A 56,815-nucleotide genomic window follows, 5' to 3' on the forward strand; every position below is an offset into this window, starting at 1 on the left:
CCTCGCGGAAGTGCGTGTCATCGAAGACGATGTAGTCAAAGCCCAGCTCGTTCAGGCGCTGGCGGGCAAACTCATAGCCCAGCAGCGTGGGGTTGCACTTGATGTAGGTGTTGAGGCCCTTTTCGGTAATCAGATAGGTCGCGATGCGCTCGATCTCCGCCGGCGGGCAGCCATGCAGCGTGGACTCGGTGATGGAGTTGGACACGCGAGCCGGGATGGACTCGACAAACGCGGCGTCGACATGCTCAAACTTGTCCAGGTTGGCGAGCGCCCATGCGCGGCACTCATTCCAGACGTCAGAGCCGCTGGCGTCCTTCATACCCTCGATGTAGGCGTCGACCTTGGGGCTCTTAATACCCTCGAGGTCATAACCCACGGACATGTTGAAGACAAAGCCGTCCGGGCTGCCCAGACCGTACTCGCGAGCGATCAGGTGGCAGGCAAACCATGCCTTCACGTACTCGGCAAAGGCCTGCGGAACCTCGAGCTCGGTCGACCATTCGCAGTTGTAGCACTCGTCCTGAGCCACGATGCAGGGCTTGTTCACACACTTGGAGAGCTCCTCGCCGTCCATAACCTGGACGGTCTTGAGCTCAAAGAAACGAGAACCGGCCACGTAGGATGCCACGATGTTCTGGGCCAGCTGCGTGTTGGGGCCGGCAGCCGGGCCAAACGGAGTCTCGATGCGCTCGTCAAAAATGGGAAGCGCGCCCTCCTGGTTGGTCGTGACCATCTTGCGCACGCCAAAGATGGCGTCCTGGGTCTTGTGCTCCTCGATGATCCAGTTCATCAGCTGCGAAAACGGGATCGGCCTCATGATGTCGCTCATAGTGAGCTCCTCTCTGTAACGCCCGGCGAGACCGCGCGGCGGGCGCAAATACGGTGTAGCGCTAGCACAAGCGCCGGCGACCCCGCGGAGGTCGCCTATACGCGCGTCGGATGCGGCGAAACATCCGACGCGCGCGAATCTACTTGTAATTAGTAGGCGCGATCGTTGAGCGTGCTCCAGAGCTTCTTGGACTCGGCCATGGTCCACGCGTTGATCTTGTCCTCATCAATGCCAACGAACTCGCGATCCTTGTACAGGACGCGGCCGTTGATGATGGTGGTGCGGCAGTTTTTGCCCATCATGCCAAAGAGCATGTGGCCGTCAATGTTCTCCTCGCTCAGCGGCGTAAAGGGCTTGTAGTCCATAACGATGACGTCGGCGGCGGCGCCGGGCTCAAGCACACCGAGCTTGCAATCGAAGTACTTGCTGGCCATCTTGGCGTTATTCTCGAACAGCATCGTCATGGCCTCGCACCAGCCCACGTTGGGCATGGCGGCGTTGTGGCGCTGAATGATCAGGAAGACCTTGAGGCTCTCGAGCATGTCGTGGGTGTAGGCGTCGGTGCCCATGCACACGGGGATGCCGCGGCGGAAGAACTCGAGCACGGGGGCGCAGCCCACGGCGTTGCCCATATTGGATTCGGGGTTGTTGACGAGCCAGGTACCGGACTCCTTGACGATATCCATCTCGGCAGGCGTCACGTGGATGCAGTGGCCGAGCATGGTGTCGGGACCGAGCAGGTTGTGCTGCAGCAGGCGCTCGACGGGGCTGATGCCACCGCGGTTGAGGCGGGAGTCCCACACGTCGTTCATGCCCTCGCACACGTGGATGTGGAAGCCGGTCAGGCCGTTGTTGGCCTCGGCCATCTTGTCCATGGTCTCGTCCGACAGCGTAAAGGTGGCGTGACCGCCAAACATGGCGGCGATCATGTGGTTGTCGTTATCGCGACGCTCCTTGGCGGCCCACTGGGCAAACTCGGCGTTCTCGGCAATGGCCTGGTCGCATTTTTCCTGACCGCGGCGATCGGAGACCTCGTAGCACAGGCACGAACGCATACCCAGCTCCTGCGCTGCATCCTTAATGGTAAAGAGGCTGCCCGGGATCTCGCAGAAGCTCGCATGGTGATCGAAGATCGTGGTGACACCATCGCGGATGGAGTCCAGAATCGTGGCATAGGCGCTTGCCTTGGTGCCGTCGAGCGTCAGGTTGTCGTCGATCTTCCACCACTGCTGCTCAAGATTCTCCAGGAAGTTGGTGGGGTTGCAGCCCTTAATGGCAAGGCCGCGAGCCAGACCCGAGTAGATGTGGGTGTGGCAGTTGATGAGTCCGGGCATGATGAGGTTACCCTGGGCGTCGACGTACTCGGCATCCGGGTACTTGGCCTTGAGCTCGCACTCGGGGCCCACTTCGACGATCGTATCTCCGTCAATGGCGACCGCACCGTTGGGAATGAACGGGGCCTGCGCGTTGCGGGTAAAGACGGAACCGTTAGCGACCAGAAGCATGGATGCTCCCTTCAACATCAGAGGCGGGGTTTGACACCTCTGACATGGCGGAGTGCGAAGCGCCGGCCTACACCGGAAACGGGCCCTCTCCCGTCAACGCTTCACCAAAGGGACAAACCCTTTGAAGTGCGGCTTGGCGCCGCATGACGTCGGCGGACGAGGCGATGCGTCCGCCGACGAATAGCACCGAATTGGTTACTTCTTGCTCTCGGGCAAGACCAGATCCACGGCAGCGTCCTTGGCGGCATCGATGTGCTGAGCCACGACCGGCGTCTGCGGAAGGATCAGGTTAAGGACAATGGCCATAATGGCGGTGGGGGTCACGGCATTGGAGCCGATGACGGTGGACACCCAGGTGGGCATACCCTCGCCGGCAAGGCAACCGCTGGCCATCCAGATACCCAGGCCAAAGACGACGGAGGTACCGACGATGGTGGTAGTGCGCTGCGTAAGGCCCTCGCGGGTGAACATGCGCACGCCGTTCATGGTGATGGTGCCAAAGACGCCGACGGTCGCGCCGCCGATGACGGGCTGCGGGATAGCGGAAAGGACGGCAGAGAGCTGCGGGAACAGGCCGGCGATGGCAAAGACGGCCGCGATAATCACAAAGACCCACTTGTTGACGACCTTGTTGGAGCAGATGATACCCACGTTCTGGCCAAGGGCGCTGGTGGGGAGACCGCCCAGCAGGCCGCCGACCATAGAGGTGAGGCCCTGGGACACGATAGCGCCGGAGAGCTCGCGCTCGGTGGGCATACGGTCGATGGAGCCCAGGCAGGCGGCGGAGACGTCACCGATAACCTGGATGGCAACCATGGGGAACACAACAGCGAGGGTAATGCAGACCTCGGGATCAAACTCGAGCGCGTAGGGCATGAGCTTGGGAAGGGCGAAGACCTGGGCGGTGGCGACGCTGGAGAAGTCGATCATGCCAAAGGGGATCGAAACGATCATGCCAACGATCATGCCAAAGAACACGGATCCCAGCTTGAGCGTGCCCTTGCCAAAGTTGGCGAGCGCAAAGACCACGGCGAAGGTGATAAGAGCGACGCACCAGGCCTGCGGGGTGCCCCACAGCGGCGTACCCATACCGCCGGCCATATACTTGACGGCCGTGGGATAGAGGGAGACGCCAATGGAGAAGATGACCGTACCGGTCACGACGGGCGGGAACAGCCACTTGATCTTGCTGTAGGCCAGACCAAAGAGGACCGCGACGGCGCCGCCGACGATCTCGCCGCCCAGTAGCGCACCAAAGCTAAAGCCCGAGGCACCCATGGCCTGCAGGGCCGGCAAGAACGCGAACGAAACGCCCATGACGATGGGCAGACCGCCGCCGATGCGACGGAAGGGAGCGAAGGCCTGAAGGGCCGTGTCGATTGCCGAAAGAATGAGCGCGACCTGGATGATGTCGGTACTCTGCTGGCTATTAAAGCCGTAGACGCCGGCCATGATGACCGCCGGGGTGATGATACCGGCAAACGAAGCCAGTACGTGCTGAAGGGCACACGGGATCATTTCTTTAACGGGAGGCATGCCTTCACGAGTGAACAGGGCTTCAGTGCCGTTCTTAACCGTCTCCTGGGTCATTTGACCACCAATCCTCGAAATAGTTGTTTTCGCATCTAACGCTCTATTGTGACGCAGTGCGGGGTTGAGGTTGTGCCTTCGTTGCATATCGTATTAAAGATGATTCTCATTCTCAATAATAATTTTTTGTTATCAGACTATTCTTCAGCTGAGATAATGCATTTCCGCAGGTCAGGAAAGTGTCTGGTCAAAATAACATCTAACTTTTCTTTTGGTCAACCGTTTACCGCCAAATTCCTACCGTTCGTCTGTATTACGCAATGTACCTGCGGATATACGAGACGAAGAGCAGCGTGTTACCATGAGAAAAAATTGTTATGACCATCTCCGATTTCACCCAAAGGAGTTGCCCGTGAACGAGACCGTACGTCGCTTTTTGCCGATGGTCGATTTCCTGGAGCAGATACTCGGTAAGAACAGCGAGATCGTGCTGCATGATTTCTCGGATCCCGACCACGCCATCGTCGATATTCGCAACGGCATCGTGAGCGGCCGTAAGGTCGGCGGTCCCGCCACCGATCTGGCGCTCAAGATCATGCACGACCCCAAGTATCGCGACCTGCCGTTTATTACGGGCTACGAGGGGCGCGGTGCCGGTGGCAAGACGCTGGAGTCAGCGACGTACTTTATCCGCGAGGATAACGAGATCGTCGGTATGCTCTGCGTCAACACCGACCTCTCGACCGTGCGCTCCATCAACACCATAGCGCAGCAGCTCATGGCATGCTTCGACGCGGCGCCGACGCGCACGGAGCCCGCCCCCATCGAGGTCGAAAGCCTTTCGGAGTCCACACAGGAGCTCATCGACCGCAGCATTGCCGAGTTGCTGAGCGCGCGCGGGCTGGATGTAGCGTCGCTTGGTCAGAGTGACCGCGTGGACGTCATTCGCCACCTCAACGGCAACGGGGTGTTCATGCTCAAGGGCGCCGTGGCCTGCGCCGCCACCGCGCTGGGCATCTCGGAGCCCAGCGTCTACCGCTACCTACAAAAAGTCCGCAAGGAAGGCTAAACGTGATCCCTTGGGGACGAGGGGAAACGGATCATTTTTGTCGCACCGCTTGACAAAAGACCCTGCAGCTCGCGCTGCAGGGTCTTTTTGCATGTCATGTTTAGCTGTTGCCAACGCCTTAGAGAGCGGCGACGACTTCGATCTCGACCAGACCGCCGGCCGGAAGGGCGGCAACCTGGAAAGCGCTGCGCGCGGGGAACGGAGCCTCGAACTTGGAGGCATAAATCTCGTTCACGGCAGCGAAGTCGGCGATGTCGGCCAGGTAAACCGTGGTCTTGACGACATCGGCAAAGGTGGCGCCGGCAGCGGTCAGCAGGGCCTCGACGTTAGCAAGGGACTGCTTGGCCTGAGCCTCGACGCCCTCGGGCATCTTGCCGGTTGCGGGGTCGATGCCCAGCTGGCCGGACAGGAACACCATGCTGCCGGTCTGGATGCCGGGGGAATACGGACCGATGGCTGCGGGTGCGTTATCGGAAGACACGACGGTCTTGCTCATGTTTTTCTCCTTACGATCAGTTGAGAGAGCGTGAGCGCGGCGTTCACACCGGGAGGCACAGTTCGGTCTGAACGCCGCGCTTGATTGGGATAGTACTCAAGGTTTCCGCGCGATGCAAGATTATTATCACGTTGCGAGAATCTTTTATCGCTCAACGGCGTCTGTCGGCCGCTGAACGGCACGACCGGACGGTGAAGCTCAAAACGATCCGTTTCTCTCCGTCCCCAGCCGATCAGGTGATCCATAGGGGACGGAGGGAAACGGATCGTTTTTGCTGCAAGGGCTGCTGAAGACTTTATCCTGCTTGGGCCACAGGGCTCGTCCGCCGCAACAGCACCACTATACTTTTGAATATCTGAGCATTTTGAAAGGCAGGATATGACCGCAACCGCCAGTCGAACCACCAACCGCAGACCCGAGCTTTTGGCGCCCGCCGGAGGGCCCGAGCCCTTTGCCGCCGCACTCGCCGCCGGGGCAGACGCCATCTACTGCGGCATGGGCAGCTTCAACGCCCGCCGCAAGGCCACCAACTTTACCGACGAGGCCTTTGAGCAAGCCTGCCGCGCCGCGCATCTAGCCGGGTCGCGCGTCTACGTCACGGTCAACATCGTCATCAAGCAGTCCGAGATGGGCGATGCGTTGCAACTCATCCACCGCTGCTCCACGTTGGGCGCCGACGCCTTTATCATCCAGGACTGGGGCCTGTTCTTTGAGGTCAAGCGCACGATGCCCGGCATCGAGACGCACATCTCAACCCAAGCAAACATCCACGACGACCGCGGAACCCTTTGGTGCCGCGAGCAGGGCGCCGACCGCGTGACTCTCTCGCGCGAGCTTTCCATCGACGAAATTGCCACCATTCACGATGCCGCGCCCGATGTGGACCTTGAGGTCTTTAGCCACGGCGCCATCTGCTTTTGCTACTCGGGCCTGTGCCTGCTTTCGAGCTTTGCCATGGCGGGGCGATCGGCCAACCGCGGCATGTGCGCCCAGCCCTGCCGCCTGCCCTACGAGCTGATCGACGAGAACGGACGTACGCTCTCCCCTGCCGGTCGCGAGCGCGCTCTATGCCCGCGCGACACCAACACTTCGCAGCTCGTTCGCCGTCTGTATGACGCCGGCGCCGCGTCGCTCAAACTCGAGGGCCGCATGAAGGCGCCCGATTACGTGTACTCCATCGTTGATGTGTATCGTCACGAAATTGACGACATGCTATCCGGAGCCGCCGTTACCAAGGACGAGGAAGCCGCCCGCCAGCGCCAGCTCAAGCGCTGCTTCAACCGCGACTTTACGCACGCCTATCAGGACGGCACCTCGGGCGACGAGATGATGAGCTACGAGCGTTCCAACAACCGCGGCCAGATCGTGGGCACGGTGCTGGGCAGCCGCTTGGCCAACCGCTATGTGCGCGGTCTCAAGCCCGACGACCGCCGTCGCCGCGCCGCCATCGCCCGCATTGAGCTGTTTGAGCCCGTGGGCAAGGGCGACCTGCTGGAGCTTCGCCACGATAACGAGTTTGACCAGTTCCTGACCACCATTGCCGCCGATGATGCCGCTGCCGGCGACATCATCGAGTGCCGCGTGCCCCGCAGCATGCCCGAGGGCTGCCGCGTCCGCGTGATTCGCAGTCAGCGTGCCATCGACGCCGCCGGCGCCGCACTCAAGCGCGATGTGCTGCGCCGCCGAGCTGTTGATGTGTCCGTCGTGGCACGCCTGGGCGAGCCGTTTACCGTCACACTCACCTGCTGTGACAGCCCCGCGCTCACCGCCACCGCCACGGGCTTCACCGTCGAGGCCGCCAAGACCCGCGCCATCGAGGCGGCAGACCTGGTTGAGCATGTGGGCCGCATGGGCTCCTCGCCCTTTGAGGCAGCGAGCTTTGATGTGACGCTCGATGAGGGCTGCGGCATGGGCTTCTCCGCTGTGCACAAGGTACGCACCGCCGCTTGCAAGGCGCTGGAAGAGGCCATTCTGGCACCGTACGCGGAGCGCGCGACAACACTCGAGTTGCCGGTACTCGACAAATGTACGCGCGCCATGCCCGAGCATTACCGCGATGAGCCGCAAATCTGCGCCACCGTCACCTCGCTCGAGGCCGCCGAGGCAGCTCGTGCCGAGGGCGCCGCGCGCATCTACATGACCACCGATGCGCTCAAGGCCGTCGGACTCTCCCCTGCCGATGCATTTGAACAGGGCATCGTGCCCGTACTCGACGAGGTCTGCCGCGCCGTTGACCACGAGCGCGTCGATCCCTGGATCAATGCCGGAGCCACCGTCGCCGTCGGCAATATCTCCGAGCTTGCCCTGGCCGCCCAGGTTGGCGCCACGGCCGAGATTCGCTCTTGCCTGCCGGTTCATAACACGCCCTGCATGGAAGCGCTTGCCGAGCGCGGAGCCGGTGCGTTTTGGCTCTCGCCCGAGATCACGCTCGAAGAGATTGTCTCGCTCGGCGCCGCCGCGCCCGCGGCTCTGGGCATCACCGTCTTTGGCCGCCCGCGCGTCATGACAAGCGAGCATTGCATTCTGCAGGTTGCCAACGGCTGCATCCACGATTGTGCCAACTGCCGCCTGCGTGCCCGCAAGCTCTCGCTCAAGAATATCGACGGAAAGGTCATGCCCGTCCGCACCGACATCCACGGCCGCTCTCGCCTGTACGATGCCTACCCCATCGACCTTACGCCGCAGGTACCACAGCTGCTTGACGCCGGCGTCCGTCGTCTTATGGTGGACGGCACGCTGCTCGAGACGGATGAGGTGGGCCGCGCCGTCGCACGCGTCCGTCGCGCCGTCGAGGCCGCGCAGGCCGGCCGTAAGCCCGCCGCCCGCCTGCGCGGGGCGACCTCGGGCTGCATGTTTGTGGGAATTAGCTAACCGAAAGGCTTACACATGAACGAAGAACCTCAAGTCCTCTACTGCGACGCCTGGCTCATGGCCATCGACAAGCCCGCCGGCATGATCGTCCACGGCGACGGCACCGGCGAGCGCACACTCACCGACTACGCCAGCGACCTGCTGCTGGCGATGGGCGACGGCTTTGCCGCGACCGACATGCAGCCGCTCAACCGCCTGGACCGCGACACCACCGGCGTGGTGCTGTTCTCGCTCGACAGGCAGACGCAGCCCGCTTTTGACCAGATGATCATCGACCACGCTTTCGAAAAGCACTACCTGGCGCTCGCCGAGGGCAAGATCGACTGGAACGAAAAGCTCATCGACAAGCCCATCGCCCGCGACCGACACGACAGTCGAAAGATGCGCGTCGGCGCCAGCGGCAAGCCGTCTCAAACGCGTGTGAAGGTGCTCAAGCGCCTTAAGAGCCGTCGTGGCCTGCCCACGCGCTCGTATATCGATGTCGAGCTGCTCACCGGCCGCAAGCACCAAATCCGTGTGCATCTGGCGAGCGAGCGTCATCCCCTGGTAGGCGACGAGCTCTACGGCACGCCACGTCCTTGTGGCCTCATGCTCCATGCCCACAGCGTGTCCTTTACGCATCCCGTAACCGGCGAGCACATCCACATCGAAGCTCCCTGCCCCTGGGAGCCCTAAAACCTGCCAAAAAGGGACAGGTTTATTTTGGCAGGTTTTATCTGGACAAACGTCAAAACCACCACAAAGGTTCCTGCCCCTTCGCGGTGGTTTTGGCCTTAGCCCGTCCCTGCCGTTAGACCGTGACGACGTTGTCCATTGCCCGGTACTTGGCGGGGACCTCGCCTGCGGTAATAATCGTTGCATCGCGGAAGTCCGCGAACTTGACGGGCGCCACCATGCCAAATTTACTGGCGTCCGAGATTACGAAGCGCTTGGCCGTATGGCGCATCGAGATACGCTTTACTTGCGCCTCCTCGATATCGGGCGCCGTGAAGCCCTGCTCGGCGGCAATGCCGTTAGAGCCCCAAAAGCCGCAGTTGAAGTTGTAACGGTCTAAGGTTGCCAAGGCATCGGGGCCAACGAGCGCCTCGGTCTCGGGTTTGAGCTCGCCGCCCAGCACCACGATACGCATGCCGCGCAAAGCGAGATGCTGAGCATGGAGCACGGAATCAGTCACATAGGTGACACCTTCAAGGTGTGGAAGATGCTCGATGAGCCTGAGCGTCGTCGAGCCCGAGTCGATGTACACAAAGCTCTCGGGCTCCACCAGCGCCGCCGCACGGGCGCAGATACGTTCCTTGTCGTCGTTATGGAGATCGCTGCGCTCATTAAGCGTTAGGTCGCGCGTCACGTGCGCGCGCTCAAGGCTCGTCGCCCCACCGTGCACCTTGGCGATACGGTGTGCGCGATTGAGCGTCTGCAGGTCGCGCCGAATGGTAGACGCCGTCACGCCCAGGGCCTCAGCAAGCTCCGGTACGGTAACCGAGCCCGTCTGCTGCACCATCGACACGATTGCGTTGAGCCTATCTTCCGCAAGCATCGCTTACTCCTCCTCGGGGTACACGACTCCCCAATCGGCGCGAAGCTTGGTCATAAGCTCCATAACATCAGAAGCATAATCCAGAAGCTCGCGCTTGGAGTCGTCGCCGGCAACGGCCTTCTCAAGATCGGCCATCTCATAACACAGGGCGTAAGCCTCAGTGCCTGCGTGGACCTCCTCGCGGTGGCCGTCCGCAGTCCACACGATGGTCGCGTGATCGGCACGCGGATATTCGTTGACCTCGATGTAGCACTTGTCAAAGCTGATGACCGAGCGCTTGGGCTGCTTGGAGTGAAGCGTAAGGCTCACGACGCCCAGCTGCTGCTCGGCATTGCGGCAGACGATGCCGCCCGCAACATCGACTCCAGTCTCGCAGGTGTTGCCTAGAGACACGACCTCGGCGGGCTGGCTCGCCATAAACAGGCGCATGACGGACAGGGCATACACACCAATATCGAGCATGGCACCGCCGGCAAGGTTGCGATTGTAGAAACGGTTAGTCAGGTCGCCGTACTCCTTGTAGCTACCAAAGTTGAGCTGAGCGAGGTTCATGCGGCCGAACTCGCCGGCATCCATGCGGCGACGCAGCTCTTGATACAAGGGCATGTGGAGCACCGTGGTAGCGTCCATAAGGACCACGTTGTGCTCGGCGGCAATGGCACGGGCCTCATCGAGTTCAGCGGAATTGAGGGTAATGGCCTTCTCGCAGAGCACGTGCTTGCCGGCCGCCAGGGCGGCGCGCAGATAGGTGATATGGGTGTTGTGCGGGGTGGTGATGTAGACGGCGTCGATGTCAGGATCGGCGTAGAGATCCTCAACCGCGTCATAGACCTTCTCGATGCCATACTGATCGGCAAAAGCCTGAGCCTTGGACAGCGTGCGGTTGGCAACGCCCGCAAGCTTGCGACCGGCAAGAGCGAGGGACTGGGCCATCTGGTTGGCGATAACGCCGCACCCGATCACAGCCCAACGAAGCTCGGGAGCCGTAAAGATATCATCGGGGAATGGCTTATCCTGGACCGAAGCGAACGCTGCCTTTGCGGCTGCCGCAGAGTCGAGTGGAGCCTGCTTGGAATCTGTCATATGTGCCTCCTATGTCATAGAACGTCTTGCATTTCTGACAGCTCTATATTCGCACAAACACGCGCGTCTATGCGCGTTTTTGCGTATCTCACCGCTAAACGGTCATTTTTGTCCCGAAAACGGCGCATCTATACGCATATTCACGCAATCCCACGCACGCAAATACGCACAAATGCGAACCGGTCATTGCTCAGAGACAGGGGCTTATGCTTAGAACTCAAAAGACAGGATGATCCGCTTCGCCTCGTCGCTCATGGCGCGCTGCAGCTCTAAGGACCGTCCCAAACTGCCGACAGAAAAGGAACGTTCCAAACTGCCGACAGAAAAAGAACGTCCCCAGGCGCCGGCATTTCAAGAGTACTCATTTAAGTCTGTCCCCAATGAGTGGGAGTAATCAGAGACCCTTTGCGAAGGAGGCCGGACGTGGCCTTCCTCGTTTTTATTCATGGACTTTAGTCCGTGCCGCGCGGCACGCGCGGCATAGAAAGCCACCCGCTCAGCGGGTGGAGGCCAATTTCCGCTACGCGACAAAAACCTTCCCCCTAGCATGAGGATTGTTCAGGTCATCATACTAGGGGTAAGGTGATTGCTGTGGCCCAGAAAGCCAACAGCCTCGCGCACACGAAATGGCTGTGCAAGTACCGCATCGCACCGAGGTCAAGCTCATCGCCGCCAGCGTCGAGAAGCACCCCGAGGTGCGCTTTGCCGCGAGCCGCACCTCGGCCCACGCCGACCTCTACGACCGCATGGAGCAGGCCCTGTGCGAGCGCGTGGCCAACGCGGTGGAGGTCGTCCGCTCCGACATCAGCCCCGCGCTTCTTGTCCACACCGGTCCAAACCTCGTGGGTGTGGCGGTCCAGGGACTCTAGCGGAGGCGGGGCGTCCTGCCCCAAAAACAAATGCAAAAGACGAGCACTTCTTGTCGCTCAATTGGCAAGAAGCGCTCGTCTTTTCTTAACGCGTTGTATGGCGGAGAGAGCGCAAGTTACGCGAGCGCCCTTCTTGCCAGCTCGGCCGCGCCGAGGATTCCTTGGTCGCCGCCGCAGCCCGGGGCGCAGATGTAGCTCTCCATGTCCTTAAGCTCGGCGGTCTGGATGTAGCCACCCAGATATTCGAGGGTCTTCTTGCGGACGATGCCGTAGAGCTGCTCCTGGTGCATCACGCCGCCGCCGAGGACGATGCGGCGAGGCGAGTACATGAGCACGAGGTTCGCGCACATCTGCCCCAGATAATCCCCCTCGAGCGCCCACACCTCATCGTTGTCCGCGAGCTCGGCCGCGGGCTTTCCCCAGCGCGCGGCGATGGCGGGGCCGGAGGCGAGCCCCTCGAGACAGCTCGCGTGGCTCGGGCAGACGCAGCGTCCCTCCTCGGTGGGACGGGTCCTTACCAGCATGTGACCGGCCTCGGGGTGCAGCATGCCGTGAAGGAGTCTGCCCGCGCACATGACGCCCGCGCCCACGCCGGTGCCGATGGTCACGTAGACGGCGTCCTCGAGCCCCTTGCAGCAGCCGAAGACCACTTCGCCGAGGCAGGCAACGTTCACGTCCGTGTCGTAGGCCACCGGAATCCCGAGGGCGTCGGCGAACGAGGCGCGAAGACCATGGCCTCGCCACGCGAGCTTGGGCGTCTGGAGGATGGAGCCGTAGCGCTCGTCGTTGGGGTCGACGCAGGTCGGGCCGAAGGCGCCGATGCCCAACGCGTCCACATCGCGGACGGTGAACCACTCGATCATCTGCGGGACGGTCTTGGCGGGCGTAAGCGTCGGGGTCTCCATACGGTCGAGGACCTCGCCGTCGCCGGACACCACGGCACAGACCATCTTGGTCCCGCCGGCTTCGAGGGCGCCGAGCCTCATTTGCTTTTCGCTCATGTGATCCTCCTTACAAAGGGACGCCCGCAGTCATGGTCAACCGCGGGCGCCCATAACGTTGGCTTGTTTCGAGGCGACCCTACCTGGGCACGCGGTCCTGCCTTGCGGCAAACGGGGCGAGCACGGCGTGCGGCTCGCTTTGGTACCAGTAGGCGACGGTGGAGATGTCGTCCTCGCGCTCGTAGAGCTTGATGTCGTCGTTGCCGAGGTCCTGGAACGTCACGCGCAGGTCCTCCTTGAACGAGATCGGGTCGGGAAGGTGCCACCTGTAGAGGCCGTGCCTGGGCAGCGCGTCGTCGTTAGTCGCGAGCATCGGATTCGGGTTCGGCTTGCCCGCGCTGAAGCGGTCGCGCGTGGCGTCGCGCGTCGAGCGGTACGGGTAGCCGGCGAACAGCGTGTTGAAGCACTGCGCCTCGGGCAACGCGTGGGGCGGCCTGTCGAGGAAGGCCCAGGCACCGCCGAAGTAGTCCTCGGCTCCCGTCGAGGTGACCGTGGGGAACTCCTCGTCGCCGTCGAGGAAGAACTTCATCTCGCCCTCGCCCCACCAATAGCGCTCCAGGGCGCACAGGGCCATGTAGGTGCCGACGTAGTAGCCCTTGCCGCGCACGCCGTCGAGCACGGTGTAGTCGACGCCCCTGCGGGTGCTGCGCTCGCGGTTAAAGCGGGCGTGGAAGTACATGGCGTCGTCCGGCACGTCGGTGAGCGCGTAGTTGAACGTGTAGAAGATGTACTTAATGAACCCGGGGTGCTCGCTCGTAAGCGTGACCTTGGCGTGCTTCCTGAAGGGCATCTCGAAGTAGCAGTTCATGCCGCCCGTCGGGTTCACGCAGATGGGCATCGAGTTGACGATGGCGCGCTCACCGAAGCCGTTGCAGAAGAAGTCGCCGACAGGGCACTCGACCGAGGGGGTCTCCTCGTCGTCCCAGTAGAAGCGCAGCACGAGGTCACGCATGACGAAGCTGCCAGCGGCGGTCTTGTCGGGGACGGTCATCCAGATGTGGCGGATGATGCCGGGGCCCTCGATGTCCGCGAGCGTGATGGTCTCGCCGGACTCAAGGGGCACGCAGCACGAGCCCTTGCGGCCGACGCCGAGGTGGCTGGCCGACATGGCGGCGCGGCCCTTCTCGCCCGTGATGTTCTCGGGGGTGATGGCGCGGCTTTCCTCACCGCCGTGCATCCACACGTCCTTAAGGAACTCTCTCATCGTCGACCTCCTCTATTCGTCGTCGTCGCACTCGGCGGAACTGGCACCGTTCACGTAGATGATCTGCTGGCGCGCCTCGTTGACGAGGGCGTCGAAGTCGAGTTTCTCGTCGGGGCGCGCGAGCGCGACCGTCATGGCGAGCGGGAGGTTGACACCCGCGATCACGTGGATCCGGTCGGAGGCGAAGCGGGAAAAGCGCTGGTTCACGCTGCCGCCGTACGCGTCGGTGAGGACGACGACCTCGTCAGTGCCCGAAAGAGCCGCCTCGACCGCCGCGTCGAGCCCCTCGCCGTTGTCGTTCACGTAGGCGCACACGGCGTTGACGGCGTCGCCCTTACCCGTAAGGAACTCGAGGGTGTCCTTGAAGCCCTGGGCGAGAAGGGAATGGCTCGCCACAACTATCTTTCTCATTGATTCACCAATCTCTTGGGTCGAAGCTAGGCGAGGATGCCGGCGGCGGAGGCGACCATCGCGAGGACGATCACCACGAGGATGAGGGCCGTCATGCTCGCGTTCTTCTTGGTAAGAAGGTAATACGCGCTTCCCGTGATGGCGGCGGGGATCATGGCAGGCAGGATCTTGTCGAGCAGCGGCTGAATCTCCATCGCGACGTCGCCGAAGCTGAAGCTAATCGGGCAGGTGACGCCGATGACCGAGGCGATGAGGCAGCCGACCACGGTGAGGCCGAGCACGGAGGCGGCGGCAGTGAGGTTGGGAAGCTTCTCGCTGAAGTCGGTGACGAGCTTCACGCCCTGCTTGTAGCCGAACTCGAGGGCGTGCATGCGGACCCAGAAGATGGCCAGGATGAGCGCGAACCAGATGCCGGCTCCCACGGGGTTGCCCTCGATGGCCATGTAGGCGGCGATGGAGCCCATGATGGTCGGGATCATGGTCATGAGCAGGGAGTCGCCGACGCCGGCGAGCGGTCCCATGGTGCCGATCTTCAGGTCTTGGACGGCGTCCGCCGCCGCTAGGCCGTCGCGCTCCTCCATGGCCACGCAGGCGCCAAGGATGATGGCGGCGAGCCAAGGCTGGGTGTTGTAGTAGCGGAAGTGGTTGTTGAGCGCTTGCTTATAGTCCTCGTCGTTCGTGTAGATCTTCCTCAGGACCGGCGAGAGGGCGTAGGCGACTGAGGCGCCCTGCTGGGTCTGGTAGTTGAAGGTGCACACGCTCATGAGCCAGCGCCAGTTCGCGTTGCGCAGGTCCTTCTTGGTGACCTTGTAGCCGGAGGGCTTGCCCTCGGCGACGGCGGTGATGTTCTCGTTTTCCATGGTTACTCATCCTCTCCGATGAAGGCGTCTGCGGAAGCGTGGGCGGCGAGCTCGGTGTCCCTCTCGGCACGCTGGTAGAACGCAATCGCGAGGGCAACGCCGACGATGGCGGCGCCGATGATGGGCACGTTCAGGAAGGCCGAGAGGAAGAAGCCGGCGAGCAGGTACTGGAAGTACTTGGCGGTTGGCATGTAGCGGAGCAGCATGGCGATACCGACGGCCGGGAGCATCTTGCCGGCGAGGGTGAGGCCGGAGAGGAACCACTGGGGCATGACCTCGAGGAGCCAGTTGACGGCGGGCTGGCCGAGCGTCACGGAGACAAAGACGGGCAGGGCGGCGCACAGGCCGAAGAGCGCGGGGCAGACCCACAGGATGGCGTTCATCTGATTGAACTTACCCTCGTTGCAGAACTTCTGGGACTTCTCGACGACAAAGCCGTTGAGAATCTTGGCGACGACGTCGAGCTGGATGCCGAGCATGCCGACCGGCAGGCCGATGGCGAGGCCCGTGTCGGAGCCCAGGGTCACGCCGTAGGCGGTGGCGATGATGGCCATCGTGCCGTAGTCGGGAATGGAGGAGCCGCCGAAGCCCGCGACGCCGAGCTGCATGAGCTGAATGGTGCCGCCGATGACAAGGCCGGTCTTCCAGTCGCCCATGACGACTCCGGTGATGAGGCCCCAGAAAACGGCGTAATTGACGAAGATCATCGGGATGCCGTAGTAGTCCACGTGCTTGATGAAGGCCAGCAGGGTCAAAAGGACGACCTGCAGGATAGTGAAGTTGACCATATTTCCCCCTTAGATGAGGTCTGCGACGGAGACGGGCTTGTCGGCGGGCACGAACTGGGCCGTCACCTTGACGCCACGGGCGATGAGCGCCTTGTAGCTCTGGACGTTCTCGGCGGAGGCGTAGGCGCGCTGGGTGAGCTGGATGCCGTCCTCCTTGACGAGCGAGCCGCCGACGACCAGCGACGGGAGCTCGACGCCCGACTCGACCAGGCGAAGCATCGTCTCGGGCTCCTTGGCGATGACGAAGACCTTCTCGCGGTCGTACTTGCCCGCGGCGAAGTTCTTGAGCGCGGTCTGCTCGGAGATGATCGAAACGGCCATGCCCGCGGGGCGCGCCATCCTCATGGTGGACTTCAGGACCTCGTCGCCGGCGACCTTGTCGTCGATGACCATGACTCGGGTCGCGCCCGACACCGGGGCCCACTGCGTCACGATGATGCCGTGAAGCAGGCGATTGTCGATTCGTGCCATAACAACACTCATGTTTGCTCCTATCAAATGAAGTTTTGCGTTCGGTACTGCCTCGGCACTATCCGGATTCGCGCCGGGCAAGGGGTTATCGGATTATTGAGGACGCGCGGTCAGCTTGCGGCGGCGCGGGGAAGGTCACTCGTCGAGCAGGAGGTCCGAGGAGCCGAGGCGCTCTTCTCGCGCCGGGGCGGCGCTCACGCTTATGTAGTCGAAGACATATGCGATCTCGCTTACGGGAACCTCTACGCGATAGCGCGTCGAGATGCTCGAGAAGCTCTGCCTGAAGGACTCGATGAAATCGGCGCGTTCCTCCTCGAAGCGGTCCTGGCCAACGTAGGTCTCAATGGGGTTTCCGGTAACAAGGCGCTCGACGAGACAGCAGAGGTGAACGTAGAGCCCAATGATGGCGTTGCTGCCGATCTTCTCGCCTGTCCTGCGCTGAAGCTCGTGCACGGCGCTCTCGATCTCATGGAATAGCCGCTCCGGGTCGAGGATGGTGATGGAGCGGATGACGTTCTGCAGCGTCATGTTCGAGAGCAGCTTCTCGTGGAAAGAAGAGAGCTCGGAAGCGTCAAGCCACCTGCCGAACACGGCATCAACCTTAGAGGCGGACGCCGTCGACATGATGTCCTCGAGGGCGACGAAGGGGACGGAGGCGACCCCGGGGTCTCCCGTGCCGATGACGGCGCAGACGCGGTGCTCGGAGAAAACGGCGTCGTTCGACCCGTTCGCGACGAGCTGCTTGAAGGGCCTCGTGAGCAGGCGCGCGCCTATGGTGCGCGGGAGGCTCTGCGAGACGAGCTGGCGTATCCTCTCCGCGGCGTCGACCCCGGACTCGGAGCAGAAGACGATGGCGTCCTCACGGTTGACGCGCTCGATCACCTTGCAGTGCGTCACGCACGCGGCGGTCGCATCGCCAAGAACCTCGGCGATGGACTTGCCGCCGAGCAGCCCGACCCCGATCTCGAGCGCAAGACCGGTAGAGACGTTGTTCACCACGCCGATAGTGGAGTCGGTAACGTTCTCGAGGGCCTTATAGGCCTCCTCCAAGGAGCCCATGTCGACGAGGAACACGACCCCGGTACAGTAGGAATGGCGGTCGACGAGGCGCTGGAGCGGACCGACGATGTCCTTCAGCTGCTGGTCGTAGGGCATGTCGACAGCCTCGTACACATGCATGCCGAGCATACGGTTCGCCGCGTCGGCGATGCTCGTCGCCGTTGAGTAGCCGTGGGACAAGATGACGCAGAGCGTCCGAAGGGCCTTCGCATCGCGAGACTCCGATGCGACGCACAGCGTCAGAAGCGTCTTCGTGAAGTGATCGAGCGAGATTCCCAGCGCCCCTTCCACGTCTGCGGCGACCTGATCGGAGACACTCGAGGCAAACGGCAATTCGGAGGTCACGGCACCGAGGAGATGGGAGATTTGCTCCGCACAGGCAGACTTTCGCTTAGCCAGGCCGATACCCGGCCACAACTGCAGGCAAATCTCCTGGGCCAGTAGAAAAGCGACCTTCCTCGAAAGCTCGATGCCATAAGAAGAGCCTGCGTCGGCAAGGACCGCGCCCACGACGCGCTCGAAGGCGCGCGACCTCGAGGAGGCGACGCCGTGGTCGAAGATCAAGTGATCCTCAACGCCGCGCACAGCGGAGACAGCTTGCGAGACAAGCTCGGAGACAGAGAGCTCCCCGGCGCAGAATCGCTCATCGAGGGAGCACAGGGCATCGAGCGCCTGCTCGACCGGCCCTGTGCTCTCGGCGGCATCCAGAGACGCGTCGATCAGAACGCCATCGTCGGGCTGTTGATCGATCTGCGCGGAGGAGAGGAGCCCGCTGGGAAGAAGATACGGGCGAACGACGACGTAGTCGCCCTCGCGATTGAGGAACGCTTTGGCACAGCAGTTCGTCACGCAGGCGCGCAAGCCGGCGATGTTATCGGAAAAGTCCGCGTTCACGAGGCAACGGTATGCGCCGCGGCTGATCTTCACATCAGAACCGATTCGGCACCCCTCGCTGCGCAGGAAGCTCAAGATGAGATCCTCGCGCTCCTCGGGGGTCCGCTCCTTGAGTGAGGGGACGCGGGCACAGATGGGCATTTTGCTGTAGGCCGAGGAAACCTTCAGGTCATCGGCGGAAAGCGTCGTCGAAAGAACGAGGCGAGCGCGCGGCGCATCCTGGGAGGCATCGAGCCCGAGGGCCGTCGCAAGGCAGTGCTCCATCGCAGAGGGAGAGAGTGCCTCGATGCCGTTGACAAAGACCACACCCCCGCGCGCTTTCGCGATCGACTCGTCAAGAAGCCCGTTGAACGAGGCGGCGTCCGGGACCCCGGCGCAGTCGATGCGCACATAGGAGGAGTCGCGGGACAGAACGCCCTGGTTCTTGCCGTACTCGTACACAAGGCGAGAAAGGAAAGACTTACCGACACCCACGCCGCCGCTCAAGAGGATGGGCAGGCCAAACGGAGGGTACTGAACCGCAGCCTTGCACTGCTCGACAACGGAGCTGAGGCTCATGTCGAAGCCCACGGCACGCGCGAAGTCGCGGTGATCGGCGATTCCCGTCGCCTGGATGAGGTCGGCGAGCGAGGCGTACTCGCTTGCAGAGAGCTTTACCTGAAAACGCTTCTGGAACGCGCGGCGATGAAAATAACGGACAGGCCTGCCCGCCACCTTAACCACAAGACCGGCGCGAACAAGGTCGTTGAGGTACTGACTCGCCAGGCTCCTGGAGATGATGAGCGTCTCGGCGATGTCGGAGGTGGACAGACGGGCAAGGTCGTCGAGCGAGACGGCAGAGGTGAGGGTCTCGAGATGCTCGAGAATCCTGTCCCTCATGTCGACGGGTTTCTTTGCCAAGCTGTCCTGTGTGGTCTTGTCCATGACTTCTTACCTCCTCGTACAAGGAGTATAAGGGAAGAACAGAGAACGGAAGGGGGCGCGTGGGGGAATCAACAGCTCCGAGGAAAAGTCCACCACTTGAGGGGCAGAAAACAACGGCCATTGAACATTCAGGGCCGACGCTCAACACTTCGGCTCGACACTTCGCTTTGGAAAGGGCCCGGCGCGCCGGGGTCCCAACATAAAGAAGGGCCCCGGCGCGCAGGGCCTAAAGCTTAACCATGCGCGCGGCGATGCGGGCGCAGTCGCAGGCGGCCTTCTTCTCGAAAGTGTTGTAGTCACGACCCGGCCCTCGGCGCAGGGCTTGTCGCTGATGGCGCGCACGACGACGAGGGGCACGCCGTTGAGATAAGTGGCCTGCGCGATGGTGCAGCCCTCCATCTCGCAGCACAGGTCGCCGAAGGTCGCGAGGATTCGCTCCTTCTGTTCCGCGGGCGAGACGAACTGGTCGCCGGAGACGACGCGGCCCTTGAGGACCTTAATGTCGGGGGCGACGGCGGCCGCGGCGGCGCACGCCGCCAGCAAGGGCCGGAACGGATCGCGCAAGATCAAGGCGTCGCCCGGGAGGTCGGGCGTTACCGTCAGCCGGCGCCGCGTCTGCCGCATCATGAGGGAGAACGGCCTGGCCGGCGCATACGGCAGGAAGAGGTTCAAGGTGCACCCCGGGGCGGTCAACGAGGCCGACGTGTCGAACGTCGTCGCGCGCGGCTTCGGCGGCAGGGCGCCGTGCACCCATATATGCAGCGACTTGGTCTGCGTGCGCGTCGGGGCGTCGTGGAACTACGTCTGCCTGCTCGTCGACCTCTGCAACGGGGAGATCGTCGGCCACTCCGAAGGACCGAGGAGGGACGCGCGAGCTCCGAGCCAAGCTCTTGGATTACGTGCACTGGTACAACAACTTCAGGATCCACTCGACGCTGGGCTACATGTCGCCGGTCGAGTTCAGGGAGGCGGGGCCGTCCCTCCCGGAATCGTCCAAATAAGTGTTGCCAATCCATAGCCAATCCAGCCATCATCTTCGCGAAGGCGGACGTCAGGAAAAGCTCGGCTTGAGCTCGGTCAGACGCGGTCTGTGGGGCATCATTCAGGCTCAGGGGGTCTCCTTGTCTTCTTCGGTCGCAACCTGAATGATAGGGACGGCCCCTTCTCTCTTTCCCCTTCGTTTTCGACGCATCACCCTCTCGGCGGGCTTAAGGCCCGCGCTCGCGGGTGCAGGGGCTACGCCCAAACCCCAAAAACGTAACGCCGTGCTCGAAGCGTTTCCGGACGTCAGCGTAATCTCAAATCCCGTTCGTCAACTCATGGGCAAGCCACCTGAGACTACTCATTTCTCCTTCTGGCAATGAAGACCTGCGACCTGCAGTTTTGCAAACTGCTTGAAAGCCACCTGCGTTGATTCACTTCCTATTGCAGCTGGCGGCTTGCACGCGAAAAGGCATTTAAGTTTCAAAACGGGCGTTTTCGGCGCTATCGAGCCTCCAAAGGCATCCCGCCGCGCCCTTTGGGACAAAAACAAAAACTCAAAGCCCTGAGTTCGAAAATAGTTTTTGGAGTTGTCCCGACTTTTGTCCCCGAAGCCGACGAAACGCGACAGGGTGTCACCTGGCGGCACTCGATTCGAGACGGCACCGAAAACTGGATGCAACCGGAATGACAGGACGGCAGAACCGAAGCCATCGAGTAGGGATAGAAAAAGGCCCGGGTGCCATGGCATCCGGGCCTTTGCTAGCAACTTGATGTTGCGGGCAGCTTAGAACTTGTGGCCGCACTTCTTGCAGACGCGCAGCTTGTTCTTGCCGTCCTTCTCGTGACCGACGCGGGTAACCTTACCGCACTCGGGGCAAACGAGATTGACGTTGGAGGCGTCGATGGGAGCCTCCTGCGAAACGATGCCGCCCTGCTGGTTGGCAGCGTTGGGCTTGACGGCCTTCTTGACGACCGAAACGCCCTCGACAACGACCTTGTTCTCGGCGGGGAGAGCACGCAGGACAACGCCCTGCTTGCCGCGATCCTTACCAGAGAGAACCTGGACCTTATCGCCCTTCTTGATATACATATATCTCCCCTAACTACAGGGTCTCGGGAGCGAGCGAGACGATCTTCATGTACTTCTTGTCACGAAGCTCGCGAGCGACGGGCCCGAAGATACGGGTGCCGACGGGCGAACCATCGTTGTTGATGACAACGCAGGCGTTCTCATCAAAGCGAATGTAGGAGCCATCCTTGCGGCGGATCTCCTTAACGGTGCGAACGACGACGCAACGGACAACGTCCTTCTTCTTGACGTTGGCGCCAGGCGTAGCCTCCTGGACAGCACCGATGAACACATCGCCGATGCCTGCATAACGACGCTTGGAACCGCCAAGCACCTTGATGCAGCGAATCTTGCGAGCGCCGGAGTTGTCGGCGACGTTCAGCATGGTTTGCATCTGAATCATGGTAGATGTTCCTCCGAACTAAGAACCGAAGAGAGGTGCGCAGCCTTTATACGGCCCGTGGTATGCAAGCCAGGCATACGCACATCTTCGGAAACGTACAAGTCGTAAGAGCGACTGCTTATTTAGCGCGCTCGACGACCTCGATGAGGCGCCAACGCTTCATCTTGGACATAGGACGGGTCTCCATAACGCGGACGGTATCGCCCACGCCAGCCGTGCACTCCTCGTCGTGAGCGTGCAGCTTCTTGGAGCTGGTCATCATCTTGCCGTACTTGGGGTGACGCTTGCGCTCGGTGATGGTGACAACAATGGTCTTGGCACCGGAGACGGAGGTAACGACACCCGTACGGACCTTACGCGAGTTACGCGAATCAGTCATGTTCTCTCCTTAGGTCCTACTCGGCGACAGCGGACTTCTCCGCTGCGATCTCGCGGGCGCGCTGCTCCGTGAGGACGCGAGCGATGTCCTTCTTCACGGTGTTGACGCGAGCGGTGTTGTCCAGCTGGCTGGTGGCCATCTGGAAACGAAGGTTAAAGAGCTCGGCGCGCATTTCCTTCAGCTTCTCAACGAGCTGAGCGTCCGAGAGCTCACGAATCTCTGCGGGCTTCATTAGTTCTCCTCCTTGGCGGCGGCGGCGTCCTCAGCAGCCCACTTGGCCTCGAGAGCGGCCTCCTCAGCCATCTCCTTCTCGATGCGCTGCTCAGCGTTCTTGGCAGCAACAATCTTGGTCTTGATGGGGAGCTTGTGCTGCGCAAGACGCAGAGCCTCGCGAGCGACCTCCTCGGGAACACCCTTGACCTCGAACATGATGCGGCCGGGCTTGACGACGGCCACCCACTCCTCGGGGTTACCCTTACCAGAACCCATGCGAGTCTCGGCAGGCTTCTTGGTGATGGGCTTATCGGGGAAGATCGTGATGTAGACACGACCGCCACGCTTCATGTAGCGGGTCATGGCAATACGAGCGGCCTCGATCTGACGGTTGGTGATCCAATGGGCCTCGAGAGCCTGGATACCAAACTCGCCGAAATGCAGCTCGGTATTACCCTTGGCCTGGCCCTTCATGGAGCCACGCTGCACCTTGCGGTGAAGAATACGCTTAGGGGCAAGCACTACTGACCCCTCCTCTCGGAGTTACGACGACGAGGACGGGAAGAGCCCTCGAGTGCAGGGTTGGGAACAGGCTGGCCCGGGAGCTTCTCGCCCAGGTAGATCCAGACCTTCACGCCGCAAGCGCCCATGGTGGTGCTGGCGACAGCCGTGCCGTAGTCGATCTTGGCACGGAGGGTGTGCAGAGGCACGCGACCCTCGCGGTACCACTCACGACGGCCCATCTCGGCGCCGCCGAGACGACCGGAGCACTGGATACGGATGCCCTTAGCGCCGGCCTTGCGGGCGGACTGGACAGCCTTGCGCATGGCGCGACGGAAGGCAACGCGGCCCTCGAGCTGCTCGGCGATAGACTGAGCAACGAGGTTGGCGTCGAGCTCGGGGCGCTTAATCTCGACAACGTCGACGGAGAGCTGGCCCTTGGAGACGCCAGCGACCTTCTCGAGCTCGGTGCGGAGGGTATCGATCTCGGCACCCTTCTTACCGATGACAACGCCGGGGCGAGCGGTGAGGATGATGACCTTCACCTTGTCGCCAGCGCGCTCGATCTCGACGCGGGAGACAGCTGCGCGGGAAAGACGCTTCTCGAGGTACTTGCGGATCTCGAGATCGTTACCGAGGGTCTTAGCGTAATCCTTCTCTGCGAACCAGCGGGAGCGCCAGTTCTCGGTGATGCCAAGACGGAAGCCGGTGGGGTAGACTTTCTGACCCATACAGCTTTACGCCTCCTTTCGAGGAGCAACGACGACGGTGATGTGGGAAGTACGCTTCAGAATGCGAGAAGCGGAACCCTTGGCGCGGGGACGGATGCGCTTAAGCGTCGGACCCTCGTCAACATAGGCAGCGGCGACAACCAGGTTGTCGGCACGCAGACCGTTGTTGTTCTCGGCGTTCGCAACGGCGGAACGGAGAACCTTCTCGACATCCACGGCGACGGCGCGGTCGCAGAAGTGGAGGATGTCGAAGGCCTGAGCGACAGGCTTGCGGCGGATCAGATCGACCACCAGGCGGGCCTTGCTGGGGGAAACACGCACGTACTTAGCGACGGCGCGAACCTCGGTGGCCTCAGTTTCAATAGACTTAGTTGCCATTTACGGTTAACCCCCTATTTGGCCTTGTGGCCACGGAACGTACGAGTCGGCGCGAACTCGCCGAGCTTGTGACCAACCATGGACTCGGTAACATACACGGGCACATGCTTGCGGCCGTCGTGGACGGCGATGGTGTGACCAACCATCTCGGGGAAGATGGTGGACGCGCGGGACCAGGTCTTCACGACGTCCTTCTTGCCAGCCTCGTTCATCGCGGTGATACGCGAGAGAAGGCGAGTCTCCACGAACGGGCCCTTTTTGAGACTTCTGCTCATAAGTGCTTTCTCCTAAAACTCGGTATCCGAAATTACTTCTTACGGCGACGAATGATGTGCTGGTTCGAGACCTTCTTCTTCTTGCGCGTACGAAGGCCCTTCGTCGGCTTACCCCAGGGGGTAACAGAGGGACGACCAGAGGTGTGGTTCTTGCCCTCGCCACCGCCGTGCGGGTGGTCGACAGGGTTCATGACGGTACCGCGGACGGTCGGGCGCACGTTCATGTGACGCTTACGGCCGGCCTTGCCGATGACGATGTTGGCGTGATCGGCGTTGCCGACCTCACCGACGGTGGCGCGGCAGGTAACGAGGATGCGGCGCATCTCAGAGGAAGGCATACGGACGATAGCGTACTTGCCCTCCTTACCCATCAGCTGGCAGGAGTTACCGGCGGAACGGGCGATAGCGGCGCCCTTGCCCGGCTGGAACTCGACGGCGTGGATGAGCGTACCGACGGGGATGTCGGCGAGGGGCAGAGCGTTGCCCGGCTTGATGTCGGCGTCAGAACCGGACATGATGGTCTGACCGACCTCGAGGCCCTTGGGGGCCAGGATGTAGCGCTTCTCACCGTCAGCGTAGTGCAGCAGAGCGATGCGAGCGGAACGGTTCGGATCGTACTCGATCGTGGCAACCTTGGCGGGCACGCCGTCCTTGTTGCGCTTGAAGTCGATCACGCGGTAACGACGCTTCACGCCGCCGCCCTGGTGGCGGGTGGTGATGCGGCCGTTGTTGTTACGACCGGCCTTCTTGGGCAGGGGCTCGAGAAGAGACTTCTCGGGCTTGGTGCAGGTGATCTCGGAGAAGTCGGAGATCGTCTGCCAACGCCTACCAGCGGAGGTCGGCTTAAGGTGCTTTACAGCCATTACAATCCCTTTCAATAGGAATCCGTTAGCCATCGCAGACAGGGATTCGAGGTTCTGCCTCGGGTGCGATGACACCGGACGTATACACGGTTCCGGGCGTGTCCATTTTATACGCCCAAAACCTTGAGCTCTCGCCTCCCCTATTTGGGAGGCATGAGCTCACTCAACAGCAGCGAGTCTTAGGCCTGGTTGCCAAAGACCTCGATGGTGTCGCCCTCGGCCAGCGTGACGATGGCCTTCTTCCAAGAACGGGTCTTGCCGGCGACATAGCGCACGCGCTTGGTCTTGGGCTTGACCGTCAGGGTGTTCACGCGAACGACCTTGACGCCGAAGATCTCCTCGACAGCGTCCTTGATCTGATACTTGTTAGCATCCTTGGCGACCTCGAACGTGTACTTGTTCTGCTCCATGCCGGAGAAGGAACGCTCGGACACGATCGGACGGATGATGATCTCGTGGGCGGTCATTTATGCAAGCACCTCCCCGAAGTGAGCGGCGATGTCGGCGGGCATCAGCACGGCGTTGTTGTTGACGAGATCGTAGGTGTTGGCCTCGTCGGCAGTGATGATGAACGTCTTGGGAATGTTGCGGAACGACAGGTAGGCGTTGACGTCCTCATCGCGAACGATGATGGTCAGACGCTTGCCCTCAAGGCCGAGAGCCTTGAGCATGGCGACGGCAGCCTTGGTGGAAGGCTTCTCGAAGCCGTAGTCGTCGACGAGCACGAGCTCGCCATCGGCCAGCTTGGCGGACAGCGCGGAGCGCATAGCCAGCTTGACCTCCTTGTTGTTCATACGCTTAGCGTAGGAACGGGGCTTGGGGGCGAAGACAACGCCACCGTGACGCCACTGGGCAGCACGGATGGAACCCTGGCGGGCACGGCCGGTGCCCTTCTGACGCCAAGGCTTCTTGCCGCCACCGGAAACCTCAGAGCGGCCCTTAGCGGACTGGGTGCCCTGACGCCAAGAGGCCATCTGGCACTTGACGATGTGGTGCATAACGTGGATGTTCGGCTCGATGCCGTACACCTCAGCGGCGAGCTCGGCCTCGGCGACCTTCTTGCCCTCGCTGTTCTTTACTTCAAACTTTGCCATTTAAGTGTTCTCCTTGGTATGACGCTGGGCTAAATGGGCTGGGCCCTTAGGCCATACGGATGGCGACGAGACCATTCTTGGCACCCGGGACAGCGCCCTTGACCAAGATGAGGTTCTGCTCGGCATCGATGCGGACAACGGAAAGGTTCTTGACGGTAACACGCTCGTTACCCATGTGACCGGCCATCTTGACGCCCTTGAGGACGCGCGCAGGATAGGCGCACTGACCGATAGAACCGGGGTGACGCTGGAAGTGAGAACCATGCGTCATAGGACCGCGGCGCTGACCCCAGCGCTTGATGCGACCCTGGAAGCCCTTACCCTTGGAGGTACCGATGACGTCGACCTTCTCGACATCAGCGAAATCAGCGACGGTGACGACCTCGCCGACCTTGTGCTCCTCGCCGTTCTCGACGCGGACCTCACGAAGGAAACGGACAGGCTCGACGCCAGCCTTGGCGAAGTGACCAGCCATGGGCTTGTTCACGTTCTTGGCCTTGATGTCGCCGAAACCGATCTGGACAGCGTCATAGCCGTCGGTTGCCTGAGTTTTAACCTGCGAGACAGCGCAGGGGCCAGCCTGGATGACCGTGACGGGAACGACGTTATCGTCCTCGTCCCAAACCTGGGTCATGCCAATCTTGCGGCCGAGAATCATGCTGATCAAGATATGATCCCAACTCTCGCGTGGTCTTGGGACAATGCGTACACCACCGAGCGTACGCCCCTAGAGGACCACTACTTACACGACGTGCTCCCCAGTCTTGTATTTCGCCCGGACTACCTGACAACCCTATTAAGCAGGCATTTTGTCCAGCCAGAATACTCCCCTGGTTTCACACAGCTGTTTAGTATACACGGCTGCGGGCGTATCCATCGAGATTCATATTTCACTCACATTGTTTACGCAGGTAAAGTGCGTGGATGGCTCCCGAGCACGGCGGAGGGCCGGAGAAATATATTAAGGTCCCTGCTCTACAGTCCTGCGCAAGACGGAGAGCACATTAAGTGCTCTCCTTTGCGTGCGGAACTCGCGATGACCTTAATATATTTCTCCGGCCCTCCGCCGTGCTCGGGAGACGACACGTTGATGTCTGCTTAACTCTGCTCGCTCAGCTAATTACTTTGTTGAGGATCGATGATTTGCTGCAAGATAAACTTGGATTGGGGCGCGTCGCCTTCTTCTCCCGACTTTTCCTCTTCGAAATCGAAAATCATGATGGCGCAGTTGGGGAGTTTTGTTGGGAGTTCGAAGCCCTCTGGGGCTGCAGCCTTGATGAATTGGCGGCTAGCGCTGCCGTGGCTTACTGCTAGGAGGGTTTCGATCCCCTCGGCGCCCATGAGATTGGTGAGGGCGCCCACCATGCGCTCCTGCAGGGCATGGCTTCCTTCTCCGCCAAATGGGATCAGGTCCTCGCCGGGGTCCCAGACGTCGGTGGGTAGGGCGTCGTGGGGGCCTTCTTCGAAGGTGCCGTAGCTGCGCTCGATGATGCCTTCGCAGGGCTCGACTGCTGCATCCCGGCCGAGGAGTTCGGTTGCGACGAGACTTGCCGTGTCCATGGCTCGGCCTAAGGGCGAAGAGACCACTTTGTCGGGAACGACGTTGTGGGCTTTGAGCCACGCGGCTGCCATCCCGGCTTGCTGACGACCCAGGTCGGTCAGCGGTGAATCGCAGCGGCCCTGGACCAGCTTTTTGACGTTAAACTCCGTCTGACCGTGGCGGAGTAGATACAGCTTCTTCATGCTCTCCCCTTCTGCATAACCTGCTTTGCCGGCACAGCCTTACTCGTGGGTATGCCCTACGTAGTCTTCGTCGATCGTGATCTTGGCAATCGACTTGGGATATTCCGATTCGACCCGTTGTGCCAGCGCGTGCTTTAAGTCTTCGGCACTCATCTGCAGATCCGAGGGACGCACGCAGTCAAAGATCACGTTGGTGTGCGTGGGGCCCAGAACACAGCGTAGGTCGTGGATCGAGAGGCGGCTATCAATCTCTTGAGCCATAGCGTTGATGCGCAGACGCATGCTCGCCACCTTTGGATCGTCGGTCACGATGGGGTCGTAATGGAGCGTGACAATCATGCCGTCTTCGTTCCTAAATGCCTGTTCAATGTTGTCGAGCGTGTCGTGACTTTCCAGCGGGCTGGCCTCAGCCGCCATCTCGGCGTGAGCGCTTGCGAACTTTCTGCCTGGGCCGTAGTCGTGAACCATCAAATCGTGAACGCCCAAAACGCCGGGGTAGCTCATGATTTTGTCTCGAATGTGCTTGACCAGCTTAGGATCGGGCGCCTGGCCCAAAAGCGGGCTCATCGTATCCTGGATGAGTTCAAAGCCGCTCCAGCCAATATAGGCGCCAACGGCAAGGCCGACCCATGCATCTAGATTGATATGCGTCACCTGCGAAACAATCGCGCACGCCAACACGGCGCCCGTGGCTAGAACATCGTTCTTGGAATCCTGCGCGGTCGCATGCAGCGTCTCGGACTCAATGCGATCGCCGAGTTTTTGGTTGAGGGCCGCCATCCAAAGCTTTACGACCATCGAAAGCGCAAGGACTGCCACCAGGGCAAGCGAGAACTCGACAGGTTCGGGGTGGATGACGCGCTCAACCGAGGACTTGATAAGCTCAAGGCCGATCAGCAGCACGAGCGCCGCCACGACCAGACCCGAGAGATACTCGTAGCGGCCATGGCCGTAAGGATGCTCGGGGTCTGCCGGCTTGCCCGCCAGCTTAAAGCCAAGCACGCTCACGATGTTCGAGCTGGCATCAGACAGGTTGTTCATAGCGTCCGCCACGATTGAAACCGATCCCGACAGCACGCCAATTGCACCCTTCGCAGCGCATAGTGCCACATTGGCGAGAATACACACCATGCCCGTCAACGTTCCCACGCGTGCACGGTCGCCCTGCGCACGACGAACAATCCACTCGACCATCTGCATCCGCCCCCACGGTACTACCTATATATCTATTGCTCAAACGGATTGTAGTGTAGCCACTTTGTCCCCCAGATACAAAAAGGCCGCAACCCACACGGGCCACGGCCTTGGAATGCGACATGCGGGACCGTCCCTTTGTCGCACAGGTTTATGCGCTTGCCTCGGCCACGCTCTTCGAGGTTTCGGGCAAATCGGCTCCGTCCCCCGTCACCTGCCCCTTCGCCGGCACCACGCCAAAGCAGTAGCTCAGCGCCGCAGACACCGCAAATGCCGTGCCGCCGGCAGCGCAGCACCACAGCAGATTCGAGATGCCGCCCGTGGCAAAGCCAATGACCATAAGAACATTCGTCATACCGATGGTATAAGCCGTAACGTGGCCTACGGCCGCAACAAGGCCTCCGACGGCGCCGCCAACGGCCATGCACGTCAGACACCTGCCATATTTAAAGCCGCATCCGTACAGCGCTGGCTCGCTTACGCCGCCAAGAATACCCGAGATTGAATAGCCCAGCATGAGCGCCTTCTCGTCCTTATCCGCAACGCGGAGCGACGCGCCAAAGGGCATACCCCAAACGGCGAACGTTGCCATCGTCGCGGCGATCAGGATGCACGAATCCGTTCCCACACTCATAAACTGCGCATAGGCGAGCGATAGGACAACGTTGCTGACACCCGCGATCTTAAGAAACTCCCAGCCCGCGGCAAGCCCCATGAGCGTGAGCAGCGACACGATGCCACCGGAATTGCCAAGCATAAACATAAGCTGTCCCAACAGCATGCCCAGATAGCTGCCTGCCGGCGCCGTAACACACAGCGACACCGGAACCATGACAAGCATGGTTGCAAACGGTACAAAAGAAAACGCCACAGCCTGAGGGATAGTGCGCTTAAAGAAACGCTCCACCTGCCATAGCACGGGCACCGAGATGAGAACCGGAATAACAGTCGTCGTGTAATCGTTGACCGGCGCGGGAAGTAGACCATACACGAAAGTCATCGATGCCCCCGTCGTCGATGCGGCATCAACGAGCTTAAGCAGATCGGGCACAATCAATACGCCGCCCAGCATCATGCCCAGCTGTTCCGAGCAACCGAGCTGGCGGGCAGCGGCCCAACCAAGATAGATGGGCAAAAAGTAATAGCCAGCGTTATACAGCCAGCTGTAAAACAGGCGATAGATTTCGGAATCGGCAGGCCATAGACCAAGCATGCCTTCGCCCATAATGACGGCAACGGTGCGGAACAGCGCCGCGCAGACAATAAACGGCAACGCCGACATCATGCTTTTGGACAGATAGTCCACCACGGCCATGGCGTTTGATGAAACCGTCGTTGTAAACGAGGTGTTAGAAACTTGTGACATGGAACGCCTTTCCCAATGTGACATGCGGACTGTCCCTTTGTCACATCGTGCGGTACTGACCGATTGCGCGGTACTTTTCGTAGCGGAGGTTTGTGAGGGTCGCGTCGTCGAGCTGCCCAAGCGTATCGAAGGCATCAAATGCCGAGGACATGACGACACCGGCGATCTCCTCATGCGACAGGCCCCTATCGTCAACAATGCCGTCGATGATGCCGAGCGCCAACAGATCGGGGGCCGTGAGCTTAAGCGCCTCAGCGGCCTCATTCGCGCGCTCGGTATCCTTCCACAGGATCGACGCACAGGCCTCGGGGCTCACGACCGAATAGGCCGAGCTCGAGAGCATCAGGATGCGGTCGGCCACGGACAGCGCCAGCGCGCCACCAGAGCCGCCCTCGCCTGTCACCACCGAGACAATCGGCGTCTTAAGGCCGCTCATCTCCATGAGATTCTGGGCAATCGCCTCGCCCTGGCCGCGCTCCTCGGCACCGATGCCGCAAAACGCGCCCGAAGTATCAACCAGGCACAGAACCGGCCGACCAAATTTCTCGGCTTGGTGCATCAGGCGACGTGCCTTGCGGTAGCCCTCGGGATGTGCCATACCAAAGTTGCGACGCATGCGCTCTTTGGTCGTGGTACCGCGCTCGATGGCGATAACCGTCACGGGTCGCCCGTCTTTCCAGCCGATGCCGCCCACCACGGCAGCATCGTCGCCAAAGTAGCGGTCGCCGTGCAGCTCTACGAATCCGTCGAGACCCAACGAGATCATCTCGCCTGCCGTGGCGCGGTTCGCCGAGCGAGTCTGTTTGACGATTTCGAGCGCGCTTTTTGGTGCGGCCGAGCGCTTAAACAAGTGTCCCAGCTTTTTGTCGCGACGACCCGTATGCACGATCTCATGCGGAGCCCCCAGACCAGGCGCGTGCCCTTCGTGCAGCGCCAGCAGCTCGCCTACCGTGAGCGCAATCTCACCACGCGGAACAACGGCATCGCAAAAGCCGTGCTCCAGCAAAAACTCGGAACGCTGGAATCCCTTGGGCAGACGCTTGTGCATGTTCTGCTCGATCACGCGCGGGCCGGCAAATGCCGTCAGGGCATCGGGCTCGGCCAGGATAATGTCGCCCTCCATGGCAAAGCTCGCGGTTACACCTCCGGTCGTGGGATCGGTGAGCACCGTGATATACAGGCCGCCCGCCTCGCTGTGGCGCCTAACCGCCGCAGAAATCTTGGCCATCTGCATGAGCGAGGTCACGCCCTCCTGCATGCGGGCGCCGCCCGATACGGTAAAGCCAACGACCGGCAGCCCCAACTCGGCCGCGCGCTCAAAGACATGACAGATCTTCTCGCCCACCACGGAGCCCATTGAGCCCATCATAAAGTTGGCATCCATAAAGAAGAGCGCGGTATCGCAGCCGCAGATTTTGCCCCTGCCGCACACAACGGCATCGCGCTCGCCCGAACGCTCGCTCACGCTCTTAAGCTTGTTGGCATAACCGGGAAACGAGAGGAAGTCCTTCGACGCCAGATTGGCATCCCATTCCTCAAAGGTACCCGCGTCGACCGTCATGCGCATGCGCGCGCGACCGCTCACGCGAAAGTGTTTGCCGCAACGAGGGCAGACCTCGAGGTTGTCGTGCAGGCGCGCCTCATCGATCACACGGCGGCACTCCGGGCATTTGACAAACACGTGGCGCGCGGGGAACTCGGCGCACGACTCGGTTATCGGCCCCTCAAGGACATTGACCGTCTTCGCTTTTCTATTCATCAGCATAGAGATGCCCCATCAGATCGGTGTGATACATGCCCGACAAAAACTCGTCGTTTGCCAGCACGTCGAGCTGAAGCTCGCTATTTTCGCTCACGCCCTCAATCACGAGCTCGCCCAGGGCCGAGCGCATCTTGCGAATGGCACCGTCACGCGTGGGCGCGCACACGATGAGCTTGCCGAGCATGGAGTCGTAGTACGGCGGAACTTTCGCTCCGGTAAACATGGCGGAATCCCAGCGCACGCGCGGACCACCCGGCACACGCAACGCGGTGACCGTTCCACATGACGGTAGAAAGTCCGGCGTTTCGGCATTGATGCGGCACTCCATGGCGTGGTTGCGGACCGGTACGTCCTCCTGCTCAAAGGGCAGAGGCTGGCCGGCAGCCACGCGCAGCTGCCACTTAACCAGGTCGGTATCGGTCACAAACTCCGTAACCGGATGCTCCACCTGCAAGCGCGTGTTCATTTCCATAAAGTAGAAATCGCCGTCATCTGAGTACAAAAACTCGATGGTGCCAGCGCCCTCATAGCCAACGGCACGAGCCAGGTCGCGCGCGGCCTTGTGCATACGGGCACGAATATCATCGCGTCCGTCGAGGCACGGCGCGGGGCTCTCCTCGATCAGCTTTTGGTTGCGGCGCTGCACCGAGCACTCGCGCTCGCCGAGCGAAAACACATGGCCCTGCTTATCGGCCATAATCTGTACCTCAACGTGATGCGCCGGCGCAACGAACTTCTCCATGTAGCACTCGCCGTCGCCAAAAACGGCCTCACCCTCGGCACGCGCCTCGATGAACGCCTTTGCCGCATCTTCCACGCGCTCGACCTTGCGAATACCGCGACCGCCGCCGCCCGCGCGCGCCTTAATAAGCACGGGGCAGCCGATGCGCTCGGCCTCGGCCGTTGCTTCCTCGGGGCTTTTGAGCAAATCGCAGCCCGGCACGATGGGCACGCCCGCAGCAGCGGCCGTTCGGCGTGCGGCGTCCTTGTCGCCCATGCTGTCGATCACCTCGGCCGAAGGACCGACAAACGCCAGACCGAACTTGTCGCAGTCGCGCACGAAGCTCGCCTTCTCGGAAAAGAAGCCATAGCCGGGATGAATTGCCTTAGCTCCCGACTTTACGGCACAGGTGAGCACGGCATCGTCGTTGAGGTAGCTCTCGGCAAGACGCGGGCCGCCGATGCAATACGCCTCGTCGGCAAGTTGCACGTGTAGCGCGTCCGCATCGGCCGTGGAATAAACGGCGACGGTCTTGATGCCCATATCGCGGCACGCGCGGATAACACGGACCGCGACTTCGCCGCGGTTGGCGATGAGCACTTTGTCGAACATGGAGCCTTCCTTAACTTTCGTGCATGAGTGCAAAAGACATATCGGCGCGGCAGCAAACCTCACCGTTGACGCTCGCAGTACCCGTCGCAAAGCGGAACGGCCCGCGCGCACGCGTGATGGAGCACACTAGATCCACCGTGTCGCCCGGGCGCACCGAACGCTTAAAGCGCACCTTGTCCAGACTCGTGTAGAACGGCGTCGCGCCGCGCGCCTCCTCATCGCCCATCAGCAGCACGCAGCAGTTCTGGGCGAGCATCTCGCACTGAATCACGCCGGGAACGACCGGGTTTCCCGGAAAATGTCCCTGCAAAAAGTACTCGTCGCCTGTAATCGTGATCTTGCCGTGGGCCTCGTCGCCCACCAGCTCGGCTTCGTCGAGCAAAAGCATCGGCTCGCGATGCGGCAACAGCTTCTTGAGCTCTTCTTTGTTCATGGATATCACCTATCCGATCCTCATGAGGCAGCTGCCAAACTCCACGAGGTCGCCGTCGGCCACGCAGATCTCGAGCACCTCACCGTCTGCCTCGGCCGTCACCTCGTTGAGAACCTTCATGGCCTCGATGATGCAGAGGGTCTCGCCGGCCTTGACCTTGGAGCCCACGCGCACAAACGGCTCGTCGCCCGGCGCAGGGGCAGCATAGAAGACGCCCACCATGGGAGCAGTCACCTCGGTGCCCTTGGGCTCCGGCGCGGCGGCAGGTGTCTGCGTGGCGGGCTCCGGTGCGGCAGGCGCGACTGTGGGAGCTGCAACTTGAGCGGCCATGGCGCTCGGCATAGGCATGGGCACGGCAACCGGCTGCGCGGCACTCGCGCGCTCGAGTTCGACCGCGGTGCCATCGGGCTCCTCAACACGTACGCGCGTAAGGCCGCGGTCCTCCATCACATCGGCTATCTCGGCAAGTCTTTTGGAATCCATGCTCTAGCTCCTCGTATATCTACGCAGCGCGATGGCGGCGTTGTGCCCGCCAAAGCCCAGGTTGGTCGAAAGCGCCCAGGTAAGGTCGGCGCGAACCGCTCGATTAGGCGTGTAATCAAGATCGCAGGCGGGATCGGGCGTGTGGTAGTTAATGGTCGGGGGCACCACGCCCTGCTCGAGCGCCATGGCACAGGCCATGACCTCGATGGCACCCGTGGCACCGATCATGTGCCCGGTCATCGACTTGGTCGACGAGACGTGTGCGGCGCGTGCCGCGTCCTCGCCGAGCGCCCGCTTAACGCCTGTCGTCTCGGACGAATCGTTGAGCTTGGTCGAGGTGCCGTGGGCGTTGATGTAGAGACCCTCGGAAGGCTTGACGTCGCCCTCGGCTACCGCCAGCGATATCGCACGGGCAATGCCGGCGGCATCGGGGTCGGGACTCGTAATGTGATAGGCATCATCGGTGTTGCCGTAGCCCACGACCTCGGCATAAATGTGCGCACCGCGCGCCTGCGCATGCTCCATGCTCTCGAGTACCAGCACGCAGGCGCCCTCACCCATCACAAAGCCATCGCGGTCTGCGTCGAACGGGCGGCAGGCCGTCGCGGGATCGGGGTTGGTGGTCAATGCGCGGCAGGACGTAAAGCCTGCAACAGCATCGGGGATAATGGCCGCCTCGGCACCGCCCGCGAGGATCGCGTCGGCATAGCCGTGCTTAATAGCACGGAACGCCTCGCCCACCGCATGGGCCGAGGTCGCGCACGCAGTCACGACTGGCAGGGTCGGTCCCTTTGCCTTGTGACGGATTGCGATATTGCCCGATGCCATGTTGGGGATCATCATCGCGATCATGTAAGGCGATGCGCGGCGGGGCCCACGGTCGGCAATCGTATGGACGTTGTCGACGAGCGTCTGCATGCCGCCCACGCCCGACCCCACGTAAACGCCCAGGCGCTCGCGATCGATGGCGCCTTCGGCATCAAAGCCCGCATCGTGCATGGCCTCGTCCGAAGCCGCCATCGCAAACTGAACGCAGGGATCGAGATGCTTGGCGTCACGCTTGCCAAAGCACTCGTTGCCGTCAAAGCCCTTGACTTCGGCCGCCACCTTGACGGTAAACGCATCGGTATCGAAGTGCGTGATCGGGCCGATGCCACAGGTCCCAGCGCACATGGCCGCCCAGGTGGCAAGCGCGGTGTTGCCGAGCGGCGATACGGCACCGATGCCGGTGATTGCAACTCTCTGTTCCATCATGGTCTCCTCATCCAAGCCGTTCTTCGGCCCTGGTTTCTACATCGCCATTCCGCCGTCGACGCGCACGACCTCGCCCGTAATGTAGGCAGCCGCATCACTCGCTAAAAAGCGCACCACGCCGGCCACTTCCTCGGGGCGTGCCATGCGCTTAAGGGGAATCTGTTCCTCGGTTGCCGTACGCACCTTCTCCGAGAGCTTTGCCGTCATATCTGTCTCGACAAACCCGGGGGCGACCGCGTTCGCTCGTACGCCACGAGGCGCAAGCTCGCGCGCCACCGCCTTGGTAAGCCCTATCACGCCCGCCTTGGAAGCAGCGTAGTTGGCTTGCCCGGCATTGCCCATCAGGCCCACGACCGAGCTCATGTTGACGACGCAACCGCCGCGCTGGCGCATAAAGGTCTTGGTGAGCGCGCGCGTCATATTGAATGTTCCCTTGAGATTGACATCGAGCACGCGATCGAATGCGTCATCGCCCATGCGCATGAGCAGGCCATCGCGGGTGATGCCGGCATTGTTGACGAGCGCCCAAATGGAACCAAAGTCGTTGAGGACCGCTTCCACACACGCGTTGACGGCAGCGGGATCGGCCACGTCGCATTGATATGCGCGTGCCGTGGCGCCAACCGCCTCACAGGCTTCGCACGTCTCGCGCGCCGCATCGACGCTGCCGGCATAGACGACGGCGATATCAAAGCCGTCCTCCGCCAGACCGACAGCGCAGGCGCGGCCGATACCCCGCGAGCCGCCCGTGACCAGTGCCACGCGACGTGAGTCGTTGCGCTCGAGCGCGCCGTTGTTCAAGTTGCCCATGTCATTCCTTTCGGGTTACAGCCCTGTGGACTATGCGAGCTCGTCGGCAATAGCTGCGACCTGCTCGGCCGTTTCGCACGAATACACGCGAACGTCGCTCAGCGTACGCTTGGCCAGGCCCGACAGCGTTTTGCCAGGGCCGACCTCAATAAACGTGTCGATGCCCTGATTCTGCAGAGCATGCAGCGTGTCGACCCAACGAACGGCATGACTCACCTGATTGGCCAAGACATCCGATGCCGCTCGCGGGTCCGCCGGATAGGGCGCCGCCGTCATGTTTGCCATGACCGGAATCAGCAGCGGTGACGGCGCGTGGCCGGCTTGGATATACGTCGCCAGCCCCTCAGTCGCCTCGGCCATATAGGGGCTATGAAATGCGCCCGACACCGCGACTTTCATAGCGCGGCCGCCAGCCTCTTTTACTAGGACGTCGAGCTCCTGCAGCGCCTCGGGCGGTCCGGCAACAACCGTCTGCTGCGGACTGTTGTAGTTGACCGGCCAGCAGTCCTCGCCGGCCTGTTTTGCCAGGTTCTCGACTTGCGCCGCATCGAGCTTGATGACGGCGCGCATGCCGCCCGGATGGCGCTCGGCAGCCGCGGCCATCAGCGCCGCGCGCTCGCACACGAGCTCAAAGCCCGCTCGCGTATCGAACGCCCCCGCAAAAGTGAGCGCGGCGACCTCGCCAAGCGAAAAACCCGCACAGGCGGCAGGTACCACGCCGCGCTCACGCAGGGCGGCAGCCGCTGCCAGATCGTGAACGAACACGCACGGCTGCGTGTTCTCGGTCTGCGAGAGCTCCTCCTTGGAGGCGCTTCGGCACTGCTCACTGGTCCCCGGGCGCACCTCGTCGGCAATGGCGAACACCTCGGCGGCCGCCGGCGATGCCTCGATCAGGTCGACGCCCATCGCGGGGTGCTGGGCGCCCTGGCCGGCAAACAGAAACGCTACGCCACCCATGCGCACGCACCCTTCAGGACGTGCTCGGCGCCATCGACCAGGTCGTCAACGATTTCACGTGCGCTTTGGCGCTCGTTGACCATGCCGGCAATCTGTCCACACAAAAACGAGCCCTCTTCGTAATTGCCGTCCTTGGCGGCCTTGCGAAGGGCGCCCGTGCCCATGGCCCCGAGCTCCTCGACGCTTACGCCCGCCGCCTCGCTCTTGGCGTAGGCGTTGGTGAAGGGGCTCTTGAGGGCACGCACCGGGTGTCCCGTCGAGCGGCCGGTCGCACGCGTCGAGGTGTCGTTGGCCTTCAGGACCATCTCCTTGTACTGCTCCGATACGGTGCACTCATCTGCGATCAGAAAGCGCGTACCCACCTGCACGCCGGCGGCGCCCAGCATAAAGGCGGCCGCCACGCCGCGGCCATCAGCGATACCGCCAGCCGCAACCACGGGAATATCGACCGCATCGACAACCTGCGGCACCAGTGCCATCGTCGAGGTCTCGCCAATATGGCCGCCTGATTCGGTACCCTCGGCAACCACGGCAGTGGCTCCACGACGCGCCACGAGGCGCGCCAGCGCCACCGAGGCAACGACCGGGATGACCTTGATGCCCGCCTCGTTCCACGCCTTCATGTACTTGGTGGGATTGCCGGCACCCGTCACGACGACCGGCACCCGCTCGTCAATCACGACCCGCGCGACCTCGTCGGCAAACGGGCTCATGAGCATGACGTTGACGCCAAAGGGCTTATCCGTCCTGGCGCGCAGCTCATGAATCTGGTCGCGCAGCCAGTTGGCGTCGGCGTTCATGGCCGCGATAATCCCTAAGCCGCCCGCCTCGGACACTGCGGACGCCAGCGAGGCGTCGGCGATCCAGGCCATACCGCCCTGGAACACGGGCTTTTCGATGCCGAGCAGATCGCAGAGAGGAGTCTTGAGCATCTCTACTTCTCCAATGCCGCCTCGACCGTATCGGCGAACTCGCCGACCGTCTTGGGGTTCTCCTCGGTATCGAGCTGGATGCCAAACTCGTCCTCAACGGCGACGAGGATCTCGACGGTGCCCAGACTGTCGAGACCAATCTCCTCGAGCGTGGACTCGGGCTTCATCTCGACGTCGTCAAGACCGGCGGTCTCGCGGATAACATCGCAAACGCGCTCGAAGGTCTTCTGATCTGCCATGGTAGTTCTCCTTTGTTTGTGCCCTAGGGGCGTTTTTATTTCCTATGTGCGACTACTTCCAACGAAGTAGATAGCCACCTATATCCAGACCGGCGCCAAATCCAACGAGGGTGATGGTGTCGCCCGCATTCAGTGCGTCGGTGCGTGCCAGTCGGTCAAGCGCAAGAGGAATGCAGGCGCTCGAAATGTTGCCGGTCTCGCGCAGCGTTCGAACCACGCGCTCGTCTGGCACGCCGAGGCGCTTGACCGCCTGACTCAGGATTCGTTCGTTAGCCTGATGGAATACAAAGTGGTCGATGTCTTCGACCGAAATGCCCGCATCGATCGCAAGCTTATGGACCGTGTCGCAGATGGCGTTGACGCCGAACTTGAACACGCGGCGGCCATTCATGGACAGCACGCTCGCGCTATCTGCGGAAGCCTTAAACGGCGAGGTGCCGACCAGACCGGGAACGCACAACGTCTCGACGTCGGGCGCCGTCGAAAGCTCAACGGCAAGGGGACTGTCTCCCCCAGCCTCAATCACCGCGGCGCCTGCCCCATCGCCAAAGAGCACGCAGGTGGCACGGTCGGTCCAGTCGAGCGCGCGCGTCATCTGCTCGGCAGCAACGACAAGCACGCGCTCGGCGCGACCGCGGGCGATATAGCCCTCGGCAACATCGAGCGCAAATACGAAGCCGGCGCAGGCAGCCGAGACATCGAAGGCAGGGCACGTCGCGCCCAGTCGCTCAGCAACGGCACACGCCTCGGCGGGAACAAGGTGGTCACCCGTCGTCGTCGAGCAGACGATCAGATCCAACTGGCTCGCGTCGATTCCGGACACCTGAAGTGCCCGCTCGCTCGCCGCTACGGCAAGGTCGTCAAGTGACTCGGTGGTGCAGACGTGGCGACTCTTAATACCTGTGCGGGTAAAAATCCACTCATCCGAGGTATCGAGGAACTCGGACAGCTCGTCATTGGAAACACTGCGCTTAGGAAGCGCCGAGCCTGTTCCAAGAATCGTGAAACCCATCACTAACCTCCTTTGAGTTGTTGACGTGTTTACATCGACCAAGAGAGGATAGCGCATTTCAGTCGTTGTTAACGTGTTAACATTAAATTGTCCAAATGCGACAAAGGCTTCACATTGTGTCTCTCTCGACACCATTGCGTTATTCACTTATTCATTAAGGAGGTAGCAGCCGTTATGGATGCCAAATTAACGATAGTCGACGTAACCGGATCGACCAACGATGACCTGCTCGAAGCAGGAAAACAGGGAGCGTCGCACGGCACAGGACTTGCCGCCCGGGCTCAGACAGCAGGACGCGGCCGGCGCGGCCACAAGTGGGATTCAACCGCCGGCAACCTATTGCTTTCGATTGTCCTGCGTCCATGCGTTAATCCTGCGAAGTACTCTGGTCTTGCTGCCGTCAGCGGCCTAGCGGTGCTCGAGGCGCTCGAAAAACAGGGTCTTGCAAACGAGATTGGCCTCAAATGGCCCAACGACCTGGTCGCGCGTGGACGCAAACTCGGCGGCATTCTGGTCGAGGCCGCACGCGATAACGAAGGCAAACCTTTCGCCGTCTGTGGCATTGGTGTCAATGTGAACTATGCGCCCCAAGAGGTGCCCGATGGCGGCCTGCCGGCAATCGGTCTCTCGGACCTTAACGAGAACGTTCCAGCTGTCGACATGCTCCTCGATGAGGTCTATCACGCAGTTATAGACGCTATAGATGCCTGGGCAGAACGCCTCAACGCCATGGAAGAAAACACCGGACCGCTCGCGCCCGTCCACGGCGAATATGTCGCTCACCTCAATTGGATTGGAAAGCACGTTATCGCCCGCTCCCCTGCCGGTGACGAGCTGGCGCGAGGCATCTTTAAAACGGTCGATGGCTTTGGTCGTGCGTGCATCGAAACAGAAGACGGCTTGCGATCCTTCCGTTTTGAGGAAGCGTCATTGCGCCCCTTGAGTGAGTAGGTCGCCACAGCCAGCCGCTCGGCAGCCTTACCCGGCGATCCAAACCCATCATGCAAAACAAAAGGGCCCCGCTACCGTAACGGCAGCGGGGCCCTTTAAGCTATGAGCGATATCGCTTAGAGCTTGATGTCGATGTCGACGCCAGCGGGGAGGTCGAGACGCATAAGCGAATCAACGGTGCCCGAGGTGGGGTCGAGGATGTCGATGAGGCGCTTGTGGGTGCGCATCTCGAACTGCTCACGGGAGTCCTTGTTCACGTGCGGCGAGCGGATAACCGTGTACAGGTTGCGCTCGGTGGGCAGGGGGACAGGACCGGAAACGCGAGCGCCGGTCTTCTGAGCGGTCTCGACGATGAGCTTCGCGGACTGATCGACGACCTCGTGATCATAGCCCTTGAGGCGAATGCGGATCTTCTGGGTAGCCAACTTAAACCTCCAAAGAGTGCGAGAGATGCTCTCGCGGATTACGTAACAGGGAGCTCGAACTTAGGCGTTCTTGCTCATGACCTCGTCCACGATGGACTTGGGCGCGGGCTCATAAGAGTCGAACTGCATCGTGTAGGATGCACGGCCCTGGGTCTGGGAGCGAAGGTCGGTAGCGTAACCGAACATCTCGCCCAGCGGCACCTTGGCACGGATGAGCTTGCTGTTCTTGCGATCCTCCATGCCCTCGATCTTGCCGCGGCGACCGGAGAGGTTGCCCATAACGTCGCCCATGTACTGCTCGGGGGTCTCGACCTCGACAGCCATGATCGGCTCGAGCAGCTGCGGGTCGGACTTCTTGAGGGCGTCCTTGATAGCCATGGAACCGGCGATCTTAAAGGCGGCCTCGGAGGAGTCGACCTCGTGGTAAGAACCGTCGAACAGGGTGACCTTAACGTCGAGGACCGGGAAGCCGGCGATAACACCGGTGTTCAGGGCCTCCTGGATGCCCTTGTCGATGGACGGGATGTACTCCTTGGGCACGACGCCGCCGACGATAGCGTTGACGAACTCGTAGCCGAAGCCCTCCTCCATCTTCTCGAGCTTGATGACGGCGTGGCCGTACTGACCGCGACCACCGGACTGACGGACGAACTTGCCCTCAGCCTTCTCGACGTCGTGACCAGCGGTCTCGCGGTAGGCAACCTGGGGCTTACCAACGTTAGCGTCAACCTTGAACTCGCGGAGCAGACGGTCGACGATGATCTCGAGGTGCAGCTCGCCCATGCCGGCGATGATGGTCTGGCCGGTCTCGTGGTTGGTGGACACCTGGAAGGTCGGGTCCTCCTCGGCGAGCTTGGTCAGAGCCAGGGACATCTTGTCCTGCTCGGCCTTGGTCTTGGGCTCGATGGCAACGTCGATAACGGGCTTAGCGAACTCGATCTTCTCGAGGACGATCTCCTTGCCCTCGGCGCACAGGGTGTCACCGGTGGTGGAGTTCTTGAATCCGACGCAAGCGACGATGTCGCCGGCGGCAGCGTCGTCACGGTCGATACGCTCGGCGGCGTTCATCTCGAGGATGCGACCGAGGCGCTCGCGCTGACCGTTGGAAGCGTTGACAACGTAGGAGCCGGACTCGGCGCGGCCGGAGTAAACGCGGACGTAGGTGAGCTTACCGACGAACGGGTCGGTCATGATCTTGAAGACCAGGCCGGAGAAGGGCTCGTCGAAGGAAGGATGACGCTGGATCTCCTCGCCGGTGTCCGGATCGGTACCGGTGACGGCCTCAACGTCGAGCGGGCTGGGCAGGTAGTCGACGACAGCGTCGAGCAGCTCCTGGACGCCCTTGTTCTTGTAGGCGGAGCCCACGAAGACGAGGTTGAGCTCGTTGGCCAGAACGCCCTTACGCAGAGCAGCCTTGAGCTCCTCGACGGTGAAGTCCTCCTCCATGAGGATCTTCTCCATGAGCTCGTCGTCAAAGCTGGCAGCAGCGTCGAGGAGCTCCTCGCGCTTGGTGGCAGCGATGTCGGCGAACTCAGCCGGGATCTCGTCCATCGGCTCGGGGTAGGTCATGCCCTTCTCGTCGGCCTTGAAGTCCCATGCAGTCATGGTGACCAGGTCGATGACGCCCCAGAAGTTGTCCTCGGCGCCCATCGGGACCTGAGCGGCCACGGCGTTAGCGTCGAGACGATCCTTCATGGTCTCGATAGCGTTGAAGAAGTCAGCGCCCACGCGGTCATACTTGTTGATGAAGGCGATGCGGGGAACGTTGAAGGTAGAAGCCTGACGCCAAACGGTCTCAGACTGGGGCTGAACGCCGGCAACGGCGTCGAAGACGGCGACAGCGCCATCGAGGACGCGCAGGCAGCGCTCGACCTCGGCGGTGAAGTCAACGTGGCCCGGGGTGTCGATGATCTGGATGCGGTAGTCCTTGCCGTCCTTGTTCCAGAAGCAGGTGGTAGCAGCGGAGGTAATGGTTACGCCGCGCTCCTGCTCCTGAACCATCCAGTCCATGGTGGCAGCGCCCTCATGGACCTCACCGATCTTGTGGGTCTTACCGGTGTAGTAAAGAATACGCTCGGTCGTGGTGGTCTTACCGGCATCGATGTGGGCCATGATGCCGATGTTACGGGTATCGGAAAGCTTGTACTTAGGCTTAGCCATGTTAGTTCCTTACCTTAACTTACCAACGATAGTGAGAGAACGCGCGGTTGGCCTCGGCCATCTTGAAGACGTCCTCACGCTTCTTGACGGAAGCGCCCAGGCCGTTGGAGGCGTCGAGGATCTCGTTGGCGAGACGCTCGGCCATGGTCTTCTCCTTGCGAGCGCGGGAGAAGTTGACGATCCAGCGGATGCCCAGAGCGGTGGAACGACGGGAGTTGACCTCCATCGGGACCTGATAGGTAGCGCCACCGACACGCTTGGGCTTAACCTCGAGCGTGGGCTTGACGTTGTCCATAGCCTTCTTGAAGGTAGCGAGAGCGTCGCCACCCTCGGACTTCTCGGCAACGATCTCGAAAGCGGTGTAAACGATGCGCTCAGCGGTGGCCTTCTTGCCGTCAAGAAGGACCTTGTTGATGAGCTGAGTCACCAGGCGGTTGTTGTAAACGGCGTCAGGCTGAACCTCACGACGATTAGCTGCTGCACGACGCGGCATGTGAAATCTCCTTAAGTGTCTACCGTGCGGCGCTTAAGCGGCACACGGCGAAAGTATCAAAACGTTATCTGGCTTATTTGGCCTTGGGGCGCTTAGCACCGTACTTGGAACGGGCCTGCATACGGTTCTGGACCGGAGCAGCGTCGTAGGCGCCACGGATGACGTGATAACGGACACCAGGGAGGTCACGGACACGACCGCCGCGGACGAGCACGATGGAGTGCTCCTGCAGGTTGTGGCCCTCACCCGGGATGTAAGCGGTAACTTCGATGCCGTTGACGAGGCGAACACGGGCAACCTTACGAAGAGCCGAGTTCGGCTTCTTGGGGCTCGTGGTGAAGACGCGAGTGCACACGCCGCGCTTCTGGGAGTTGTGCTGCAGAGCAGCGTTCTTGGACTTCTTGGGCACGGAACGACGGCCCTGGCGAACCAGCTGGTTAATAGTAGGCAAAGCGTACTCCTTCTCGAATGATTCCAGCTTTCTGTAAAGTGCAACGGCTTGAATCGAGGGGTCAGCATCCCCCTACGAAACACGCAGTTCGAAAGGATACGTGGCGTTAGCTGTGCCGTCAACACACCACGCCGCCGGGCGTATCCTAAATTAGGCACATTTCCGCAAACCCTCCACAAAAGGAATCCCCGCCTGTGCGCAAGTGCCCATTCCAGCCGTCCATGTAACACGAAAATGGCCGCTTCCTCTAGCAGGAAGCGGCCTAGACCTTACGAATAGACGATGGTAAAGGGTACTTCTGTTTCGGTCTCTCCTGTTGACGTGCACCTCGTGCCCTCAAGCGTTACTGAGACCACTTGGTCGACATCAATCAACTTCGTTGGCACCCAGATGTTCTCTCCGCTATTGCGCGCATAAGAAAAATATAAGTTGAACACCCCTGCGTCGTCATCTTCGATAATCTGCTCCGATCCATCCTTGTAGCTGACGGTCAGCTTATTATCAACTGCTTCATAGCCCAAATCATCGATGTGCGTCTGGATGGAAAACGGACTGATCTCGAGAGACGAGTCACCGGAGCGGAGTTCCTTTGTATCGACGTACGCTCCAACGCTAAACTCGGGCGTCGATGCTTTAAACTGCCTCGCACTCTCACCTTCGCCCTCGGTCCACTGGATATTCCAGGTGACCGCATGTTGAAAACCTCGCTCGCGATCCATAGAAGCAAAGTACATCGTGCCATTAATGACAGTATCGCTTGATGTGTCCTTATCAATGGTGCAGCGTGTGTCAGCCCATTCCTCGCCGAACTTCATGTCGGGCGTGCCGATGCCTTGTTCTTCTTCACCATAGAGAACAAGTTCGCCAGTCTCTGCTGCCGGCTTGTAGTAGTTAACACCATTTGGATTGGACAACGTAAACGTCACGGCACCGCAACCGTTTTTATCGATAGCCATATCATGAATGTCGAGTGTATAGCCGTTGCCCTCGACGGACAGATTGACCTTCTGTACTGAACCCTCCAAGCTTTGGGGCGCGATACCATCACCAAACTCTCTGGTGTAGGTATATTTAGTCCCCGACGAGCCACCTTGAGTCCAGGTAATGGACTCTCCGTTGCCATGGTTTCCCCAGGCAGAGGCAAAATAACTGGAATTGACGACGGCGTAGGCGACCCCTCCGGTCGCCAGCACTCCGGCAAGGCATCCGATCACGGCAACATACAGAGGCTTCGCGTGACCCTTTCGATGAAGCGGCTCACCAGCAGCGGAGTAAAGAACACGGTCAGCAAGATCGCTATCGGCTTGGACGGACTCGAAGGCCTGCTTGATTTGGTTGGATTTCACTGTCGCCCTCCTCTAGGATGAACTTGAGTTTCGATCGACCGCGAGCTAAACGCGTTCGAACGGTCGCGGCTGGCACATGCAGTAACTCGGCAATCTCTGAGGTCGAAAAGCCCAGATAGTAATAGAGCACGATGGGAACGCGGAATCGCTCCGGAAGTCGCATAACGTCTGACAGGACCGCCTTGGTCTCATCCTGCGCTGTCGAAAGCGACTCGGCCAGGTTCTCAATATCCTCCACACGCCTCCATGGCTTTCGAAAGAGCGATTTGCATTCATTGATCGTGACCCGGATAAGCCATCGACGAAGATGTTCCCAGCTTTCAAATTGCGCATCGCTTTTGAGTAACTTCAGAAAGACATCTTGAGCGACATCATCGGCGTCAGCACGATCGCGCAGATACGTCAATGCGATTCGAAACACGACATCCCGGTGATCTTCGACTGCCTGTCTAAAAGCTTGTTCTTCCATAATCACCTCCCGGTGACGTTAATGGTTCTCGATGAGGCCCTCACCATAGATACGCTTTGACCGAACGGAATGTTTCAAATTCAAGCAGGAAAAACCTACCAAAATAAACCTGTCCCTTTTTGGCAGGTTTTCTTCAACAAAAAAGACCCGCTTCCCTGTTGGGAAACGGGTCTTTGGAAGGGCGGTTAACGTACTTGGAAGTTACTCTTCGTCGTTGTCCTTGGCCTCTTCGACATCGTCAGTGTCCACGAGCTGGTTGAGCAGCTCGTCGAGGGAAGCCATGTCCTCGTTGATGGCACCGTTGGCGGGAGCCTTCTTGTCGTCGATCGGGGCGCCCAGGAGCTCCTCGTCGGCGTCGGCGTGATGCGTCGGCGTGGCGGAGGTGCCCAGCAGGATGTCGTCCGGACCGTCGGGGCTAAAGACCATCTGCAGCAGCTGCGAGAGGTCTTCCTCGTCGGCAACGTCGTCGTTGTTCTCGAGGATGTAGAGCAGGTCGTGGGCCTCCAGGCCGTCGCGGAGCTCCTCGATCGCCTTGGCACCGATGCCATCGATGCGCAGCAGATCCTCCTCGGACTTGCCGACCAGGTCGCCGACCGTCTCGATGCCGACCTCGCTGAACTTGTTGGTCCAGCGCTGCGACACGCCCAGGTCGTCGAACAGGTACAGGCGAGCCTTCTCGGCGGAGATGGTGTGGCCGTTGCGGGTGAACGAACCGTCAGCACCACCGAACTCGTCGTAGCCGGCCCAGTCGAGCTGCTGCGGGAGCTGCTCGTCCAGGTCCTTGAGCTCAACCGGAGCCCACTCGGGCAGCGACTTGGCGTTGGGCGAAGCCGGGCCGTCGATGTCCACGTAGCCGTCGGCCGTACGATACGTCAGCTTGGCGTTGGCGTACGGCTTGAGGCCGGTACCAGCCGGGATCTTCTTACCGACGATGACGTTGGACTTAAGGTCGAGCAGGTGGTCGACCTTGCCCTCGATGGCAGCCTCGGTAAGGACGCCGGCGGTACGGATGAACGAAGCGCTCGACAGCCAGGAGTCGATGTTGGACGCGACCTTGAGCGTACCCAGGATGACGGGCTCGGCCACGGGAGCCTGACCGCCCAGACGGGCAACGCGCTCGACCTCGTCGGCGAACTCGTAGCGGTCGACGTACTGACCAAGCAGGTACTTGGAGTCGCCGGGGTTGGTGATCTGAACGCGACGCAGCATCTGACGTGCGAGCACCTCGATGTGCTTGTCGTTCAGGTCGACGCCCTGGCTGGTGTAGACGTCCTTAACGCTCTCGACGAAGGTGTGCATCGTCGACTCGATGTCGGTCAGCTTGCGCAGGTTGCGGAAGTTGACGAAGCCCTTGGTGATCTGGTCGCCGGCGCGAACCTCGCAGCCGTCCTCGATCTCGGGCATAAAGCGCACCGAAGCGGGGACGCGACGCTCGTCGAGGACACGGGTGTGATCCTCGGAGTCGGTGAGCGTCAGCACGTACTCGGACTTCTCGGGCTTAATCGAGAGGTGACCGGAGTACGGAGCCAGCTCGGCCTCACGACCCAGGATCTTCTCGTTGACGTTGCCGACGATATCGAACATACGGCTGACCGTAGGCAGACCCTGCGTAATATCGTCGACGCCAGCGACGCCGCCGGAGTGAATGGTACGCATCGTAAGCTGCGTACCGGGCTCGCCGATGGACTGGGCGGCAATAATGCCGACCGCGGTACCGATGGCGACCGGACGACGGGTGGAAAGATCCCAGCCGTAGCACTTCTGGCACACGCCGTACTTGGAGCGGCAGGTGAGCAGCGCGCGAAGCTTGACCTTCTTAAGGCCGGCATCGACCATCTTCTGGATGTCAGCGACCTTCTCGATGTAGCCGTCCTGCTCAAAGAGCACGGTGCCATCGGGAGCCACGACGTCCTCAATGAAGCAACGGCCGACGAGGTCGGTGTTGAGGTCGGTGGTGCCGGGGATGATGAGGTTGTAGGTGACGCCCTCGTGCGTACCGCAGTCCTCCTCGCGGACGATGACGTCCTGGGCCACGTCGACCAGACGACGGGTCAGGTAACCAGAGTCCGAGGTGTGGGATGCGGTATCGACCAGGCCCTTACGGGCGCCGTAGGTCGAAATGAAGTACTCGAGCGGCAGCAGGCCCTCGCGGAAGTTCGCCTTAATGGGAAGGTCGATCGTCTCGCCGGACATGTCTGCCATCAGGCCACGCATGCCGCCGAGCTGACGCAGCTGGGTCTTAGAACCACGGGCGCCGGAGTCGGCCATCATGTAGAGCGGGTTCTCCTCGTCGAACAAGTCGAGCATGAGCGCTGCAACCTTATCGGTACAAGCGGTCCACTCGTTAACGACTTCGATGTGGCGCTCCGTCTCGTTGATGAAGCCCTCCTCGAAGTACTCGTTGATCTGGTCGACGTTGGCCTGGGCGCGATCGAGCAGCTCCTGCTTCTCGGCAGGGATGAGAGCGTCCCACACCGAGATAGTGAGGCCGGCGCGGGTAGCGTAGTGGAAGCCGGAGTACTTGATGGCGTCGAGGATCGGGCCGACCTTGGCCTCGGGGTAACGATCGCAGCAGTCCGCAACCAGCTTGGCCACATCGCCCTTGACCATCTTGTAGTTCATGAACTCGTAGTCTTCGGGCAGGCACTGGCGGTTGAAGATGATGCGGCCGATAGAGGTCTCGAAGCGCGCGGTCTTGTTGCCGGTGACGTCGTAGTCGACGAACTCGTTCTTGCCGTTCTTGACGCGGAAGATACGGGTGCCGTCCTCGTTGATGACATTGGCGTCGGCAGCGGACACGCGGACCTGAATCTTGGCCTGCATGTCGACCTCGGAGCGGCAGTCATAGGCGTGCAGCGCGTCGTCGAAGCTGGCGAACACGTGGTTCTCGCCCGGCAGACCGTCGCGGACCTGGGTCAGGTAGTACACACCAATGATCATGTCCTGCGAGGGGATGTTGACCGGCTTGCCGGATGCCGGCGAGCGCAGGTTGTTCGCAGAGAGCATGAGCACGCGAGCCTCGGCCTGAGCCTGGCTGGACAGCGGCACGTGGACAGACATCTGGTCGCCGTCGAAGTCGGCGTTGAAGGGCGAGCAGACCAGCGGGTGCAGGTGGATAGCCTTGCCCTCGACCAGAACCGGCTCAAAGGCCTGGATAGACAGACGGTGCAGGGTCGGTGCGCGGTTGAGCAGCACGACGCGGCCGTCGATGACCTCTTCGAGGATATCCCACACAAAGGTGGCACCGCGGTCGATAGCGCGCTTGGCGCCCTTGATGTTCTCGACCTTGCCAAGCTCGACCAGGCGCTTCATGACGAAGGGCTTGAAGAGCTCCAGCGCCATGGTCTTGGGCAGACCGCACTGGTGCAGCAGCAGCTTGGGGTCGGTAACGATTACCGAACGGCCGGAGTAGTCGACACGCTTGCCCAGCAGGTTCTGACGGAAACGACCCTGCTTGCCCTTGAGGGCCTCGGCGAGCGACTTGAGCGGGCGACCGCCACGGCCAGAGACCGGGCGACCACGACGGCCGTTGTCGAACAGGGCGTCCACGGACTCCTGGAGCATGCGCTTCTCGTTGTTCACGATGATCGCAGGGGCGTCCAGGTCGAGCAGGCGCTTGAGTCGGTTGTTACGGTTGATCACGCGACGATACAGGTCGTTGAGGTCGGACGCGGCGAAGCGGCCGCCGTCGAGCTGGACCATCGGGCGCAGATCGGGCGGAATGACCGGGATGACGTCCAGAATCATGTTCGCGGGGCTGTTGCCGCCCTTCAGGAAGGCGTCAACGACCTCGAGGCGCTTGACGGCCTTCTCGCGCTTCTGCTTCTGGGAGTCCTCGTCGGCGATGATGGCCTTGAGCTTCTCGGCCTCGGAGGGGAGGTCGATGGCAGCGAGCAGGTCGCGGACGGCCTCGGCACCCATGCCACCCTTGAAGTACATGGAGTAGTAGCGGGTCATCTCGCGGAACAGCGGCTCATCGGAGATGAGGTCGCGCTCGGTGAGCTTCATGAAGGCGTTGAAGGCGTCCGTACGGAGCTGCTTCTCGTCCTTGCACTCTTCCTCGATGTCGACGATGCCAGAGGCGATCTCCTCGGGGGTCAGCGGCTCCTCGTCGGAGAACTCGTCAAAGTTCTCGGGGTCGCCCTGCTCCTTGAGGGACTCGATCTGGCGGGCGCACTCGGCATCGATCTCTTCCAGATCGGCGGCGAGCTCCTCGCGCAGGTCGTCGGCGTCGGCCTCGCGAGCCTCGTAGTCAACCTCGGTGATGATGTAGCTGGCAAAGTACAGAACCTTCTCGAGGTCCTTGGACTTGATGTCGAGCATACGGCTCATCGGGAAGCTCGTGGGGCTCTTGAAGTACCAGATGTGGGACACGGGAGCGGCTAGCTCGATGTGGCCCATGCGGTCGCGACGCACCTTGGCCGAGGTGACCTCGACGCCGCAGCGCTCGCAGACGATGCCCTTAAAGCGGATGCCCTTGTACTTGCCGCAGGAGCACTCCCAGTCCTTGGCGGGACCGAAGATCTTCTCGCAGAACAGGCCGTCCTTCTCGGGCTTGAGGGTACGGTAATTGATGGTCTCCGGCTTCTTGACCTCGCCGTGCGACCAGGAACGGATCTGGTCGGCGGAGGCAAGGGAGATCTTTACCGAGTCAAAATCAGTAGCTTCGAAATCTGCCACAGTCAACTACTCCTTATCAGTGGTCGTGGCGGCGACAGCCTCGGGCGCCTCGGCGGTCTCGGCATCCTCGGCCTCGACGTCGGCGTCAACGCCGGCGAGCGCAGCCAGGTCGTCGAGAGCAGAGGTCTCCTCGGCGGTCACAGGGGCGGAGGCGTCCTCGTCGGCATCGTGCATGGGCTCGATGTCCAGTGCGAGGGAGCGGATCTCCTTGACGAGAACCTTGAAGGACTCGGGGATTCCCGGGACCGGAACATTCTCGCCCTTGACGATGGACTCGTAGGTCTTGACGCGGCCCACGGTATCGTCGGACTTGACGGTCAGGATCTCCTGCAGGACGTTGGAAGCACCGTATGCGTACAGTGCCCAAACTTCCATCTCGCCGAAGCGCTGGCCGCCGAACTGGGCCTTGCCGCCCAGAGGCTGCTGGGTAACCAGGCTGTAAGGGCCGGTCGAACGGGCGTGGATCTTGTCGTCGACCATGTGGCCGAGCTTGAGGATGTAGGACGTACCCACGGTAATGGGCTCGCGGAACTCCTCACCGGTGCGGCCGTCGAACAGACGGGTCTTGCCGCGCTCGTCAAGCTGGGTGACGAACTCGGGGCGCATGTGATCGCCAAAGGCAGCGGTGGCCTTGTTGAGCATGTTCTTGTTGGCACGACGGATGACCTCGGCGATCTCGTCCTCCTTGGCGCCGTCGAAGACGGGCGTGGCGGTGAAGAACGGACCGGGGACGTACTTGTCGGAGTCGGCCTGCTCGGTATCCCAACCGCAGGCAGCAGCCCAGCCAAGGTGGCACTCGAGCAGCTGGCCGACGTTCATACGCGAAGGAACGCCCAGCGGGTTGAGAATAACGTCGATCGGGGTACCGTCAGCCATGTAGGGCATGTCCTCGACCGGCAGAACGTTACAGATAACACCCTTGTTGCCGTGGCGGCCGGCGATCTTATCGCCCTGCTGGATCTTACGACGCTGGGCGACGTAGACGCGCACCTGCTCGTTGACGCCGGGGGCCAGGTCGTCGCCGTTCTCGCGGCTAAAGCGGACGACGTCGATGACGCGGCCGTAAGCGCCGTGAGGCATCTTAAGGGAGGTGTCGCGGACATCGTGCGCCTTGGCACCGAAGATGGCGCGCAGCAGGCGCTCCTCGGCGGTCAGAGCGCTCTCGCCCTTAGGCGTGACCTTACCGACCAGGATGTCGCCAGGGCCGACCTCGGCGCCGATACGGATGATGCCGTCCTCGTCGAGGTTGGCAAGCATGTCCTCGGATAGGTTCGGGATCTCGCGGGTGATCTCCTCGGGGCCGAGCTTGGTGTCGCGGGCGTCGATCTCGTGACGGGTGATGTTGATGGTCGTCAGCAGGTCCTCGGCCACCAGGCGCTCGGACACGACGATACCGTCCTCGTAGTTAAAGCCTTCCCACGGCATGTAGGCCACGGTGAGGTTCTGGCCCAGTGCGAGCTCGCCGTGATCGGTCGAAGGACCGTCAGCCAGAGGCTCGCCCTGCTCAACGGTGTCACCGACGCGCACGAGCGGACGGTGGTTGATGCAGGTGGACTGGTTGGAGCGCTGATACTTGGCCAGGTGATACTCGTCCATGCCGCCGGCATGCTTGACGATAATCTTGGCGGCGTCGGCAAAGATGACCTCGCCGGCGTTCTTGGCCAGGGTGACCTCGCCGGAGTCCAGAGCGGCGCGACGCTCCATGCCGGTACCGACATAGGGAGCGGCGGGGTGAACCAGCGGCACGGCCTGACGCTGCATGTTAGCGCCCATGAGCGTACGCTTGGCGTCGTCGTGCTCAAGGAACGGGATCAGCGTGGCTGCGACGGAGAGCATCTGACGCGGCGAGACGTCCATGTAGTCGACGTCCTCGACGGGCACGTCGGCGGGAGCGCCGAAGGAGCCGTCGAAGTCGCGGGTACGGGCGATCACGGTGTGCGGACGGACGATCTTGCCCTCGGCATCGGTCGTGATGAACTCGTTGGTCTTGGGATCGAGCGGCGTGTTGGCCGGCGCGATGACGTGCTTCTCTTCCTCGTCAGCGGTCATCCAGTCGATCTGGTCGGTGGCAACGCCGTTCTCGACGCGACGGAACGGGGCCTCGATGAAGCCATACTCGTTGACGCGGGCGTAGAGGGCGAGCGAGCCGATCAGGCCGATGTTGGGGCCTTCGGGGGTCTCGATCGGGCACATGCGGCTGTAGTGCGAATTGTGAACGTCGCGGACGGCCGTCGGCACGTTGGTGCGGCGGCTGGAGCCGGACTTGTGGCCGGCAAGACCACCAGGGCCAAGTGCGGACAGACGGCGCTTGTGGGTCAGACCGGTCAGGGGGTTCGCCTGGTCCATGAACTGCGAGAGCTGCGAGGAACCGAAGAACTCCTTGATGGAAGCCACGATCGGGCGGATGTTGATGAGCGACTGCGGGGTAATCTCGTCGATGTCCTGGGAGCTCATGCGCTCACGGACGACGCGCTCCATACGGCTCATGCCGATACGGAACTGGTTGGCGACGAGCTCGCCGACGGTACGGATGCGGCGGTTGCCAAAGTGGTCGATGTCGTCGACCTTGAAGCCCTGCTCGCCGGCAGCGAGGGACAGGAGGTAGCGCAGCGTCGCGACGATATCCTCGTCAGTGAGCACCGTGACCTCTTCCTCGGTGGTGAGGTTGAGCTTCTTGTTGACCTTGTAACGACCGACGCGGGCCAGGTCGTAGCGCTGCGGGTTGAAGAGCAGACCCTCGAGCAGGCTGCGGGAAGCGTCCACGGTGGGAGGCTCGCCCGGGCGCAGGCGACGGTAGATCTCGATGAGGGCGTCCTCGCGAGTGAGGGCGGTGTCGCGCTCCAGGGTGCGCTTGATCACATCGGAGTTGCCGAGCAGCTCGATGATGTCGTCGTTGGTGACGGCGATGCCAAGAGCGCGCAGGAACATCGTGGCGCTCTGCTTACGCTTACGGTCGATGGAGACCATGAGCTGGTCGCGCTTGTCAACCTCAAACTCAAGCCAGGCACCGCGGGACGGGATGATCTGGGCCTTGTAGATCTGCTTGCCCGAATCCATCTCGGAGCTGTAGTACACGCCCGGGGAGCGGACGAGCTGCGAGACGACGATACGCTCGGTACCGTTGATGATGAAGGTGCCCTGATCGGTCATCATGGGGAAGTCGCCCATGAAGACGAGCTGCTCCTTGATCTCGCCGGTCTCCTTGTTGGTGAGACGGACGTCGGTCAGAAGCGGGGCCTGATAGGTCATGTCCTTCTCGCGGCACTCCTCGACGGTGTGCGCGGGGTCGCCGAACTGATGCTCGCCGAAGGTAACCTCGAGAACATGGTTCTGGCTCTGGATGGGGCTGGATTCCTTGAACGCCTCACGAAGGCCCTCGTCCTTAAAACGCTCAAAGGATTCCCTTTGAACAGAGATAAGGTTGGGGAGCTCCATGGCCTCCGGGATTTTCCCGAAGCTGACGCGCTTGCGCTCAGTGGCAGTGTATGCGTAGGTCACCAGGTTTTTCCTCCTTCACGGAAATGCTCGGTGGGTTGGCGAGGCATAGCTTCGCCAGTTATCGCAACCTAATAGTTTATCAGGTACCGACCGTTGAGCAAGAAAAGCCTTGACGCGATTGAGTTTTTGGAGTAGCAAAGTTTTTCGACAGAAAATGTGCAGGTAGATATATGCGTATCGAACACCTGTTCATATATTTTCTGTGAACAGAGAGCCGGCGATCGCAGCTCGCATAAAAAACGGGTGCAGACCAAAGTCCGCACCCGTAAATGTCGATGCCCGAAGGCTTACTTACGCATCAAGCCGCCACGCTCGTCGATGGCGTCCCAGAAGGCGCTGGCAAAGCGAGGATCGCTTGCGGCCATGAGGGCGTTGGTGGCCATCCAGCCAGACGGGGTGCCGGTGTCGTAGCCCGAGAGCGGGTCGATGACGACAGCGTACATGGCCTCACGATCGAGCGAGCGGGCCATGGCGTCGGTAAGCTGGATCTCGCCGCCCTTACCGGCCTGCTGATCGGCGAGCAGGTCCATGACCAGCGGGCTCAGCAGGTAACGACCGACGATGTACAGGTTGGACGGAGCCGCCTCGGGAGCAGGCTTCTCGACCAGACCGCCGATGCGCCAGACAGCGCCCGGCTCGGCATCGGCAACGCCCTCGGCGCCCTCGAGCGAACCGACGCGCTCGCCGGCGATAACGCCATAGCGGCTGACTTCCTCGGGCGAGCAAGCAGCGACGGCGATAACCGAAGCGCCACCGTGCTCCTTGGAAACGGCGAGCATCTTGTCGCAGATGTCGCGGTTAGGCACAACGTAGTCGCCCAGAAGAACCAGGAAGTTCTCCCCTGCCACGGCGTCGGCAGCAGAGCGGATAGCATGGCCGAGGCCCTTGGGCTCGTACTGATAACGGAAGTCGACCGGCATACCGCCAGCATGGGCGACGGCATCGGCATAGGCATTCTTGCCGCGCTCGCGCAGCAGGTTCTCGAGCGAGCGATCGGGCTGGAAGTAGCTCAGCAGCTCGGGCTTACCGGGAGAGGTAACGATGATGGCGTCGTCGACCTCCTCGGGGTCGAGTGCCTCCTCAACGACATACTGAATGACCGGCTTGTCGAGCACCGGCAACATCTCTTTGGGCGTGCACTTAGTGCCAGGCAGAAAACGCGTGCCAAGACCGGCGGCGGGGATGATTGCCTTCATGTTATTCAAGGATCCTTTCACAGGCGCAGAATGCGCCCTATGCGTGCGGCACGGCGGCCGCAGACCAAATTGCGATACCGAAGTATCTTACCGCCGGAGACATACGTCACCGTAAGGCAAGCGCAATTCTTCAGCAGGTCAACGCAAATTATTGCTCGAATGGTGCAATTTTACGCCCCAGCGGTAACGGGATTGGCACGGCGAAGACAACGGTGTTCTGCGTGCCGAGCAATGGGAATGAGAGGCCAAAACAAAAAAGACGGGGCTCGCATAGCGAGTCCCGTCTGCAAAGAAATCTGGCGAGAGAGCCTGATTACTTGAGGGTGACAGCAGCGCCAGCAGCCTCGAGCTTCTCCTTGGCAGCCTCGGCGTCCTCCTTCTTGGCACCCTCGAGAACAGCCTTGGGAGCGCCCTCGACGACCTCCTTGGCCTCCTTCAGGCCAAGGTTGGTGAGCTCACGGACGGCCTTGATGACCTGGATCTTGTTGTCGCCGAAGCCCTCGAGCACGACGTCAAACTCGGTCTTCTCCTCGGCCTCAGCAGCGCCAGCAGCAGGAGCGGCGACAACAGCGGCAGGAGCAGCGGCAGAAACGCCGAAGGTGTCCTCGATAGCCTTGACGAGCTCGGAAGCCTCGAGAAGGGTCATTTCCTTAAGAGCATCGATGATCTCATCGGTGGTAAGCTTAGCCATTTCTAAGTCCTTTCGGTTTCCGTGTCTGTGCACGGAGATCAGTTAAAACACGGCGCGAATGCGCCAGGGGTGCGGCGTTGCCGCCGCGGGTGAAAACAGCGACTAGGCTGCCTTCTGCTCGGAGACCTGCTGGATCGAACGAGCGAGACCAGAGGAAACGCCGTTGACGCAGACAGCGATGTCGCGAGCGAAACCGGAGATGAGACCGGCGATCTGGCCGAGAAGCTGATCCTTGGTGGGCAGCTCGGCGATAGCCTTAACATCATCAGCGGAAACGGCCTTGCCGTCGGAGATACCGCCCTTGATCTCAAGGACGCCCTTGGACTTAGCAGAGAAGTCCTTAAGGGCCTTAGCGGCCTCGACCGGCTCGGTCTCGTAGAACACATAAGCGACGGGGCCGGCGAGGATCTCGTCGAGCTCGGGCTGCTCCTGGTTCTTGAGAGCGATCTTGACCAGGTTGTTCTTGTAGACCTTCATCTCGGCGCCGCACTCGCGAAGCTGATGACGCAGCTCCTGAGCCTGCTTAACCGTCAGACCGTTGTAGTTGACGACGAACAGACCGGCGTTCTCGGCGATACGGGACTCGATCTCTGCAACCTTGTCGATTTTGTACTGCTGGGGCATGAATTACACCTCCTCGAATTCT

Annotated in this window: 55 protein-coding genes and 2 pseudogenes (1 of these 57 cut by a window edge); 7 read left to right on the forward strand and 50 right to left on the reverse strand. The window is 61.3% G+C overall.

Annotated features, from left to right (window positions below; genetic code table 11):
- From ygfK to PMW70_RS03025, 3 genes are all read right to left on the reverse strand, one after another.
- Nucleotides 1-829: the beginning of a putative selenate reductase subunit YgfK gene (ygfK, locus tag PMW70_RS03015; protein ID WP_271743842.1), read on the reverse strand. It extends 2,171 nt beyond the left edge of the window; the window shows 829 of its 3,000 coding nt (coding positions 1-829); it begins with the start codon at nucleotides 827-829; its stop codon lies off the left edge, out of view.
- Nucleotides 830-978: 149 nt separating this feature from the next.
- On the reverse strand, nucleotides 979-2,334 hold the full coding sequence (gene ssnA, locus PMW70_RS03020; protein ID WP_271743843.1) for a putative aminohydrolase SsnA: 1,356 nt from the start codon (nucleotides 2,332-2,334) through the stop codon (nucleotides 979-981).
- A gap of 195 nt (nucleotides 2,335-2,529) precedes the next feature.
- The gene (locus PMW70_RS03025; RefSeq protein ID WP_161144905.1) at nucleotides 2,530-3,924 is read right to left on the reverse strand and encodes a uracil-xanthine permease family protein; all 1,395 of its coding nucleotides are present in this window, start codon (nucleotides 3,922-3,924) and stop codon (nucleotides 2,530-2,532) included.
- A gap of 352 nt (nucleotides 3,925-4,276) precedes the next feature.
- On the opposite strand from PMW70_RS03025, the gene PMW70_RS03030 reads away from it, so the two are divergent.
- The gene (locus PMW70_RS03030) at nucleotides 4,277-4,933 is read left to right on the forward strand and encodes a helix-turn-helix transcriptional regulator (RefSeq protein WP_271743844.1); all 657 of its coding nucleotides are present in this window, start codon (nucleotides 4,277-4,279) and stop codon (nucleotides 4,931-4,933) included.
- A gap of 118 nt (nucleotides 4,934-5,051) precedes the next feature.
- Here PMW70_RS03030 and PMW70_RS03035 read toward each other — a convergent pair whose 3' ends face one another.
- Complete coding sequence (locus tag PMW70_RS03035; RefSeq protein ID WP_271743845.1) at nucleotides 5,052-5,429, reverse strand: Rid family detoxifying hydrolase; 378 nt, start codon at nucleotides 5,427-5,429, stop codon at nucleotides 5,052-5,054.
- Nucleotides 5,430-5,807: 378 nt separating this feature from the next.
- Between PMW70_RS03035 and PMW70_RS03040 the strand changes: the two genes are divergently transcribed.
- Nucleotides 5,808-8,300, forward strand: a complete 2,493-nt coding sequence (locus tag PMW70_RS03040) for a peptidase U32 family protein (RefSeq protein ID WP_271743846.1) — start codon at nucleotides 5,808-5,810, stop codon at nucleotides 8,298-8,300.
- Nucleotides 8,301-8,315: 15 nt separating this feature from the next.
- Nucleotides 8,316-8,975 (forward strand): RluA family pseudouridine synthase, encoded by a 660-nt coding sequence (locus PMW70_RS03045; protein WP_271743847.1) that lies wholly within the window; start codon nucleotides 8,316-8,318, stop codon nucleotides 8,973-8,975.
- Nucleotides 8,976-9,090: 115 nt separating this feature from the next.
- Here PMW70_RS03045 and PMW70_RS03050 read toward each other — a convergent pair whose 3' ends face one another.
- On the reverse strand, nucleotides 9,091-9,837 hold the full coding sequence (locus tag PMW70_RS03050) for a DeoR/GlpR family DNA-binding transcription regulator (RefSeq protein WP_271743848.1): 747 nt from the start codon (nucleotides 9,835-9,837) through the stop codon (nucleotides 9,091-9,093).
- 3 nt (nucleotides 9,838-9,840) lie between these two features.
- A complete protein-coding gene (locus PMW70_RS03055) occupies nucleotides 9,841-10,920 on the reverse strand; it encodes a Gfo/Idh/MocA family protein (protein ID WP_271743849.1) in 1,080 nt (359 codons plus the stop codon).
- Between the two features lie 626 nt (nucleotides 10,921-11,546).
- Here PMW70_RS03055 and PMW70_RS03060 point away from each other — a divergent pair.
- On the forward strand, nucleotides 11,547-11,789 hold the full coding sequence (locus tag PMW70_RS03060) for a hypothetical protein (RefSeq protein ID WP_271743850.1): 243 nt from the start codon (nucleotides 11,547-11,549) through the stop codon (nucleotides 11,787-11,789).
- A 116-nt stretch (nucleotides 11,790-11,905) separates the two neighbouring features.
- On the opposite strand, the gene PMW70_RS03065 is transcribed toward PMW70_RS03060, so the two are convergent.
- The 8 genes from PMW70_RS03065 to PMW70_RS03100 form a co-directional block, all read right to left on the reverse strand.
- Entirely contained in the window at nucleotides 11,906-12,790 is an 885-nt protein-coding gene (locus PMW70_RS03065) for an ROK family protein (protein WP_271743851.1), read from the reverse strand.
- Nucleotides 12,791-12,869: 79 nt separating this feature from the next.
- Nucleotides 12,870-13,994 carry a glycoside hydrolase family 172 protein gene (locus tag PMW70_RS03070; protein ID WP_172676343.1) on the reverse strand — a complete coding sequence of 375 codons (1,125 nt, stop codon included), beginning with the start codon at nucleotides 13,992-13,994 and terminating at the stop codon, nucleotides 12,870-12,872.
- 12 nt (nucleotides 13,995-14,006) lie between these two features.
- The gene (locus PMW70_RS03075) at nucleotides 14,007-14,405 is read right to left on the reverse strand and encodes a PTS sugar transporter subunit IIA (protein WP_089572475.1); all 399 of its coding nucleotides are present in this window, start codon (nucleotides 14,403-14,405) and stop codon (nucleotides 14,007-14,009) included.
- Nucleotides 14,406-14,431: 26 nt separating this feature from the next.
- Nucleotides 14,432-15,265, reverse strand: coding sequence for a PTS system mannose/fructose/sorbose family transporter subunit IID (locus PMW70_RS03080; RefSeq protein ID WP_089572476.1), 834 nt, complete (start codon nucleotides 15,263-15,265; stop codon nucleotides 14,432-14,434).
- Nucleotides 15,266-15,267: 2 nt separating this feature from the next.
- On the reverse strand, nucleotides 15,268-16,053 hold the full coding sequence (locus PMW70_RS03085) for a PTS mannose/fructose/sorbose/N-acetylgalactosamine transporter subunit IIC (RefSeq protein WP_089572477.1): 786 nt from the start codon (nucleotides 16,051-16,053) through the stop codon (nucleotides 15,268-15,270).
- Between the two features lie 9 nt (nucleotides 16,054-16,062).
- The gene (locus PMW70_RS03090) at nucleotides 16,063-16,536 is read right to left on the reverse strand and encodes a PTS sugar transporter subunit IIB (protein ID WP_089572478.1); all 474 of its coding nucleotides are present in this window, start codon (nucleotides 16,534-16,536) and stop codon (nucleotides 16,063-16,065) included.
- Between the two features lie 123 nt (nucleotides 16,537-16,659).
- Complete coding sequence (locus PMW70_RS03095) at nucleotides 16,660-19,401, reverse strand: PRD domain-containing protein (protein WP_271743852.1); 2,742 nt, start codon at nucleotides 19,399-19,401, stop codon at nucleotides 16,660-16,662.
- 141 nt (nucleotides 19,402-19,542) lie between these two features.
- A complete protein-coding gene (locus tag PMW70_RS03100; RefSeq protein ID WP_271743878.1) occupies nucleotides 19,543-19,944 on the reverse strand; it encodes a phosphorylase family protein in 402 nt (133 codons plus the stop codon).
- On the opposite strand from PMW70_RS03100, the pseudogene PMW70_RS03105 reads away from it, so the two are divergent.
- Nucleotides 19,901-20,008, forward strand: a pseudogene (locus tag PMW70_RS03105) (hypothetical protein); the annotation flags it as partial. The gene PMW70_RS03100 and the pseudogene PMW70_RS03105 overlap by 44 nt on opposite strands.
- Nucleotides 20,009-20,300: 292 nt before the next feature.
- Nucleotides 20,301-20,402: an IS3 family transposase gene (locus tag PMW70_RS03110; RefSeq protein ID WP_231501554.1), complete on the forward strand. Its 102-nt coding sequence runs from the start codon at nucleotides 20,301-20,303 to the stop codon at nucleotides 20,400-20,402.
- 767 nt (nucleotides 20,403-21,169) lie between these two features.
- Here PMW70_RS03110 and rplX read toward each other — a convergent pair.
- The 25 genes and pseudogenes from rplX to PMW70_RS03235 all read right to left on the reverse strand — a co-directional run bounded on the left by rplX (nucleotide 21,170) and on the right by PMW70_RS03235 (nucleotide 39,809).
- A complete protein-coding gene (rplX, locus tag PMW70_RS03115) occupies nucleotides 21,170-21,475 on the reverse strand; it encodes a 50S ribosomal protein L24 (protein WP_006235043.1) in 306 nt (101 codons plus the stop codon).
- Between the two features lie 13 nt (nucleotides 21,476-21,488).
- Nucleotides 21,489-21,857 (reverse strand): 50S ribosomal protein L14, encoded by a 369-nt coding sequence (gene rplN, locus PMW70_RS03120; protein ID WP_006235041.1) that lies wholly within the window; start codon nucleotides 21,855-21,857, stop codon nucleotides 21,489-21,491.
- A 118-nt stretch (nucleotides 21,858-21,975) separates the two neighbouring features.
- Complete coding sequence (rpsQ, locus tag PMW70_RS03125; protein ID WP_006235040.1) at nucleotides 21,976-22,236, reverse strand: 30S ribosomal protein S17; 261 nt, start codon at nucleotides 22,234-22,236, stop codon at nucleotides 21,976-21,978.
- A 16-nt stretch (nucleotides 22,237-22,252) separates the two neighbouring features.
- A complete protein-coding gene (gene rpmC / locus PMW70_RS03130; RefSeq protein WP_006235039.1) occupies nucleotides 22,253-22,468 on the reverse strand; it encodes a 50S ribosomal protein L29 in 216 nt (71 codons plus the stop codon).
- Between the two features lie 86 nt (nucleotides 22,469-22,554).
- A pseudogene (rplP, locus tag PMW70_RS03135) lies at nucleotides 22,555-22,971 on the reverse strand (50S ribosomal protein L16); the annotation flags it as partial.
- Nucleotides 22,971-23,681, reverse strand: coding sequence for a 30S ribosomal protein S3 (rpsC, locus tag PMW70_RS03140; protein ID WP_006235037.1), 711 nt, complete (start codon nucleotides 23,679-23,681; stop codon nucleotides 22,971-22,973). The pseudogene rplP and the gene rpsC, both read right to left, overlap by 1 nt.
- A gap of 6 nt (nucleotides 23,682-23,687) precedes the next feature.
- Nucleotides 23,688-24,059, reverse strand: coding sequence for a 50S ribosomal protein L22 (gene rplV / locus PMW70_RS03145; RefSeq protein WP_006235036.1), 372 nt, complete (start codon nucleotides 24,057-24,059; stop codon nucleotides 23,688-23,690).
- 14 nt (nucleotides 24,060-24,073) lie between these two features.
- Entirely contained in the window at nucleotides 24,074-24,334 is a 261-nt protein-coding gene (rpsS, locus tag PMW70_RS03150) for a 30S ribosomal protein S19 (RefSeq protein ID WP_006235035.1), read from the reverse strand.
- A gap of 32 nt (nucleotides 24,335-24,366) precedes the next feature.
- Complete coding sequence (rplB, locus tag PMW70_RS03155; RefSeq protein ID WP_055250219.1) at nucleotides 24,367-25,197, reverse strand: 50S ribosomal protein L2; 831 nt, start codon at nucleotides 25,195-25,197, stop codon at nucleotides 24,367-24,369.
- A 179-nt stretch (nucleotides 25,198-25,376) separates the two neighbouring features.
- Nucleotides 25,377-25,664, reverse strand: a complete 288-nt coding sequence (rplW, locus tag PMW70_RS03160) for a 50S ribosomal protein L23 (RefSeq protein ID WP_006235033.1) — start codon at nucleotides 25,662-25,664, stop codon at nucleotides 25,377-25,379.
- Nucleotides 25,665-26,291, reverse strand: coding sequence for a 50S ribosomal protein L4 (gene rplD, locus PMW70_RS03165; protein WP_006235032.1), 627 nt, complete (start codon nucleotides 26,289-26,291; stop codon nucleotides 25,665-25,667).
- 46 nt (nucleotides 26,292-26,337) lie between these two features.
- Entirely contained in the window at nucleotides 26,338-26,958 is a 621-nt protein-coding gene (gene rplC, locus PMW70_RS03170; RefSeq protein WP_035137484.1) for a 50S ribosomal protein L3, read from the reverse strand.
- Between the two features lie 449 nt (nucleotides 26,959-27,407).
- A complete protein-coding gene (locus PMW70_RS03175; RefSeq protein WP_271743853.1) occupies nucleotides 27,408-28,034 on the reverse strand; it encodes a histidine phosphatase family protein in 627 nt (208 codons plus the stop codon).
- A 39-nt stretch (nucleotides 28,035-28,073) separates the two neighbouring features.
- Nucleotides 28,074-29,228, reverse strand: coding sequence for a cation diffusion facilitator family transporter (locus PMW70_RS03180; RefSeq protein ID WP_271743854.1), 1,155 nt, complete (start codon nucleotides 29,226-29,228; stop codon nucleotides 28,074-28,076).
- Nucleotides 29,229-29,379: 151 nt separating this feature from the next.
- On the reverse strand, nucleotides 29,380-30,594 hold the full coding sequence (locus PMW70_RS03185) for a PTS sugar transporter subunit IIC (protein WP_271743855.1): 1,215 nt from the start codon (nucleotides 30,592-30,594) through the stop codon (nucleotides 29,380-29,382).
- 40 nt (nucleotides 30,595-30,634) lie between these two features.
- Entirely contained in the window at nucleotides 30,635-32,353 is a 1,719-nt protein-coding gene (gene accD, locus PMW70_RS03190) for an acetyl-CoA carboxylase, carboxyltransferase subunit beta (RefSeq protein WP_231500735.1), read from the reverse strand.
- Nucleotides 32,346-33,689, reverse strand: coding sequence for an acetyl-CoA carboxylase biotin carboxylase subunit (locus PMW70_RS03195; RefSeq protein ID WP_271743856.1), 1,344 nt, complete (start codon nucleotides 33,687-33,689; stop codon nucleotides 32,346-32,348). Before PMW70_RS03195 ends, accD begins: the two co-directional genes overlap by 8 nt.
- A 10-nt stretch (nucleotides 33,690-33,699) precedes the next feature.
- Complete coding sequence (gene fabZ, locus PMW70_RS03200) at nucleotides 33,700-34,122, reverse strand: 3-hydroxyacyl-ACP dehydratase FabZ (RefSeq protein ID WP_226802694.1); 423 nt, start codon at nucleotides 34,120-34,122, stop codon at nucleotides 33,700-33,702.
- 9 nt (nucleotides 34,123-34,131) lie between these two features.
- On the reverse strand, nucleotides 34,132-34,605 hold the full coding sequence (gene accB / locus PMW70_RS03205; protein WP_117839649.1) for an acetyl-CoA carboxylase biotin carboxyl carrier protein: 474 nt from the start codon (nucleotides 34,603-34,605) through the stop codon (nucleotides 34,132-34,134).
- A gap of 3 nt (nucleotides 34,606-34,608) precedes the next feature.
- Nucleotides 34,609-35,859, reverse strand: coding sequence for a beta-ketoacyl-ACP synthase II (gene fabF, locus PMW70_RS03210; protein WP_271743857.1), 1,251 nt, complete (start codon nucleotides 35,857-35,859; stop codon nucleotides 34,609-34,611).
- 36 nt (nucleotides 35,860-35,895) lie between these two features.
- Nucleotides 35,896-36,669, reverse strand: a complete 774-nt coding sequence (gene fabG / locus PMW70_RS03215) for a 3-oxoacyl-[acyl-carrier-protein] reductase (RefSeq protein WP_117563766.1) — start codon at nucleotides 36,667-36,669, stop codon at nucleotides 35,896-35,898.
- A gap of 30 nt (nucleotides 36,670-36,699) precedes the next feature.
- The gene (locus tag PMW70_RS03220; protein WP_117765066.1) at nucleotides 36,700-37,626 is read right to left on the reverse strand and encodes an ACP S-malonyltransferase; all 927 of its coding nucleotides are present in this window, start codon (nucleotides 37,624-37,626) and stop codon (nucleotides 36,700-36,702) included.
- Nucleotides 37,614-38,558: an enoyl-[acyl-carrier-protein] reductase FabK gene (fabK, locus tag PMW70_RS03225; RefSeq protein WP_117563768.1), complete on the reverse strand. Its 945-nt coding sequence runs from the start codon at nucleotides 38,556-38,558 to the stop codon at nucleotides 37,614-37,616. The genes PMW70_RS03220 and fabK overlap by 13 nt, the downstream gene beginning before the upstream one ends.
- A gap of 2 nt (nucleotides 38,559-38,560) precedes the next feature.
- Nucleotides 38,561-38,797 carry an acyl carrier protein gene (locus tag PMW70_RS03230; protein ID WP_006235019.1) on the reverse strand — a complete coding sequence of 79 codons (237 nt, stop codon included), beginning with the start codon at nucleotides 38,795-38,797 and terminating at the stop codon, nucleotides 38,561-38,563.
- Between the two features lie 52 nt (nucleotides 38,798-38,849).
- Complete coding sequence (locus PMW70_RS03235; RefSeq protein WP_271743858.1) at nucleotides 38,850-39,809, reverse strand: 3-oxoacyl-ACP synthase III family protein; 960 nt, start codon at nucleotides 39,807-39,809, stop codon at nucleotides 38,850-38,852.
- A 174-nt stretch (nucleotides 39,810-39,983) separates the two neighbouring features.
- Between PMW70_RS03235 and PMW70_RS03240 the strand changes: the two genes are divergently transcribed.
- The gene (locus tag PMW70_RS03240) at nucleotides 39,984-40,760 is read left to right on the forward strand and encodes a biotin--[acetyl-CoA-carboxylase] ligase (protein WP_271743859.1); all 777 of its coding nucleotides are present in this window, start codon (nucleotides 39,984-39,986) and stop codon (nucleotides 40,758-40,760) included.
- Nucleotides 40,761-40,876: 116 nt separating this feature from the next.
- Here PMW70_RS03240 and rpsJ read toward each other — a convergent pair whose 3' ends face one another.
- The 11 genes from rpsJ to rplJ all read right to left on the reverse strand — a co-directional run bounded on the left by rpsJ (nucleotide 40,877) and on the right by rplJ (nucleotide 56,793).
- Nucleotides 40,877-41,185: a 30S ribosomal protein S10 gene (gene rpsJ / locus PMW70_RS03245; protein WP_022094184.1), complete on the reverse strand. Its 309-nt coding sequence runs from the start codon at nucleotides 41,183-41,185 to the stop codon at nucleotides 40,877-40,879.
- 60 nt (nucleotides 41,186-41,245) lie between these two features.
- Nucleotides 41,246-43,345, reverse strand: a complete 2,100-nt coding sequence (fusA, locus tag PMW70_RS03250; RefSeq protein WP_022094183.1) for an elongation factor G — start codon at nucleotides 43,343-43,345, stop codon at nucleotides 41,246-41,248.
- Between the two features lie 19 nt (nucleotides 43,346-43,364).
- A complete protein-coding gene (gene rpsG / locus PMW70_RS03255) occupies nucleotides 43,365-43,838 on the reverse strand; it encodes a 30S ribosomal protein S7 (RefSeq protein WP_006235013.1) in 474 nt (157 codons plus the stop codon).
- Nucleotides 43,839-43,911: 73 nt separating this feature from the next.
- Nucleotides 43,912-44,289: a 30S ribosomal protein S12 gene (rpsL, locus tag PMW70_RS03260; protein ID WP_006235012.1), complete on the reverse strand. Its 378-nt coding sequence runs from the start codon at nucleotides 44,287-44,289 to the stop codon at nucleotides 43,912-43,914.
- 269 nt (nucleotides 44,290-44,558) lie between these two features.
- On the reverse strand, nucleotides 44,559-45,635 hold the full coding sequence (locus tag PMW70_RS03265) for a DUF4179 domain-containing protein (RefSeq protein WP_271743860.1): 1,077 nt from the start codon (nucleotides 45,633-45,635) through the stop codon (nucleotides 44,559-44,561).
- Nucleotides 45,586-46,104 carry an RNA polymerase sigma factor gene (locus PMW70_RS03270; protein WP_271743861.1) on the reverse strand — a complete coding sequence of 173 codons (519 nt, stop codon included), beginning with the start codon at nucleotides 46,102-46,104 and terminating at the stop codon, nucleotides 45,586-45,588. Before PMW70_RS03270 ends, PMW70_RS03265 begins: the two co-directional genes overlap by 50 nt.
- Before the next feature lie 201 nt (nucleotides 46,105-46,305).
- Nucleotides 46,306-50,784 (reverse strand): DNA-directed RNA polymerase subunit beta', encoded by a 4,479-nt coding sequence (locus PMW70_RS03275; protein ID WP_271743862.1) that lies wholly within the window; start codon nucleotides 50,782-50,784, stop codon nucleotides 46,306-46,308.
- 6 nt (nucleotides 50,785-50,790) lie between these two features.
- Nucleotides 50,791-54,282, reverse strand: a complete 3,492-nt coding sequence (gene rpoB / locus PMW70_RS03280; protein ID WP_199408987.1) for a DNA-directed RNA polymerase subunit beta — start codon at nucleotides 54,280-54,282, stop codon at nucleotides 50,791-50,793.
- 287 nt (nucleotides 54,283-54,569) lie between these two features.
- The gene (locus PMW70_RS03285) at nucleotides 54,570-55,478 is read right to left on the reverse strand and encodes a UTP--glucose-1-phosphate uridylyltransferase (RefSeq protein ID WP_089572499.1); all 909 of its coding nucleotides are present in this window, start codon (nucleotides 55,476-55,478) and stop codon (nucleotides 54,570-54,572) included.
- Nucleotides 55,479-55,791: 313 nt separating this feature from the next.
- On the reverse strand, nucleotides 55,792-56,169 hold the full coding sequence (rplL, locus tag PMW70_RS03290; RefSeq protein WP_006235005.1) for a 50S ribosomal protein L7/L12: 378 nt from the start codon (nucleotides 56,167-56,169) through the stop codon (nucleotides 55,792-55,794).
- Nucleotides 56,170-56,271: 102 nt separating this feature from the next.
- Entirely contained in the window at nucleotides 56,272-56,793 is a 522-nt protein-coding gene (gene rplJ / locus PMW70_RS03295; protein WP_089572500.1) for a 50S ribosomal protein L10, read from the reverse strand.
- Nucleotides 56,794-56,815 lie beyond the last annotated feature (22 nt).

Origin of the sequence: Collinsella aerofaciens, from assembly GCF_028209625.1 — a bacterium.
GTDB classification, from domain to species: domain Bacteria; phylum Actinomycetota; class Coriobacteriia; order Coriobacteriales; family Coriobacteriaceae; genus Collinsella; species Collinsella aerofaciens_AM.

Coding starts and splice junctions, on each gene's coding strand:
- ssnA (WP_271743843.1), bottom strand. CDS start 2,334: ATGCTTCTGGTCGCTAACGGTTCCGTCTTTACCCGCAACGCGCAGGCC.
- PMW70_RS03025 (WP_161144905.1), bottom strand. CDS start 3,924: ATGACCCAGGAGACGGTTAAGAACGGCACTGAAGCCCTGTTCACTCGT.
- PMW70_RS03035 (WP_271743845.1), bottom strand. CDS start 5,429: ATGAGCAAGACCGTCGTGTCTTCCGATAACGCACCCGCAGCCATCGGT.
- PMW70_RS03040 (WP_271743846.1), top strand. CDS start 5,808: ATGACCGCAACCGCCAGTCGAACCACCAACCGCAGACCCGAGCTTTTG.
- PMW70_RS03045 (WP_271743847.1), top strand. CDS start 8,316: ATGAACGAAGAACCTCAAGTCCTCTACTGCGACGCCTGGCTCATGGCC.
- PMW70_RS03050 (WP_271743848.1), bottom strand. CDS start 9,837: ATGCTTGCGGAAGATAGGCTCAACGCAATCGTGTCGATGGTGCAGCAG.
- PMW70_RS03055 (WP_271743849.1), bottom strand. CDS start 10,920: ATGACAGATTCCAAGCAGGCTCCACTCGACTCTGCGGCAGCCGCAAAG.
- PMW70_RS03060 (WP_271743850.1), top strand. CDS start 11,547: ATGGCTGTGCAAGTACCGCATCGCACCGAGGTCAAGCTCATCGCCGCC.
- PMW70_RS03065 (WP_271743851.1), bottom strand. CDS start 12,790: ATGAGCGAAAAGCAAATGAGGCTCGGCGCCCTCGAAGCCGGCGGGACC.
- PMW70_RS03070 (WP_172676343.1), bottom strand. CDS start 13,994: ATGAGAGAGTTCCTTAAGGACGTGTGGATGCACGGCGGTGAGGAAAGC.
- PMW70_RS03075 (WP_089572475.1), bottom strand. CDS start 14,405: ATGAGAAAGATAGTTGTGGCGAGCCATTCCCTTCTCGCCCAGGGCTTC.
- PMW70_RS03080 (WP_089572476.1), bottom strand. CDS start 15,265: ATGGAAAACGAGAACATCACCGCCGTCGCCGAGGGCAAGCCCTCCGGC.
- PMW70_RS03085 (WP_089572477.1), bottom strand. CDS start 16,053: ATGGTCAACTTCACTATCCTGCAGGTCGTCCTTTTGACCCTGCTGGCC.
- PMW70_RS03090 (WP_089572478.1), bottom strand. CDS start 16,536: ATGAGTGTTGTTATGGCACGAATCGACAATCGCCTGCTTCACGGCATC.
- PMW70_RS03095 (WP_271743852.1), bottom strand. CDS start 19,401: ATGGACAAGACCACACAGGACAGCTTGGCAAAGAAACCCGTCGACATG.
- rplX (WP_006235043.1), bottom strand. CDS start 21,475: ATGTATATCAAGAAGGGCGATAAGGTCCAGGTTCTCTCTGGTAAGGAT.
- rplN (WP_006235041.1), bottom strand. CDS start 21,857: ATGATTCAGATGCAAACCATGCTGAACGTCGCCGACAACTCCGGCGCT.
- rpsQ (WP_006235040.1), bottom strand. CDS start 22,236: ATGACTGATTCGCGTAACTCGCGTAAGGTCCGTACGGGTGTCGTTACC.
- rpmC (WP_006235039.1), bottom strand. CDS start 22,468: ATGAAGCCCGCAGAGATTCGTGAGCTCTCGGACGCTCAGCTCGTTGAG.
- rpsC (WP_006235037.1), bottom strand. CDS start 23,681: ATGGGTCAGAAAGTCTACCCCACCGGCTTCCGTCTTGGCATCACCGAG.
- rplV (WP_006235036.1), bottom strand. CDS start 24,059: ATGGCAACTAAGTCTATTGAAACTGAGGCCACCGAGGTTCGCGCCGTC.
- rpsS (WP_006235035.1), bottom strand. CDS start 24,334: ATGAGCAGAAGTCTCAAAAAGGGCCCGTTCGTGGAGACTCGCCTTCTC.
- rplB (WP_055250219.1), bottom strand. CDS start 25,197: ATGGCTGTAAAGCACCTTAAGCCGACCTCCGCTGGTAGGCGTTGGCAG.
- rplW (WP_006235033.1), bottom strand. CDS start 25,664: ATGACCGCCCACGAGATCATCATCCGTCCGATCGTGTCCGAGCGTTCC.
- rplD (WP_006235032.1), bottom strand. CDS start 26,291: ATGGCAAAGTTTGAAGTAAAGAACAGCGAGGGCAAGAAGGTCGCCGAG.
- PMW70_RS03175 (WP_271743853.1), bottom strand. CDS start 28,034: ATGAAGAAGCTGTATCTACTCCGCCACGGTCAGACGGAGTTTAACGTC.
- PMW70_RS03180 (WP_271743854.1), bottom strand. CDS start 29,228: ATGGTCGAGTGGATTGTTCGTCGTGCGCAGGGCGACCGTGCACGCGTG.
- PMW70_RS03185 (WP_271743855.1), bottom strand. CDS start 30,594: ATGTCACAAGTTTCTAACACCTCGTTTACAACGACGGTTTCATCAAAC.
- accD (WP_231500735.1), bottom strand. CDS start 32,353: ATGAATAGAAAAGCGAAGACGGTCAATGTCCTTGAGGGGCCGATAACC.
- PMW70_RS03195 (WP_271743856.1), bottom strand. CDS start 33,689: ATGTTCGACAAAGTGCTCATCGCCAACCGCGGCGAAGTCGCGGTCCGT.
- fabZ (WP_226802694.1), bottom strand. CDS start 34,122: ATGAACAAAGAAGAGCTCAAGAAGCTGTTGCCGCATCGCGAGCCGATG.
- accB (WP_117839649.1), bottom strand. CDS start 34,605: ATGGATTCCAAAAGACTTGCCGAGATAGCCGATGTGATGGAGGACCGC.
- fabF (WP_271743857.1), bottom strand. CDS start 35,859: ATGATGGAACAGAGAGTTGCAATCACCGGCATCGGTGCCGTATCGCCG.
- fabG (WP_117563766.1), bottom strand. CDS start 36,669: ATGGGCAACTTGAACAACGGCGCGCTCGAGCGCAACGACTCACGTCGC.
- PMW70_RS03220 (WP_117765066.1), bottom strand. CDS start 37,626: ATGGGTGGCGTAGCGTTTCTGTTTGCCGGCCAGGGCGCCCAGCACCCC.
- fabK (WP_117563768.1), bottom strand. CDS start 38,558: ATGCTCAAGACTCCTCTCTGCGATCTGCTCGGCATCGAAAAGCCCGTG.
- PMW70_RS03230 (WP_006235019.1), bottom strand. CDS start 38,797: ATGGCAGATCAGAAGACCTTCGAGCGCGTTTGCGATGTTATCCGCGAG.
- PMW70_RS03235 (WP_271743858.1), bottom strand. CDS start 39,809: ATGGGTTTCACGATTCTTGGAACAGGCTCGGCGCTTCCTAAGCGCAGT.
- PMW70_RS03240 (WP_271743859.1), top strand. CDS start 39,984: ATGGATGCCAAATTAACGATAGTCGACGTAACCGGATCGACCAACGAT.
- fusA (WP_022094183.1), bottom strand. CDS start 43,345: ATGGCTAAGCCTAAGTACAAGCTTTCCGATACCCGTAACATCGGCATC.
- rpsG (WP_006235013.1), bottom strand. CDS start 43,838: ATGCCGCGTCGTGCAGCAGCTAATCGTCGTGAGGTTCAGCCTGACGCC.
- PMW70_RS03270 (WP_271743861.1), bottom strand. CDS start 46,104: ATGGAAGAACAAGCTTTTAGACAGGCAGTCGAAGATCACCGGGATGTC.
- PMW70_RS03285 (WP_089572499.1), bottom strand. CDS start 55,478: ATGAAGGCAATCATCCCCGCCGCCGGTCTTGGCACGCGTTTTCTGCCT.
- rplL (WP_006235005.1), bottom strand. CDS start 56,169: ATGGCTAAGCTTACCACCGATGAGATCATCGATGCTCTTAAGGAAATG.
- rplJ (WP_089572500.1), bottom strand. CDS start 56,793: ATGCCCCAGCAGTACAAAATCGACAAGGTTGCAGAGATCGAGTCCCGT.